A 57,671-nucleotide genomic window follows, 5' to 3' on the forward strand; every position below is an offset into this window, starting at 1 on the left:
GAGGCGGGCACATGTCGTAGTGGTCCCGAGGAGGTGCCGCGCGGCGCGGGTGGCGCCGCCCCGGCCGCCCGGCGGTTAGGGCCGGTGGCGGGAACGGGTGCCGCGGCGGCGCGAATCGAAAGCGGCCCCGGGCGCAGCGGTCAGGATTCCAGGTCGAGCGCGGCGCCGATCAGCGCCAGGTGGCTCAGCCCTTGGGGGAGGTTCCCCAGGAAAGAATCGTCGTCGGTGTCGATCATCTCGGGCAGCACGCCCCGGGGGCGGGGCCGCCCCGACGGCGCCCTGCACGACGTCCACCCGCAGGCGTTGTTCGCCCGCTGTTTGACGGCCCTGCAGGAGCGCAACGGCTTCGACCCCGCCGACGTCGACGACGTGATCGCGGGCAACGGCATCCTCAGCGGAGACCACGGCGACGACATCGCGCGCCTGTCGGTCCTGCTGGCGGGCTGGCCGCAGACCGTGCCCGGCATGACCCTCAACCGCTTCTGCGGCTCGGGTCAGCAGGCCGTCACCGTCGCGGCGTCGGCGATCGCGGCGGGCAACGAGGACCTGGTGATCGCCGGCGGCGTGGAGTCGATGTCGCGCTGGGACGTCACCGCCGGCGTCTCGACGATCGACGGCGGAAACCCCGACCTACGGGCGCGTTATCCGACCGTGCCGCAGGGCGTTTCGGCCGATCTCATCGCCACGCTGGAGGGTTTCGACCGCGCCGCCGTCGACGCCTACGCCGCGCAGAGCCAGAGCCGGGCGGCCGCCGCGATCGACCAGGGCCGGTTCGACCGCTCGCTGGTCGACGTCGCCACCCCGCGCGGCGCCTGCGGCCGTGACGAGCATCCGCGCCCCGGCACCTCCGCCGAGGCGTTGGCACGCCTCAAGCCCGCGTTCGCCGCAATGGGCGACACCCGCGCCGACGGGGAAGCGCACACCTTCGACGAGATCTGCCTGCTGCGTTACCCCAGGATCGATCGCGTCGACCACGTCCACCACGCCGGCAATTCCTCCGGCGTGGTCGACGGCGCCGCGGCCGTCCTGGTCGCCTCGCCCACGTGGACGCGCGCCCACGGGTTGAGCCCCCGCGCGCAGATCCGGGCGGCCGCGGCCGTCGGCAGCGAACCAATCATCATGCTCACCGCGCCCGGCCCCGCGGCGCAGCGCTGCCTGAACCGCGCCGGCATGACGGTGGCCGACGTCGACCTATGGGAGATCAACGAGGCCTTCGCCGCCGTCCCGCTCAAAACCATCCGCGACCTGGACATCGACCCGCAACGGGTCAACGTCAACGGCGGCGCGATCGCGCTGGGCCATCCCATCGGGGCCACCGGGGCGATGCTGATCGGCACCGTCCTCGATGAGCTCGAACGACGGGACCTGGCAACGGGTTTGGTGACCATGTGCACCGGTGGCGGAATGGGCACCGCGACCATCGTCGAGCGGGTGTGACGTGCCGGAGACCATCGAGCTGGCGCGGCCGCACGACGGCGTCACCGTGCTGCGCCTCAACCGCCCGCAGCGGCTCAACGCCATCGACGAGGCGATGCAGAGCGAATTACGCGGCGCGCTGGCCGAACTCGCCGACGACCCCGCCGCGCGCACCGTCGTGCTGACCGGTGCCGGCCGCGGTTTCTGCGCGGGCATCGACATGCGCGACTTCGGGCCGTCGATGCTGGAGGCCACCGCACCCGCACTGGATCGGATGCGCTTCCAGGAGCGGATGGCCGCGCTGGCCGAAGCCATTCGCGCGTTACCGCAACCGGTGATTGCCGCGGTCAACGGCCCCTGCGTCGGGGCCGGACTGGCGCTGTGCCTGGCCGCCGACATTCGAATCTGCTCCCGTGCGGCCACCTTCGGCAACGCCGCCATCCTGCTCGGGCTGTCCGGCGCCGAGATGGGCATGAGCTATCACCTGCCGCGCATCGTGGGCACCAGCGTAGCCGCCGACTGGATGCTCACCGGGCGCACGGTGTCGGCCCTCGAAGCGGATCGGCGCGGACTGGTCAGCGAGGTCGTCGAGCCGGACCGGCTCGACGATCGGGCGCTCGAGCTCGCCTCGCTGATCGCCGCTCACTCTCCCCTCGGCGCGCGAATGACCAAGCGCGCCTTGCAGGTCAACACCGACGCCGCGAACCTGACCGCCGCCCTGGAGCTGGAGAACCGCAACCAGGTGATCTCGCACGCCACCGACGAGGCGGCGGCCCGCCGCCAGAAGTGGTCGTCGTGACTGGCCGAACCGCTCCCGCCTGAAGAGAGGACGTCACATGTCGTGGGATTTCTCGACCGACCCCGAGTGGTCTGGCCAACTCAAATGGGTCGAAGACTTCGTGCGCGAGGAATGCGAGCCGATCGACCTGATCGTCAAGGAGTCGCATGACCTCAACGATCCGGTGCGCCAGGCGCTCATCCCGCCGCTACAGGAGGTCGTCAAGGAGCGTGGTCTCTGGGCCACTCATCTCGGGCCGCACTTGGGCGGCCCGGGCTACGGACAGGTGAAGCTGGCGCTGCTCAACGAGATACTGGGCCGCTCGGAATGCGCCCCCATCGTGTTCGGCTCCCAGGCCCCCGATTCGGGTAACAGCGAAATCCTCGCGCACTACGGCACACCAGAACTCAAGGCGCGCTACCTCGAGCCGCTGCTGGACAACCGGATCGTCTCCTGCTTCTCGATGACCGAGCCACAGGGCGGAGCGGATCCCAAAGTGTTTCGCACCACCGCGGTGCCCGACGGCGACCACTGGGTCATCAACGGTGAGAAGTGGTTCTCCTCGTTCGCCTCGATGGCGTCGTTCCTCATCGTCATGGCCATGACCGACCCGGATGCGCCGCCCTATCAACGCTATTCGATGTTCATGGTGCCGGGTGACACCCCAGGCATCAACGTGCTGCGCGACGTGGGGCTGGGCTACCAGCCGGTGGGCGGCGGACGGGAGGGTTACGTCCGCTACGACAACGTCCGGGTGCCCGCGGATCACATGCTGGGGCCGCGGGGCGGCGCGTTCGTCGTCGCGCAAACCCGCCTCGGCGGGGGGCGGATTCACCACGCCATGCGCACCGTCGGCCTGGTCCGGCGGATCTTCGACATGATCTGCGAACGCGCGGTGTCCCGGTATACGCAGGGCGAGGTGCTGGCCAACAAACAACTCGTGCAGGAAATGGTCGCCGACTCGTGGATGGAGATCGAGGCTTTTCGGCTGCTCACCCTCCAAACAGCTTGGAAGATCGATCAATTCAACGATTACAAGGCGGTGCGCGCGGACATCTCCGCGGTCAAGGCGATGATGCAGAAGGTGCTGCATGACGTGTCGTCACGCGCGCTGCAATTGCACGGCTCGCTGGGCACCACGCACGAGATGCCGTTCGTGCAGTACCTTGTCGAATCGTTCGTGCTCGGCCTCGCCGACGGGCCGACCGAAGTGCACAAGGTGACGCTGGCCCGGCTGCTGTTGAAGGACCGCGATCCCTCGCCCGATATGTTCCCCACCGAACATCTGTTGCGCCTGCGCGCGGCCGCCGAGGCGAAGTTCGCCGACCGGTTGGCGGGTATCCCACGCTAGTCACACCGATTTGGTCACGCCCACGTAGGACAGCACCACGTCGGAGAGGTCGGTCATGCGGGTCAGCACCGCGTAGGAGCGGATGAACGACTGCCCGACGCACCCGTCGATCTTGACGTGGAAGTTGCTGATCATGACCCAGGGATTGGCGCCCTTGAACTGCTTCTTGATCACCGGCACCACGATGACGAGGCCCGGTTTGAGGCCGATGCTCATGACACCGTTGATCGGGGTGGAGACGTAGGGCAGCAGCGGCGGCAGCGTGCCCGTGGTGTCGAAGGTGGGGCTGACGCCCGGGATGATGCCGGCGCCGCCCTCCATGATCACGCCGTTCGACGTGCTCATGTCGATCCCGCACCCGATCTGGTAGCCGACCTCGAGCACGCCGTGCGGCTCCTCGGAACCGCGCAGCGACCCGACGAAAATGCCGCTGGCCATGTACTCCCGCGACGCCACCGACGTGGTCAGCGGCGGCACCGGGATCTGCATCTCGTCCTTCGCGCCCAGACCCAGGGTCCAGCCGTCGGGGGTGTTCAGGATGACCGGCGGGTTCGACGGCACCGCGCCGCCCGCCGGTGGAGCCGGGGCCGCCGCGCCGGCCGGCTCGACCTCGGGCTCGGCGCCCGTGGCGGGCGCGGTCATCAGGGCGAGCGTGACGCAGGCGGCGGCCACCAGGACGCGACGAGCGACGACGGCGATCGGCCTCACGGACGACAACGTACGCAGCCTCCTCACCCGGTCTCGGAATTTGCTGGCCGCCCGTTCGAAGATGTTGTGCCTTCGTGACTCTTATGCGACGTGGGCGGCGCGGGTAGAATCGGCCTCCAGCTCAGCACGGCGACGAAGGGGGCCGCGATGGCATTTCGCAGGCGCGCCGGTGTGCTGCTCGCGGGTTCGCTGACGGCCGCGGCGTTGACGTGTGGTGCCGGCACGGCGCTGGCCTCGCCCGACCCCGGCCAGCCGCCCGACCTGCCCTCGATCGACGAATGGCAGATCCAGTTCCCGACGACGATGACGAACCCCCTCGAAGACGCGGTCGGCTCCTCGGGCGACTGGGGTGGCGTCGGGATGTATTGCGAGAACCTGCACGCGAATTGCGGCTGACCGCCGCGTCAGTCCAGCGACGCCCGCGCCCGCTTGAGCAAACCGGGCAGCGTCGCCGCCATGCCTTCCAACGCGGCGTTCGGCGCATTTCGCCGCCGATTGTGTTTGACGATCAGCGACCAGGTGGCCGCGGACTTGAAACAGGCCAGCGCCTCGAACCATCCCAGGTCGGAGACTTCGGCGCCCACCTCGGTGCGGTAGAGCGCGACGAGGTCGGCCAGAGCCGGGACGGCGGCCGCCGAGGCGGGAACGCGCCGGTAGGTTTGGGGGTCGCAGTTGATCAGGAACCAGCCGACGTCGATCCGCGGGTCGCCGACCGACCAAATCTCCCAATCGATGACGGCGTTCACCGCGGCGCCGCAGGCCAGCAGGTTGCCGAGCCGAAAGTCGCCGTGCACCACGCTGGCCCGCATGGGCGCCGGGGCGCACCGCGCGAGCGCGTCACGCACGTCCTGCCAACCGGGCACCAGCGCGGGGTCGACGGTCTGCAGCGTGTCGGACCACCGCCGCACCTCGGCGATCGGGTCGACGACCGCTTCGTCGCCCAGGCCCAACCGCTCGGGGGGCAGGCGGTGCAGCGCGGCCATGACCCGGCACGCGGCGCGATACCGCTCGTAGACGTCTGGCGTCGCCGGGAAGCCGTCGAACAGCGGTTCCACGCAGTCGCCGGCGACGCGCGACATCACGAACAGCGGCGGCACCCCGGGCGGATTCCCGGGGTCTTCGTGTAGCACCTCTGGGACCGGGACTCCGCTCCCGGCAAGGGCTTTCATAACGCCTGCCTGGCGCAGCACGTCGCGGTGGGCCACCGGCGCGACGCCGGGCGGCGCGACCTTGATCACCACCGGCCGGCCACGCAGGGCGCCGGCGAAGGTGAGGCTGGAGGCTCCCCCGAACAGCGTCGTGACGTCGCCGACACCGGCGCCGCCGAGCCGCCGCCGCAACGCGTCGAGGTCGAGCTCGGCCCTCACGGCGCGGGGACCGGCCAACCGACCTCGGCCAGGAAGGACTGGGTGTGGGCGATGCGCCCGGTCAGCGTCTTGGGGTCGCCGGTGCACAACCGCAACGCGGTCTCGGTGATCAGGGCGATGTCTTCGGTGTCGGTCTTCGCCAGATCCAGCGTGCCGGCACCGGGGGTCGCCACCGGGTTGGTCGGCGCAGCGGCGTTGACCGCGATGCCGTCGTCGTACAGTTCGGCCGCAAGGCTTTTCGTCAGCCGGTTTAACGCCGCCTTCGCCGTGCCGTAGACGCCGAAGCCCGCGACGCGGTCGAAGTCGCTGAACGGCGGTCCGGCGGGCAGCTCGCCGCCCACCGAGGTCAGGTTCAGGATCCAGCCCCGGCCGCGCTCCCGCATGGCGGGGATCGCCAGTTGACTCAGGTGCAGGGGACCTACGAGGTGCATCTCCAGCATCAGCCGGACCCGTCGTTCGGGAAAGCTGTCGAGGGGCCGCAGGAAGGTCACCGCGGCGTTGTTGACGAGGATGTCCGGGGCACCGACCGCGTCGACGACGGCCGCGAACAGCCGCTCGCGTTCCTCGGCAGCCGAGAGGTCCGCAGGCACCGCGATGGCCTTTCCGCCGCCGGCCACGATCTCGTCGCGGGTCTGGCTCAGCGATCCCTGATACTTCGGGTCCGGGTCCGCCGTGCGGGCGGTCAACGCGACGGTGGCGCCGCGCTCGGCCAGCCGCACGGCAATCGCCTTGCCCAGTCCTCGACTACTGCCGGTGACCAGGGCCACCTTGCCGTCGCAGCGTTCCGCGCCCATGGTCGACCTCCACACTCCACACGGGTGAAAATGGCTTCTCCATAGCAGAGAATGCCATTTTCACCGTCGCGGCGGAAGCGTCAGGCTGACGCCGGGCGGCGCCGGGCGAGCACGGCGTCGGCCGAGTACCGGCCGGCGCCCAGGAACACCAGCAGGAAGAACGCGAAGCAGAACAGGATCGCCAGCGCGCCGCCGTTGCCCGCGGGCGGATCGGAGACGGGCCACAGCGCCTTGGGCTGATGCATCCAGAAGTAGGCGACCGCCATCTCCCCCGAGGCCAGGAAGGCGGTCGCGCGGGTGAACAGCCCGGCGGCGATGAGTAAGCCCGCGACCAGTTCGATCAACCCGGCGTACCAGCCGGGCCAGGAGCCCGCCGCGACGGGAACCGGTGAAGGTACCGGCCAGCCGAACAGGCTTCTCGAGCCGTAGGCGGCGAACAGCAGCCCGTAGACCACGCGGAACAGACTCAGCACGGCCGGCGCATAGCCGGCGAGGCGGTCGTCGAGGCGACCGTGGGAAGCGTTTGTCACAGTGCCGAGGTTACGGTCGCGGCGCACGCCGGCGGCGCAGGCGTCGTCGGGTACACATACATATTCGGTGTGCACGCGAGGAGGCGTCGTGACGTATCTGCTCTTGTTGGGCGCGATCTTCGCCGAGGTCGGCGCGACCAGCCTGCTCAAAAGCACGGAGGGCTTCAGCCGGCCGTGGCCCACCGTCGGGTGTCTGGTCGGCTATGCCGCCTCGTTCGCGCTCCTCGCGGTGTGCATCTCGCGGGGCATGCAGACCGACGTCGCGTATGCGCTGTGGTCGGCGATCGGCACCGCCACGATCGTCGGGATCGCCGTGCTGTTTCTCGGCTCCCCGATCTCGGTGGCCAAGGTGGTCGGCGTCGCCCTGATCGTCGCGGGGGTTGTCACGTTGAACCTTTCCGGCGCGCACTGACCGCCGGGCCGCCGCGGCGAGGCGCCATCTCGACGTCCGCGCGTGTACTCGCGTTCACGTTTCGGACCGCAATTGCGCGCCTGATGTGCAAACATCGCTGCCAGACTGACGCCGAGCGCGGCGCCGGGCATCTGCGGGATGCGGTGCGCCATCACCTCTAGGGAGTAGGACTCACATGACCGACGTCGAACAGACCCCCACCGACGGCTTGTCGACCGCCGGCTCCCGGCCCGCCGATCTGACCGAGCACTCCCGCACCGGGATGGGCGCGCCCGCGCTGCAGCGCGCGATCGCCGACCACCTGCGGTACTCGATCGGGCGCCCGGCCGCGGCGCTGCGGCCCGAGCACTACTATCGGGCGCTGGCGCTTGCCGTGCGAGACCGCATGCAGGACCGCCGGGTGGCGTCGACGCAGACCTCCCTCGACCTCGGACGCAAGGTGACCTGCTACCTGTCGGCCGAGTTCTTGATGGGCCCCCAATTGGGCAACAACCTGCTGAACCTGGGCCTGGAGGGCGCGGCGAAGTCCGCGCTGGCCGCGATGGGCCAGCGGCTGGACGAGGTGCTGGCGTGCGAGGAGGAACCCGGCCTGGGCAACGGCGGCCTGGGCCGCCTGGCGGCCTGCTATCTGGACTCGCTGGCCACGCTTGAGCGTCCGGCCATCGGCTACGGGATCCGTTACGAATTCGGCATTTTCGACCAGGAGATCCATGACGGCTGGCAGGTCGAGCAGACCGACAACTGGCTGGACCGCGGAAACCCTTGGGAAATCGCCAAACCCGACGTCAACTACCTGGTCAAGTGGGGCGGTTACGTCGAGCGTTACACCGACGACGCCGGCCGTGAGCGCGCCCGCTGGGTGCCGGGCCTGATGCTCAAGGGCGTCGCCTACGACACCCCCATTCAGGGTTACGGCGTTAACACCTGCAACGTGCTGACGCTGTGGAGCGCGCGGGCCGTCAAGTCGTTCGCGTTGGAGGCCTTCAACACCGGTGATTACTACAAGGCCGTCGAAGACGAGGTGACGTCGGAGACCGTCACCAAGGTGCTCTACCCCAACGACGAGCCCGAAGCCGGCAAGCGGCTGCGCCTGCTGCAACAGCACTTCTTCGTGTCCTGCTCCTTGCAGCACGTCCTGCACATCATGGACGACTTGGCCGACGCGGGTGTCCGCGAGCTCCCTCAGCGATTCGCGTTGCAGCTCAACGACACTCATCCGTCGATCGGTGTCGCCGAACTGATGCGGCTGCTGGTCGACGAGCGCGGGCTGGAATGGGAAGAGGCCTGGGACATCACGGTCGCGACGTTCGCCTACACCAACCACACCCTGCTGCCGGAAGCGCTGGAGACGTGGCCGCTGCAGATGTTCGGCGATTCGTTGCCGCGGCACCTGGAGATCATTTACGAGATCAACCGGCGCTTCCTCAACGAGGTGCGCACGCGGTTCCTCGGCGACTCCGACCGCGTTCGCCGGATGTCGCTCATCGGTGAGGACGGCGCCAAGTTCGTTCGGATGGCACACCTGGCCACCGTCGGCAGCCACGCCATCAACGGCGTCGCGGCGTTGCACACGGAGTTGCTGAAAGACAGTGTGCTCAAAGACTTCTACGAGATGTGGCCCGAGCGGTTCAGCAACAAGACCAACGGCGTGACGCCGCGCCGGTTCCTCGCGCTGGCCAATCCCGGCCTGCGGGAGTTGTTGGACCGCACCATCGGCGACGGCTGGCTGACCGATCTGCGGCGGCTGCGCGGACTGGAGCCCTTCGTCGACGACTCCTCGTTCCGCCGGCAATGGCGCGACATCAAGCGCACCAACAAGGGCCGGCTCGCCACGTTCGTCCGCGCGGAGACCGGCGTCGAGCTCAACCCGGAATGGATCTTCGACATCCAGGTCAAGCGGATTCACGAATACAAGCGCCAACACCTCAACGTGCTGCACATCATCGCGTTGTACTACCGGCTCAAGCAGAACCCCGGGCTCGCGATCCCGCCGCGGGCCTTCATCTTCGGCGGCAAAGCGGCGCCCGGCTACTTCCTGGCCAAGCGGATCATCAAGCTGATCAACGCCGTCGGCGAAACCATCAACAGCGACCCCGAGGTGAACAAGTCACTCAAGGTCGCGTTCATCCCGAACTTCAACGTGCAGAACGCGCACCTGATCTACCCGGCGGCCAACGTGTCGGAGCAGATCTCGACCGCCGGCAAGGAGGCTTCCGGCACCGGGAACATGAAGTTCATGATCAACGGCGCGCTGACGGTCGGCACGCTCGACGGGGCCAATGTCGAGATCCGTGAGGAGGCCGGGGAAGAGAACTTCTTCCTGTTCGGCCTGACGGTGCAGGAGGTCGAGGCGCTCAAGGCCAGCGGCTACCGGCCGGCGGATTACATCGACAGCAACGACGAGTTGAGCGCGGTGCTCAACCTGATCGCCGACGGCACCTTCTCCCACGGTGACACCGAGGTGTTCAAGCCGCTGGTGGACAACCTGCGCTACGACGACCCCTTCCTGGTGTGCGCCGACTATGCCTCCTACGTCGAATGCCAGGCCCGGGTGAGCGCCGCGTGGCTGGACGGCGAGTCGTGGACCAAGATGTCGATCCTCAACACCGCGCGCAGCGGCAAGTTCTCCTCGGATCGCGCCATCGCCGAATACTGCGACGACATCTGGAACGTCTGGCCACTGACCGTCAAGATCTGACGGGTCCCGCGGCCGGAGGACTGACCGCGGTTACAGGGTCTCGCTGGCGATGAAGACGGACACGTAGCCGATCGGGATGCCGGTCCGGGTGGCGATGCACTCCCGCGCCGCCGACTCGACGGCGGCGCGGCGGGGGGCGTGGGCGACGCCGCCGACCTCGGGTACCCGGATCATCCAGCCGTCGGTGACGCGGGTGACCTCGATGTCAAAGCATTGACCGACAGTCGGGCGGTTGACGCGGTGGCCGGAACGCTGGACACGGCCGCTGCGCAACGGCTGAGCACGCCGAAGGGTGGGCTGAATGGGCATGTTCTTTCCCTGAGTCGACGACAAACCGCGCGCAACTGTAATGCCGGTCGAGGTTAAAAACCTAATCGGCCGAGGGGGGCCGGCTAAACGGAAGATGACGTTCCGGCGTTGGTGGTCGTGGTCGCGGGGCGGCAGTGGACGTTTCGGGCGTCCGCGGCAAGGATCGGGGCAGCGACTCGTGGCAGGAGAATGGTGATTCGACGTATGAGAAGGCTCGTGCTGGCCCCCGTGGTGTTGGTGTTGGCGATGCTGGCGGCGCCGTCCGCCTGGGCCGACGCGTACACCGATCAGCTGGTCGGCCGGTTCAACGACCAGAGGCACGTCGTGGCCGATGCCACGGCGAACCCCCCGCTGCAGGATGCGGACAAACTGAACCAGCAGATTCTGTCCAGCTCGTGGACGTGGACCTCGACCCCGCCGGTCTGGGTGGCGGCGGTGGCGCCCGATCAGACGGGGGTGACGACGGCGGACGCCGTGCACAACGCCTTCGTGAGCCGCAATCCCGGGTTCAGTGGGGTCATCCTGGTGATCGACGCCAAGGGCTATCACGTGCGGGCGTTCAACGTGCCCAGGGCGGTCGCGGATGCGGTCGATCCGCTGATGCGCCAGTCGGCTCGGGCGCATCGCGACGACCCCTACGGTGCGACCAGTGAATTCGTCGGCAAGCTGGCCGGAGTCAACGTGGCGTCCGGGACGCCCGTCAAGACCTCGCCGGCCGTCCACGAGAAGCACAACAACTGGGCCTGGCTCTCGGCGGCGTTGCTGGTCATCGGCATCGCGCTGGCGGCGGGAGGCCTGCTGTGGTTCGCCGTCAGCCGAAACCGTAAGCGCCGCAACAGCAACGAGGCTCGGGAGGAGCTCAAGCAGGAGCTGATCGTCGCCGCCTCGGAGGTGGGTGACCTCGACAACGCGGTCTTCGCCAACAGCGGCGTCGACGTCAGCGCCGAATCATTGAAGGCGAACGCCAGCCTGGCCGACGCCCGCGCGGCGTACGAGAAGCGCGACTATGGCGCCGCGCGGGCGCACCTGCGGGTGGTGGCCTCCACCGTGGCGAAGGCCAACCAGAAGATCAACCCGGGGGCCAAGCCCAACGTCGAGGCCGTGGCCGCGGTGCCCGAGCGCGACCGTCGGCAGGCGGAGGTGAACACGCGAAACCCGGACACCGGCGAGCGGGTGACGATCAACAACAACAACTACAGCACCAGCCCGCAGCCCGGATACCCGCACTACTACGGCGGCGGCTACTACAACGGTGTGTTCTTCTACCCCGGTTACTACCCGTATGCGTTCTGGGGCCCCGGCTGGGGCTGGGCTCTGACCGACGTGTTGCTGATGGACGCGCTGCTCGACGACCACTGGGGCGGCAGCTACGACCGGGGCTTCGAAGCCGGCCGGGACTCGGCACTGGCCGATGCCAACTATGACGGCCAAGGCACGGGCTACGACAGCCAGCAGGCCGACGCCGGGTTCTCGGGCTACCAGGACTCGGGTGGCGGTGACGTCGACTTCGACGGCAACGACTTCGGTGGCGGCTACGACTCGGGCGGCGGTTATGACTCGGGCGGCGGGATAGACTTCGGCGGCTCCGACTTCGGTGGGTTCGGGGGCGGCTCGGATTTCGGGGGCGGCTCCGACTTCGGTGGCGGTTCGGATTCCGGCGGCGGCAACTTCGGCTTCTGAACGGGACGCCGGATCGGCAGGTTAGGTTGAGCGAGTGAGCACAGACAGGATCAACCGCGGCATCCTGATTGCGATGGCGGTCATCGGCCTCATCGTTTACGTGCTGCTGTACGGCCACGCCTCGACCGCTTTCCGGGTCCTCGTGCCGTTCGGCCTCCTCGCACTGGTCGGGCTCGTCGTGCGCGACGTGCTGCGGGACCGCAGGCGCTGAGCTCACCGGGAAGCTTTTCGGCGGCGCCGGCGTTGGTTCGCGGTGGAGGTGGCGCGATGGGTTACCACGAAGGTGAGCTGGCCACCCAGCGGCGCGCCGGCGTGTTGGCCGACGCCAGGCGGCTCGAGCGGATGGTGGACCCCGCAGGATTGTCCAGCGGCGCCGCGAAATTCCTTGCCGCACAGGGTTTTCTCGCGATCACCGGGCGGGACGGCAACGGTGTGCTCTGGGTGTCGCCGCTGAGCGGGCCGGCGGGCTTCCTGCGCGGCTGCGGCCGCACGCTGCAGATCTCGGCCGCACCGCGTGCCGGTGATGCGTTGCATGACATGCCAACCGGGCAGCAAGTCGGCATGGTGGCCATCGACTTCGCCGCCCGGCGGCGATTGCGGGTCAACGGCACGCTCGTCGAGCGCGACGGTCGGGGCCTCGCCGTGCGCGTCGACCAGGCCTACGGGAATTGCCCGCAGTACATCCACCCACGGGTTGTCAACGTTCCTGCGATCGCGGCCGCGGGGTCCATCGGCACCCGGCATGCGACCGCGTTGACGCCCGCCGATCGGGCGATGATCCAGGCCGCCGACACCTTCTTCCTCGGTACCACGCATCCCACCCGCGGCAGCGACGCGTCGCACCGGGGCGGCCCCGCAGGATTCGTCCGCGTCGACTCACCCGATGGGTTGTGGTGGCCGGACTATCCGGGCAACAACATGTTCAACAGCTTCGGCAACCTGGCGGTCGACAACGAGGCGGCCCTGTTGTTCGTCGACTTCGCCTCGGGAGCCGCCCTGCAGCTGTCCGGCACCGCCGAAGTCCAATGGACCGACCCCGGTGACGACGCCGACGACGGCGGCGTCGGACGCCGGGTCGCCTTCTCGGTGCGCGCCGTCACCGCGTCGGGCGGCCCACCCGGCCGGGCGGTCGCCTAACTCAAGACCCGCCTTCGAATCCGCAGGTGTCGCGAGCAGCGGGATCCGCGGGGCCAGCCCCGGCGCCTTGTTGGGGCCGGCGGCGACGGGCCGCTCGGTAGCAACCAAGCGCGCCGACGGCGCCGAAACCACGTTGTGGCAACGCCTTTGGCTCCCCGAGCGTCACCGTGCCTCGACTGGGTGGCGGCGCCGCGGGGCCCGGAGGGCAGCGCCGGCGGCCATGGGTGCGGTAGCGTCCGGGAAGTCTTTCGAGTAAAAGGATTCCCGATGATCGATTCGATCTTCTTCGGCTACCTGGCGGTCCTCGCCATAGGGTTGTCGGTACTGTCGGCCACCGTTGCCTTCGTCGGCGTGCGACGGATACGCAATCGGCCGTCCAGTCCGCTGGCCGAACAGATCGGCAGCCACAAGGCGGTCCTGGACAAGGTCCGCAAGGGCGAGCCGATGTCCGCCGAAGAGCTCGACTTCGCGCGGCGGATCGTCGCCGACCGGACCTCCCCGCTGTCGATCGCCATCCCCGGCGCTTTATTCATGCTGGGATGCTTTTACGTGCTGGGCAGCCTCGAGCACCTGCACGGCGCCACGCCGTCGGAACGCACCTTCCTGGGCGTGATACCCATGCTGACCTCGACAAATTTGGGCCTGCGGATGCTCAGTCATGTCAGACTGAAACGCCGTTTACAAAAGCTGGCCTGAGGCAAACATAAGCCATATGATGCAACGATGCTTGACGCGCATCGCTCATCGGGGATGGCGCCCCAGTTCGCATTCCGCTCGCATCCTGGTAATCTTTGCTGGTCTATATCTCAGGCTGATTGATATAGCGGCTCCGTGCGCGTCGTGCGGAGTCACCGCAGTGGGAGCGGATTCGAGAAGGTGATCGAGTGAGCCCTCGGCTGAGCGGCAGGACCGTCCTGGAGCGGGCGTGGATGCCTTTGGTCGCGGTTGTTGCCGTGGGCGTGGGCCTGCTGTGCATGTACAAGGTGCATCAGTTCTCCGAGCCGGAGCCGGTCATCACCGTCAACGGCCCGCAGGCGCCGGAGGAGTTCAACGTCAAACGGATCACCTACGAGGTGTTCGGCTCGGCCGGGCAGGGCGGCAAGCTGGTCTACGTCGACGTCGACGGCCACCCGCATCAGGTTGACGTCACGACGCTGCCCTGGAGCCACACCGAAACCACCACGCTCACCGTGGCGTCGGGCAGCATCTCGGTGCACGTGCACGGCGGCCAGGTGGGTTGCCGGATGTTGGTGGACGGCGTCGTCCGGGATGAGCAGTCGGGGCAGCACCAAGACGCCGACGTCGAGTGCAGGGTGAAATCGGCGTGAGCGAGCACCGCTTCGAGGAGCCGCGCGTCAAGCGGCCCTTCATCCCGAGGATGGTCCGCACCTTCGCGATCCCGATCATCTTCTTCTGGGGCTTCCTCGCCGTCACCACCAATGCCTTTATGCCGCAAGTGGAACGGGTCGCCGAAGAGCTCGCCGGCCCGATGGTCCCGCACTACGCGCCCTCGCAGCGGGCGCTGCTGCACATCGGCGAGAAGTTCCACGAATCCAATTCGACCAACCTGACCATGGTGGTGTTCGAGGCGAACCGGCCGCTGGCCGACCAGGACCACCGCTACTACGACGATCTGATGCGCCGGCTCGAGCGCGACACCAAACACGTGCAGTACGTGATGGATTTGTGGGGCAAGCCGTTCACCGCCGCGGGCGCGCAGAGCGTCGACGGCAAGTGCACCTACGTGCTCCTGCGGCTCGCCGGTGACATCGGCCAAATCGAGGCGAACGAGTCCGTGGACGCCGTCCGCGACATCATCAAGAAAGACACCCCGCCCCCGGGGCTGAAGGTCTACGTCAGCGGCGCGGCACCGCTGGCCTCGGACACCTTGACCATCGCCAACGCCAGCCTGAACAACGTCACGATCGTCACGATCATCTTGATCGTCGTGATGCTGCTGCTGGTGTACCGCGCGCCCTCCACGTTGCTGGTGCCCTTGCTCGGTGTGCTCATCGAGATGCTCGTGGCCAAGGGCATCGTCTCGACCCTCGGGCACTACGGGTACATCGAGCTGTCGTCCTTCGCCGTCAACATCGTGATCGCGTTGACCCTGGGCGCCGGAACGGATTACGGCATCTTCTTGATGGGCCGATATCACGAGGCGCGCCAGGCCGGTGAGAGCCGAGAAGACAGTTTCTACATCGCCTACAAGGGCGTGGCGCCCATCATCATCGGCTCCGGCCTGACGATCGCCGGCGCGTGTTACTGCCTGACCTTCGCGCGCCTCAACTACTTCCACACCATGGGGCCCGCCGTGGCGATCACCATGCTGTTCACCATCGCGGCGGCGATGACGTTGGGCCCGGCGGTCCTCACCATCGGCAGCCTCTTCGGCATGTTCGACCCGAGGACCAATGCCAGAGGGCACCTGTATCGGCGTATCGGCGCCAGCGTGGTGCGCTGGCCGGTGCCGATCCTGGTGGCCAGTTCGGCCGTCGTCATGATCGGGGCGATCTTCGTGCCCACCTACCGGCAGAACTATGACGACCGGCAGTACCAGCCGCACGACGCGCCCGCCAACCTCGGCTTCCAAGCGGCCGATCGACATTTCCCCAAGAGCAAGCTGTTCTCCGAGATGCTGATGGTCGAAACCGATCACGACATGCGCAACTCCGCCGACTTCATCTCACTCGACCGGGTGGCCAGAGCCCTGATCCGGCTGCGCGGCGTGGCCATGGTGCAGGGCATGACGCGTCCACTGGGACGGGCGCTCGAACACGCCAGCATCCCGTACCTGTTCACCACGCAGGGCAGCGGCAACGGCCAACAACTGCCGTTCAACAAGGAGCAGAACTCCAACACCGACGCGCAAGCCGACATCCAGGCACACTCAGTCGCCGTGCTGCGCAAGGAGATCGGGTTCTTCCAAAAGGTCTCCGACGAACTGCACCAGACGGTGCTGACGGTGCAAGACCTGCAACGGGTCAGCGACGACATCCGGGACGAAGTCTCCAACGTCGACGATTTCTTCCGGCCCATCAAGAGCTACTTCTATTGGGAGAAGCACTGTTTCGACATCCCGATCTGCTGGACGTTTCGGTCGTTGTTCGACACGATCGACGACATCGACAAGCTGGCCGACGACATCGCGGACGCCAGGGTGTCGCTCGAAGAAGTCGATAAGGCCTTCCCGCAGATCATCGCGCAACTGAAAGCCACCGCCGACGACACCGAGGCGCTGCAGTCGAAACTGGTCAACAGCTACGGATCCGCCGACTTGCAGTCCATCCAGACCGAGCAGACCTACGACGACTCGATCAACGTCGGCAACGACTTCGACAAGTCCCGCAGCGACGACTTCTTCTACATTCCGCACGAGGGCTTCGACAACGACGACGTCAAGACGGGCATCAAGCTGATGATGTCGCCGGACGGCAAGGCCGCGCGGTTCATCGTCACCCACGAGGGCGACGCCATGGGGCCGGAAGGGGTCGAGCACGTCGAACAGTTCCCCGATGCGATCAAGACGATCCTGAAGGAGACCTCGCTGGCGGGCGCCCGCATCTACATCGGCGGCTCGGGTTCCAACGACAAGGACATCAAGCAGTACGCGATGTCGGACCTGATGATCGCCGCCATCGCCGCGTTCGTGCTGATCTTCTTGATCATGATGTTCATCACCCGAAGTCTGGTGGCGGCCTTAGTGATTCCCGGCACCGTGGCGTTCTCCTATGCTGGGGCGTTCGGGTTGTCCATCCTGTTCTGGCAGCACCTGGTCGGCCTGCACCTGCACTGGCTCGTTCTGCCGCTGACGTTCATCATCCTGGTAGCGGTCGGGTCCGACTACAACCTGCTACTCATCAACAGGGTCAAGGAGGAGCTGCACGGCGGCATCCACACCGGCCTCATCCGGGCGCTGGGCAGCACCGGCGGTGTGGTGACCTCGGCGGGCCTGGTATTCGCGTTCACCATGTTGGCGATGCTCACCAGCGATCTGCGGACCATCGGCCAGGTGGGGTCGACCGTGTGCATCGGCCTGCTGCTCGACACCCTGATCGTCCGCTCGTTCGTGGTGCCGTCCATCCTGCGAATCCTGGGGCCGTGGTTCTGGTGGCCGACACTGGTGCGCAACCGGCCACTGCCCCAGCGCTAGGCGTCAGGGTACTCGGGCGTCCAGCGCACCTCGGTGATGCGTTGCGCCAGTTCGTCTTCGCTGCGTTGCGGGGCCACCCCGTCCGCGACGGCCTGGACGGCCACCGCGTGGGCGATGCGGGTGGCGACATCGGGCACGTCGGCCCAATCCGGCAGCAGCGACAGGTCCGGATCGGTCAGAGCCGGTGAGGCGTCGCCCAGCGTCGCGGCGGCGACCCGCATCATCTCGTCGGTCACCCTCGTCGCCTGCGCGGCGGTCACCGCCAGCCCCATCGCCGGGAAGATGTAGACGTTGTTGCACTGGGCGATGGTCCGCGTGACGCCGCCGCGCTGCAGCGGCGCGAAGGGCGAACCGGTGGCGATCAGCGCGCGCCCGTCCGTCCAGGCGTCCAACTCCGCGGGGTGTGCCTCGGCGCGGCTGGTCGGGTTGGACAGCGGAAAGATGATGGGACGCTGGGTCTTTGCGGCCATCTCCCGCACGATGCTCTCGGTGAATGCGCCCGCGGCCGTGGACAGGCCCAGCAGCACGCCGACGTCGACGTGGTGCACGACGTCGGCGAGTTGCGCCGGCCCCGACAAGTCCCAGTCGCCGACCCGCGCGGCCGGCTGCGCGAAGGCGCGCTGGCCCGGCGACAGGTCGGTGCGGTCGTCGGTCAACAGGCCCACCACGTCGACAACCCAGATCCGTTGCCGCGCAGCCTCGTCGGAGAGCCCCTCGGTCACCATCTCGCGGCGGATCATGTCCAGCACACCGATGCCCGCCGAACCCGCGCCGAGCATCACGATCTGCTGTTGCGCCAGGGGCCGGTCGGCCACCTGAGCGGCCCCGTGCAGCGCACCGAGGGTGACAGCGGCCGTGCCCTGGATGTCGTCGTTGAAGGTGAGCAACTGGTCGCGGTAGCGCTCGAGGATCGGTTGCGCGTGCACGGTGGCGAAGTCCTCCCACTGCAGCAGGACATCGGGCAGTTGCTGGCGCACGGCGCTGACGAATTTGTCGATGAACGCGTCATACTCGTCGTCGTCGATTCGTCGGTGGCGCCAACCCAGATACAACGGGTCGTCGAGCAGTTCGGCGTTGTCGGTGCCGACGTCGAGGACGATCGGCAGCGTTCGGGCCGGATCGATCCCGCCGATCAGGGTGTAGAGCGACAGCTTGCCGATCGGGATGCCCATCCCGCCGATCCCCTGATCGCCCAACCCGAGAATCCGCTGCCCGTCGGTCACGACGATCACGTCGACGTCGCGTTGCGGCCGGTTACTGAGCACCTCGTCGAGGTGATCACGGTCCGGGTAGGAGACGAACAACCCCCGCGGACGGCGGTAGATCTCGCCAAAGCGCTGGCAGGCCTCCCCCACGGTCGGGGTGTAGACGATCGGCAACGTTTCGGGGATGTGATCGTGCAGCACCCGATAGAACAGGGTCTCGTTGCGATCCTGCAGCGCGCGCAGGTAGATGTGTCGGTCCAGATCGTCGCGCCGGGTGGAGAACTCATGCCAGCAGTGGGCGGCTTGCGAGTCGATGGTCTTGACCACCGTGGGCAGCAGGCCCAACAGCCCATACTCGCGCCGCTCACTTTCGGTGAAGGCGGTGCCCTTGGTCGTCAGCGCGTCGAACAGTCTGGCTTGTCCCCGTTTCGGGTCAGACACTGTCCCGGGCCCCTCTCGTTCGATTCCTGGGCCTCTTCCTGGGCCTCTTCCTCGGGAATGGTCATCAGGTTCGCTGACGCAGCAGCTCCACCCAGTTACGCGGAACTCGACCGCGGGGCCCCGGCGCGGTCTGATCCGTCGGGCGGCATTCCGGCGCGGCGAGTTCCGGACCCTCGTAGTAGTCGTTGCTGTCGTAGTCCCAGAACCAGTCCTCGCCCGGCTCGAACGAACGGATGATCGGGTGACCGCTCTCGCGCCAGTGCGCGGTCGCGTGCCGCGACAACGAGTCGTCACAACAGCCGATATGGCCGCACGACGCGCACCGGCGTAGGTGCACCCACCAACCGCCGGCGGCTTCACACTCCACGCACCCGGTCCCGCTGGGCGGCACCGAGGGGTCGACGGCAGCGCTCACCGGCCCCGTCCTTCCCCGCTGACTGAACGCCCGCGACGGCGTGGTGGCCCCGACGGGACGCACCGGGTCCTAACCGTATGCCGCATCGCGTCGCCGCGCACAGCCAAAGAGAACACCCATGGGTAATTGTCAGGCGTAGCTTGAGTGAACTCTGCGCGCCGCCGGGCGTCGATGATTGGCGCTCACGTGCTGGTGGCGGCCCCAGCGCCGCCTTCGAAGCGTCGTGAGCGGAATTTTTGCGCACCTCAGTGCACCCCATAGGCTACGCAGCGGCGAGGGGGCCGAAATATTCGTGGGACCAATATTCAACGTCATTCAGCAAAGCGAACAAGATCAAGTTATGGTCTTCGGAACGGGATGGCGTCACCAGTTCTCGGGCGAAAGGTGGGGGGCATGTTTTTGGGCACGGTTGACAACTGGACGGCCGAGGGCACCGTCGCCTGCTGGTTTCCCACCGCGTCTACTTTCGCGCAGGCCGCCGACGCGCAGCCGCACCCAGCGCCCGTGAGTTATCAGCAATCCCAGCACCTTCAGTATTACCGGCGTCAGGTCGCTCTCGGCCGCGACATTCCCCGGCTCTGCATCGGCGCGTGGGAAATCGGTGGCACCTGCGACATGGACGCGATGACGCACGCGGTGAACACGCACGTGCGGCGACACGACACCTACCACGACCGGTTCGCTGTTCGAGACAACGACGAAGTGGTGCGTTACGTCTTGCCCGACCCGCAGGCCATCACGCTGGCCGCCACGGATCTCGGCAGGATGGCGCCGCAGCAGATTCGCAAATTGCTGCTCGATACCCCCGATCCGCTGCAATGGGACTGCTTCACCTTCGGCGTTGTTCAGGCCGAGGACAAGTTCACGATTTTCATCGCCATTGACCACCTGCGCGCCGACGGCATGTCGGCCGGGGTGATCTTTCTGGACATTCAGACCACGTACTTTTCCGCGATTGAAAACGCAGGTGCCCCGGTAATTCCCGCTGCCAGCCACCGTGAATACAGCGCGACGCAGCGCGCCTACACGGCAAGCCTGACCGACGAGTCACCCGAAATTCGGGCATGGCACGCGTTTCTGGCGGCCAACAATGGCGCGCTGCCGAGGTTTCCCTTGGAGTTGGGCGAGGCGACCGCCGACACCCCGGGAGCCATCGAGGTGTTCGACATGATGGATGGGGATCAGGGCGAGCGCTTCGAAGCGGTGTGCCGAGCGGCCGGCGCCCGGTTCAGCGGTGGCGTGTTCGCCTGCGCCGCGCTGACCGAGCGTCGATTGACCGGCGCCGCAACGTATTTCGGGCTCACACCGTTCGACAACCGTCGCGATCCTGCGCACGTCCTCACGGTCGGTTGGTTGGCCAGCTTCGTCCCGCTGGCGATCCCGACCGCCGGCGCGTCGTTCGGCGCGGTGGCCAGCGCCGCACAGGAGTCGTTCAACGCGAACTCGGCGCTGGGCGCGGTGCCGTACTACCACCTGCTCGAGACGCCGGACGGATCGTCGGGTTCGATCGAGGTTCCCGACCGGCCCGTCCCGATGTTGTCCTACATCGACATCCGGAAGCTGCCGTTCGGTAACGACTTCGACGGCCTGCGCGCCGGTATTTGGGGCGACAACCGCCTCTCGGAGACCGTGTGCATGTGGGTCAATCGCATGCGTGACAGCACGCAGCTGGTAGTCGCCTATCCCGGAACCGCCGTCGCACGCAGGTCCATCCAGCGCTACGTGGAGACGATGCGCGCCGAGTTCACCCGCGCGTGTGACGGCGCCGGGCCGCACACCGATGCCTGATGCAGGCCCGTTCTGCCGCCGCTGAGAACGTCAATGCTCTAGCGGCGCTGACCTGGCGCACGTTGTCGGGCGCGCGCCGCGACGCCGATCTGTTGTTCGCGGTCCTGGCGCCGGTGGGCTGCTTCCTCGGGTTCACGGCGGTATTGGGCAGCCTCATCGACACCGGGCCGATGACCTACCCGCAGTACGTCCTCCCCCTGGTGATCGTTCAGTCCATGCTGTTCGGTGCGATGACCACCGCCGACCGCGCGGCGCGCGATCGACTGTCGGGGTTCGGCTTGCGCCTGCGCACGCACCCGATTCCGGCGGGAGTGCCGCTGACCGCGCGCATGCTGTACTGCCTGTTACGCGCGGTGATCGCGTTGGTCGCCGCGGTCGCCATCGGGTGGCCGTTCGGGTTCCGCCTGGCCGGCGGCACCGGCACGGCGGTGTTGTTTGCGGTCATCGTCATCTCTTTCGCGATGGCAGTGTGTCTGGGCGCGGACGCGCTCGGCTGCCGCGTCGGCTCCGTCGAGTCGTCGAGCCAACTGCTCTTCCTTCCACAACTGGTGCTGGTGTTGCTGTCCACGGGCATCGCTCCGGCGCAGGCGTTTCCGGCCTGGTTGGGGCCGTTCGTCCGGTTCCAGCCGGTTTCGCAGGTCACCGCGACACTGCGCGGGCTCGCCGCCGGTCACGTCGCGCCGAGCGATCTGACGGTGACCTTGGCCTGGTGCCTGGGTTCGTTGGCGTTTTTCGCCGTGCTTGCGGTGCGGATGCAGGCGCGTTGTGCCGCAGCGCGATCGGGGGTGGGGCGGCGTACCGCCCGGGCCACGCGCGACGACGCGCCGGCTTCCACGGCAACGCCGGCGATTTCGGTGGCCAAACCCGTTGTCAGAGAACGGCGTTCGTTCACCGCCCCGATGGCGGCATTCGTGGGTCAGAGCGCTTCGGAGACGGGCAGGCTCTTGCAACGCTGGCGCCGCGACCCGGTGGTCGCCGTGCAGGCGCTGCTGTTCCCGACGCTGCTGCTGCTGGTGTACAAATTGCTTATCGGCAAGGCCGTGCTCACGGTGACGGGGCACGACAGCGTGTACGGTCTGGTCCCGATGTGCGCGGTCGCGGGCGCGATCTTCGGGACTGTGGGCGTCGGCGTGGCGCTCCCGGCCGAACGGGAGTCGGGGCTGCTGGCGAGGTTGTGGGTGCAGCCGGTGCATCGGGCAAGCGCTCTGGCCGGCCGACTCGTCGCCGAAGCCGCCCGCACCACCACCTCCGCTGTTGTGCTCACTGTCTTCGGAATCGCCCTGGGCCTGAGGTTCAGCCACGGCTGGGTCAGCGCGCTCACCTTTGTGCTGCTGCCCGTGGCGATTTCGGCCGGCATGGCGACGGTGGTGATTGCGATCGCCGTTCGCGCGGACGGCAAGGCGATGGTGACCTGGCTGGGCGCCGGCTGCGTCGTGTTGTTGTTCCTCAACACCGGGGTCGCGCCCGCCGAGAAGTTTCCGGGCTGGCTACAACCCGTGGTGCGTTTCCAGCCGATGTCGCCGACGATCGAGGCGATGCGAGCGCTGGCGGGTGGCGGGCCGGTGCTGCGGCCGTTGTGGCAGGTGGCCCTGTGGGCCGCCGCGCTGGTCGTGGTATTCGCGCCCGCGGCCATCCGCGGTTATCGCGCCGCGGCCGAAGCGGGGTGCTAGTGGGACGGCTCGGGCTGCTGGACCAGGCTGCTTTCCTGCGGCTGCGCGCCACCGGTCAGGGCAGCGCGGCGCAATGCACGTGGCTCTACGACCGCGACGTCAACGTCGACGAATTGCGAGCCTTCACCGACCATCTGAGTGCCGGCCTACTTGGGCGGCGGATCGAACGGTCGCCGTTGCCGTTCGGCCGGCATCGGTGGGTCCTCGGCGGCCGCCCGCCCCCCGTCGCGGTGGAGCCGGCCCGGCCCCGGTGGGAGCTCGGTGCGTGGGTCGAACAGCGCGCGCAGGTGCCCGTCGACCCCGAGCATGGCCCGGCCTTCCATCTGGGCGTGTTGCCGCTCGACGACGGCGGCGCGGCGGTGACCCTGGTCGCCTCGCACTGCGTCGTCGACGGGCTCGCCTTCGTGCAGGCCATCACCGAGGGTGTCAAGAAGGAGCGCCGCAACCTCGGCTACCCGCTGCCCGGCTCGCGGACCAGGTGGCGCGCGGTGGCCGAGGATCTCGCCGAAGCCCTGCTGTCCCTGCCGACGGTGCTCCGCGCGCTCCTGGCGACCTTGGTGATCGTGTTCAACGCCAGTCCTGCCAAGGTCCCGCGGTCGACACGTAAGGCATTGGCGCACAATGCCGTTGACGATGTAGCGATCACCCTGCCGGCGGTCACGCTGCAGACCGACAATGCGGCCTGGGAAGCGCGTGCGCGCAGCCTGGACGGAAGCAGCAACGCGCTTTTCGTCGCGTTCGCGGCCCGCCTCGCCGATCGCGCGGGCCGGGTGCTCGCCGACGGACACACCGCGACCATCGTGCTGCCGGTGAGTGAGCGCACCTCGGCCGACGACGACCGTGCCAACGCGTTGACCTCGATCACCCTGGCCGTCGACGCACGCGCGGTCGCCACCGAGCTCGGCGGCGTGCGCTCCGACCTCAAGGGCGCGTTGAGCGCGCTGCGGCAGCAGCCCAACGCGATGCTCGCCGGCCTGCCGCTCGTGCCGTTCACTCCGCGATGGCTGGTCCGGCGCGCCGAGGACATCGCGATGTCAGTTGACCAATTGCCGGTGGGCTGCTCCAATCTCGGCGTCATCGACACGGCGGTGGGCCGCATCGACGGAGCGGACGCCACCGAGATCGCCATCCGGCTCGTCGAGCAGGGCGCCACCCGCCGTCGGGTCGAAGAGGCCGGCGGCCAGTTGTTCTGCGCCACCGGCAAGGTCGGCGACGCGCGGTTCCTCACCGTGGCCGCCTACCACGAGGGCGCCGAGAACACCGCGGCGGCCGCGCGTGAGCTCGCCTGCGGAGCGCTCGCCGACCTGGGCCTGCGCGCCGACAGCGGCTACGAGGGCCAGCCTTGAGGGTGGGGCTGAGCCCCGCACCGGCGGACCGCACGCGCCGACGCCGGCATGTCTGGGCAGCGGGGTGCATCGCTGCCTGGTCGTTGACGGTGTTGTGGTGCGCCGTCGCCGTTGTGCCACTGGACGTCTACTGGATGTCCTACTACGCGGCCGACTACGCGCACGGCTTTGTGCGGCGGGGCCTCGCCGGTGAAGTCGCCGGGCTGATCCCCGGCCACTATTTCGGGGTCACTCTCGGTCTCAGGTGGCTGTCGACGGTCGCCTGCTTGTCGGGCTTGGTGACACTCGCCTGGCTGGTGCTGGGCCGCCGCCCGTGGTCGGAACGCCGGATGCTGGTCGCGCTGCTGATCCCCTTGCTGCCCTTTGGCGTTCCCTTCGCCGCCTATTCGGCACGCCCGGACCTGTTTGGCGGTGCCGCGCTGGCTTTCTTCGCAGCGGCGCTGTCGTTCGCACGGTCGGGTGCCGCGGCAACGGCATGCTGCGCCGCGTACGGCGTCACGACAGCCGCGCTCACTCTGGTGCACGAGGCGGTGGGTTTGCAGTTCGCGCTCGGGGCCGTGCTGGTGACCGTCGTCGTCGGAGGTCCGCTGCGGACGGCCCCGGGCCGGGGTGTGCTACTGGCGGTCCTGCCAGGTGCCGGCACCGCGACCGGCGTGGCGGTGTTCGGCCGCCACGACGTCGCCGCCCAATTGTGTTCAGCGGTGCCGCATCACACGCTGCCCAACCCGTTCGCCACCGTCACCTCACCCGGCACGTTGCTGCGCTTCGTCATCGATGGGCGGCCCCGTCAGACCGATTATCACGACTGGGTCTGCCGTAACGTCCTGCCGAGCTTCGACCACAGCATCGTCGACGCGATTCACAGCGTCGGCCACATCGGTCCCGTCGGGCTCACCATGTCCTTCGTGTTCGGCGCCGCCGCGGTCGCGGTCACGTTGTGGGGAGTCAGCGCGGTGTCCGGCGTTCCCGTGCGAGCCTTCACCGAGGCGCTACGCGGGCGCGCCGCCTGGGTGCTTGTGGGGCTGGCGTTGATCGTTCCGGTCTTCCTCACCGGTTACGACTGGACGCGTTGGCTGACCATCGTCGCCTTCGACGTCGGGGTTGCGTTCCTGCCCTTCGCCGCCCGCCGACCGGAAATCGACCAGGACCTCTCACCGAAAGCGTTGCGAGCGTTCAGGTTCCTGGCCGTCGGGTTGGCGCTGATCCCGATCGGCGCCGTCCCCGGCTTCGGCGGGCCGCTGATGGTATGACCGCGCTCGCGTCACGGGCTGGCGGCCGCCCGGATGAGCCTCAATTTCTCGAGCACCACGCAGTCCTGATGGTGTGATGTAGAACACACCTCAGTACGGTTGTTGCGTACGTCACATCGGTGCGATTTCATAGATCCATGGTTCGTTCGAGCAAGGTCGCCGTCGCGCCTCGTGCCGGCGCCGCAGTGCACTCGCACCGACTACTCGTCGCGTTGTTGACCGTCACCGTCTTCATCGCTTCGATCGTGGGCGTCGTCGCCGCCGCGACCATGGGTCAGCACACCGCGGCGCTCGTCATCGCGCTGGTGGCGGGGGGAAGTTTTTCGGCCGCCGCCCTGTGCTAGCGGCACCCGCGTCGGTCCCTGGCACACGCGGTGCCCACTTGTTGGTGGGTCGGCAGCGCTGAACTGATCAACGCCAGCTCGGCCGTACTTGCGTCCGCGGTGGTGACCCGGCGGCCGGGACGTCAATGGCGAGGTGTCAGTCGCACGGTGAGGCGTGAGCCGTCGAGTGTCAGAGGCAACGGTTTGTTCGGGTGGAGTTGATTCCCGGTCACCGCCGGGGTGCGCTCGCTGAGTATCGCCGTTAACACGACGGCTCCGAGTCGCAGCGCAAGGTCGGCGCCGGGACAACCTTGCGGACCGTGACTGAAGAAGTTGAATGACCACGAGTGGGCAGCCGGTCCCTCGGTCCACGCGCTGGGATTGAATCGGTCCGCCGCGGGCCACCGGTCGGTGTCGCGGTGGTTGAAGCTGTTGACGATCATGACGTGTGTCGCTTGCGGAACTGTCGTGCCGCCCCATTCGGTGGCCCGGGTCAGTGTCCTCGCCAGTGCCGGCGTGCTGGGCCATAGGCGCATCGCCTCGGAGAGGCAGCCGAAAAGGTAGTCGCGGCTTTGCTTCTCGTCGACTTCCCGCTGCGCCTCGGAAAGGGCGGCGGGATGAGCGGCAAGCACCGCCAAACAACGCCAGAGGTTGATTGCCAGGGTGTCGCCCATCGCGAACATCCAGTGGATGACCTGATGGGTCGGATGAGTGATGTCGGTGGCGGGCGCGGCGTGAAACTGCCCGACCAGGCTGTGAGCTTCCGCGGCGAGAACGTAGCGGTCCAGCGACGCCAGGAAGGTCGCGAAAAGCTTGGTGTCCCCCTTGCCGGGTGGGTTGGCTTTGGCCATCAGCCTCACCAGTTGCGCCGATATCTGCGTGTCGTCGGCTGCGCTGTCGCCGAGGATCATTCGCCGCGCGATGCGTTGTATCGCCGCGTGGAACTGTGGCCAACCGAGCCTGTCGGGAAGCGCGCGGGCCTCTTCGTCGGCGACGGTGTTGCATCGGTCGGTGATCGCGCCGGCGCCGGTGGCGTGTGCGAGGACGGCGTCGGTGAACCGGCGCCGGTCAGACCAGTGGTCGCCTCGGGAAATCGTGAGGGCGTGCGGCTGAAACCTTTTCATGCCGGACAGTTTGGGTTCGGGGTCGGAGGCGAACGGCTCCGGCGCCTGCGAGAGAACGAAGCGGATCTGATCGGGACCGAAGACGAGCAATGTCGGGCGGCTTCCGACGTTCACCCACAGCGGACCGTCGCCGTAGCGACGATGCAACGCGGCGAGCAGTCGGTGCGCGCGCCGGGGCACACCGGCTCGGTTCAGCGCGGCGGTCACTGCGGGCCGGCGGCTGAAGAGGCCCTCCGCCACATTGGGCAGTCCCACCAGCGCGGTGAAGCGCAAACTTTCAACGGTGGTGGCGTGTGGGAAGTCGACTGCGCGGTTAGTCATCGTTTCCTCAAAGTGTCGCGGCCGTCGTCGTGCCCCGCTGCGTTGAGCACCGTCGCGAGGTGGCCGAGGAGGGCGTGTCGTGCGGGGCGGGCTTCGGGTACCGGCAGGAGCGGGTAGACGTGTATGGCCCCCCGTTGTTCGTGGTAGCTGATGCGCTCGCTCGTGCTGCTCTCGCGCAACCGGCGGCAGTCGGCGACGAAGATGTCGCGGTCGCCGATGTAGAGGTCGATCGGCGGAAGGCCGTGCAGCTCACCGAAAATGGGGCTGACTCGGTGGTCGGCCAACGACAGGTCTTTCGCCCAGACGCGGCCGCATTCACGCAGTCCCGGTGCGGCGAGCCAGGGGTCGCGCTTCCCGATGGTGTCAACGGCGGGATTGGTCAGGGCGATGTCGAGCCAGGGGCTGATCAGTGTGAGTCCGAGCAGTGGGGTCGCCGCGTCGCCGATGATCGTTTGGGCGGCTGCCAGCGCTAGGCCTGCGCCGGAGGAGTCGCCGGCCAGGTAAATCGGCCCGGACTGCGCGGCTCGGCCGGTCACGCTGCGGAGGAAGTCGATCGCTTCCTCAGCGCAGTGCTGGGGCGCGAGCCCGTAGAGCGGCACGTGTACGGGGCGTCGCGTGGCTTCGGCGATACCGCAGATCAGTTTCCAATGCGCGCGTTCGATTTGGTTGACGTAGGCGCCGCCATGGACATACACCACCGAGGGGCCGTCGGCAGACATCGGCTGTAGGCTCGAGAACCGCACCGTGTAGCAACGGAATCCGTCGATGGTGTCGTAGGTCAGCTGGAAGCGAGTCGACGCGGCGAGTTGCGAGGGTGGTTCGCCGCTGCGCTTGGGGCGGTTGAGGTAGGCACGCGCGCTTCGGGCTGTTGCGTAGGTACGGGGTCTGCGAACGAGGCGCCCGTAGGTCGCGATGGCCCGCATCTGCCACGACATGCGTCCGCTTATCGCGCCCGCGGCGTCACCGGGTGACCGCAATCTTGAACACGGCGCTGGTGATCGATCCAAAGGCGTTGTTGCCGCCGATAAATAGCCGTTTGGTGTCGTAGCCGGCGACGTCTTTCATATTCTGGCCGCCGAAGCGGGCGGCGGCGGCACCGTCGGGGAGGACGACCTCGATGCCGAGCAGCCCGTGGCGCACGGCGAGGCGTTCCTCGCCCGTCGCGTGGGCGATCAATTCGCCGACGGTGCGTTCGGTGCCTTCCGTGGGGATGGCGGGGCAGGCGACGCCTCGCTCGGCGAGCGTGCGCGACAGTTCACCGAGGGTGACCGCGGCGCCGACCACGAGGTTCAGGTTGCCGGTGTTGACCTCGACCGTGGTGTCGCCGCCGTCGACCGGCACCGCGGAAGCGGGCTGGTGTTCCAGCGCAGCTCGGACTGCGGCCTCGAACTCGGGCAGTGCGGGCTCTTCCGACGACGCGTCGGGCAGCATGATGCCGGGATTGAAGCGTTGCGCAGGATCGAAGACCTTCTTGATGACGCGCTGGGCGGCGATCTCCACCGGGGTGAAACGCTTGGTCATGAACTGTATTTTCTCGGTGCCCACGCCATGCTCGCCGGTGATCGTGCCGCCGAGTTTTAATGCTGCTTCGATGATTTCGTTGTTGGCGGCCTCCAGGGCGGCGGCCGCGTTGGGGTTGTCCTTGTCGTAGAAAGTGGTCGGGTGCAGGTCACCGTCGCCGGCATGCCCGGTCACCGCGATGAACAGCAGCGCGTCGGAGTGCCGCTTGGCGGCATCCTGGATTGCCTGCTGCATCTCGGGGATGTGTTGGCGGGGAACGGTGACGTCGCCGATGAAAAAGCCCTTGCCGCTATGCACGACGGCGTCTGGGGCGTGCAGGCGGCCGTACCACAGCTTGGCGCGGGCATCGTCGTCGTCGGCGCGGCGCACCTCGACGGCGTGCCGGCGCAGGACTTGGTCGACGATCTGGGCATCGCGGTCGACCTCGTCGGCGGCGCCATCGACGTCGATGAGCACGATCGCGTCGGCGTCGGTGGGATAGCCGGTGTCGGTGAACTGCTGCAGACCGGCGATGCCGACACGGTCCAGCCATTCGACCGCTGCGGGCACGGTCCCGGTCTGGATGATCGCGGCGATGGTTTCGGCCGCCTCCCGGGCTGTGGTGAAACTTCCCATCAGGCTGCGGGTGACTGGGGGGATCGGCCGCAGCGACAAGGTGGCCTCGACGAGGATGGCCAGGGTGCCTTCCGACCCGATGAGCACACCCAGCAGGTCCGGGCCGTCGTCGTCGGCGCTGAACCGGGCTACCGAACCGTCGGCGAGTACCGCTTCAACGGCGAGCACGTGGTTGTAGGTGACGCCGTATTTGAGAGCGTGTGGGCCGCCCGCGTTTTCGATGATGTTGCCGCCGATCGTCGCCAGGTGCGCCGACACGGGGTCCGGCGAGAACACCAGCTTGTGTGGGGCTAGCTGCTCCTGCAGGTCGTAATTGATGACGCCGGGCTGGACTCGGGCCGTGCGGGCCGACGGATCGATTTCGAGAATCTGATTCATCTTCGTCAGATCGATCACCGCGCGGTCGGCACCGGCCATGACTCCGGCGCTGCAGTTCGACGCGCCGCCACGCGTGACCAGCGAGATATTGTGTTGGGCGGCAATTTTGACGATCGCGACGACATCGTCGCGGGTGTGTGGGCGCAGCACCAGCCCCGGCTGCTGACCGAAACCCCAATAGTCGCGCCCATTTTCGGCCAGGGTCGCCGCATCGGTGGCCACTGCGTCGGGGCCGCCGAGCGCCGAGGTGAATGCCGAGACAATCGCTTCTTCCATCGAATACTCCTAGCTGCCGAATCCGCCCGACACGGGCGTGGTGCGCGCGTTGATCAACGTCGGTCGGTCGCGGTCGGCGATGCCGGCCCGGACCATCTCATAGACGTCGTCGCTGCTGGTCGCTTCGTGAGCGTCGACACCGTAGCTGGCTGCGGTCCCGACGATGTCGAGGCCGGGGATGTCGAGGCCGGGGACATGCGGAGTTTTCTCCCACACACCGAACTCCTTGACCACGCCATACTCGGCGTTGGAAGCCACGACAACGGTGATGGGGATCCGGTATCGCGCCGCGCTCCATAGTGCGGTGATCGCGTAATGCATTGAACCATCGCCCATCAACGCCACGACCGGTCGGTCGGGAGCTGCGATCTGCGCTCCGACGGATGCGGGCAGGCCCCAGCCGAGCCCGCCCCCGGCGGCGGACAGATGTGACAGCGGGTGGCCCGGGCGGATGCTTTCGGTGAGGGGAATTTCGTTGCTGCCCGCTTCGCTGACCCATAGCGTGTCCTCGGGTGCGGCGTGGGCAACGGCCGTCCACAGGTTCGCGGGCTTGAGGGGCACGTGCTCCGATACCCGTTCGGGGACCGCGGCGCGCGGGGCGGGAGCGGGGCGCTGCGTGGGTTTCACCGCCGCGGCCAACGCGCTTGCCGCAGTGCGGACGTCGGCGACGATCGCGTCCCCGACGGGAGCGCGCGCGGCCTCGTCGGGATCGTTGGTGATGTGGATCAGGCTTGCACCCTGCGGCAGGTAGGGCCCAGGCACCAGCGGGTAGTAGCGGAACACCGAGGTTCCGATCGCGAGGATCAGATCGTGGCCGGCGAGGATCTGCGAGATCCAGCCGGCGCCGGGAGGCAGAGCTCCGTGGTAGAGGCGGTGATTTTCGGGGAAGCCGCTCCAGCCGGTCAGCGGCGCCGTGAAGACAGGCGCTTGCGTGCGTTCGGCCAACTCGACGACCGCCTCGTAGGCGTCATAGCGGTCGATATCGCCGCCGACGACGATCGCCGGTGATTTGGCGGCATCCAACCGCGCACCGAGTTGCTCGGCCAGGTCGGTCGGAAAACCGGCGGCGTGGATCACGGTGCGCTCGCGCACCACCTTGCTGTCGTCGAGCTGTTCCGCCGTGAGCTCGATCGGCATGTCGTCCATCGGCAACGAGACGAATACCGGTCCCATCGGCGGGGTCGTCGCCAGGTGGATCGCGCGGGCCAGCACGGCCGGTGATTCGCTGGCAATCGCTGGCTCAGCCGCCCATTTGATGAACGGCTTAGGCGTGGTGGTGGCTTCGTGGTTGGTCAGCAAACAGTACTGATTTTGCATGTTGCGGCGCTGATTGCCTGCCGTGATGATCAGCGGTGTCTTGTTCACGTAGGCGTTGTAGATCTGACCTTGCGCGTTACCCATTCCTGGAGCGGTGTGCAGGTTGACCACGGCCGGACGACGAGTGATTTGGGCGTAGGCGTCGGCCATCCCGACCGGGATCATTTCTTGCAGTCCGAGAAAATACCGGAAGTCGTCGGGAAAGTCTTGCAGCAGAGCCAATTCGGAGGATCCGGGGTTACCGAACCAGGTGGTGAGATTGTGTGAGCGGAAAAGATCAAGGATGGCGTCGCGCACTGTTGTCACTAGTGGTCATCGCTTTCGTGTGAAGTTTGTGCAAGGAGTTACTCGAGCTCACCGGGCACGGGGTTCAGAGCCCAGTTCAAGGCGAAGTCAGCGACTTCTTCCCACCCCGGTGCGCCACAGGTGAAGTGGTCGCGCTCGGGGAACAGTTTGTAGGCGGTGATCGCGGCCGAGTGTTTGGCGTTCTTCATGTAGTTCTCGTGCTGGACCGCGGGCGGCAAGATGTGGTCCCGGCCGCCGGCGATGAACAGCAGGGGGCCGCGGTCGTCGTTGGCGAAGTTGTAGGTGGTGGCGGCGTGGTGCGTGACGTTGGCCAGTCCTCCCTGAAACAAGATCCGCGCGGGCACCGGAACCGCGTAGCGCTCATAGGCGACTTGCGAATCCGCTTGCGCGAGTGTGTTGGTGAACGCGTAATGAAATTGCTCCGCTGTGATAGGCACCGCACGGTGCAGGTTGGCGGGGTTTCTCAATACCGGGAATGTAGCTCGGATCTCGCTGAACGGCAGCGCTTTGATGCCTTTGACGGCGGCACCGTCGATCGACACCCCGACTCGCCCATAACCGGCGTCGAGCAGGAGTTGCACGAAGGTGCCGCCGAACGAATGTCCCATCAGGATCGGCGGTTCGGTGAGTTCTTCGATGAGCTCGGCGAGGTGATCGAAGACATCCCGCACCCCGAGATCGGCCAGCGGTGCGGCATCGTTACGCAACGCGGTGACTCCGGCCGGGCCGGGAGCAACACCCGGGTAGCCCGGCGTCAAGACGGTGAATCCCCGGGCGCGGTAACGCGCGACCCAGTCCTCCCACGCCAGCGGCGTCATCCACAGGCCGTGCACCAAGACGATGGTCCGATCCGAGGCGGTGTTCATGACAAGAAGCGTCGCCGCTCGGTGTGGCCAGCACAATGAACGGCAGCCCAAATTCGCCATCGCGAACCCTGTGCCAGGGCACAGGGCGGCGTGGCGCTTTACGATCCGATACATGTTGCAACAGCGACCGCTGACAGTGTTGTCCGACCGCGTCCGTCAGCAGTCGCCCGCGATCGTGTCGAAGGTCCTCACCCGCCTCCGGAGCGAAGTTCCGGACTACCTCCCGGACGACGTCGACAGCGGTGAAACCGTGCACGACAACATCGCCGACTACCTCGACGAAATGCTCGACTGGATCGATCGTGGCGCCGAACCTGGCCACTCCAGCTTCGACGCCGCGATTCGTCACCGCGCCAGCCAAGGTCTGTCGTTGTCCAGCTTGCTGCACGCCTACCGCCTTGGTGCCGCCACCATCTGGGACGAGCTCGCCCGACTGGCGGAGACCGACGAAATCGACAAGGAAGCGTTGATCGCGGCGACACCATCGATCTTCGCCTGGATGAACACCAATTCGCTTCGCGCGCACGCCGTTTTCCGCGAGATCGAGATCCGCGACGCTCGGCGCAACGAGCAGGTCCGAGCGGCCCTGCTCGATACGGTGTTGTTCAACGAATCCAGCATCGGCGCGCAGTTCTGGGACGCGGTCGCCGCCCTGGGCCTCCCCCGGACCGGCCAGCTGACAGTCATCTCGGCGACCAGCGCCGAGAACACGTCGATCGGGGACCCGCCTCCCGACATCGAGACGCTGATCTCTTCACACGCCGCCGTCCAGGACGCGTGGTTTCGCCTTACGACCAGTTCGCAGATCGGCGTCGTGTCGCTTCGACGGAATCGCGCCGATGCGCTGGACAGCATCGCTGACAGCATCTGCTCAAAAATTCCGGTGTTGATCGGTCTCAGCAGCTCGTTCAGCACAGTCGCCGAGTGCTCGAAGGCCCGCGCCCAAGCGCAGGTCGCGATGGCGGCCTCGTCCGACGGCCGACCAACCACGCGCTACGACCGCGACGTGTTACCCGTGCTGCTCGCCAGCTCGCCCGACGCCGCCGCGGCCGTCGTGGCGGCCACCCTGGGACCGGTGCTCGAGCTCGCACCTGAGAGAGCCGAGCCACTCATCGCCACTGTCCGTACCTGGTTGCGACTGGGCCAATCCGTCGCGGCCACGGCAGATGAAATGCATTGTCATCGCAACACCGTCAACTATCGGCTGCGGCGGTTCGCCGAACTCACCCGTCGACCATTGACCGACACCTTTTGGCTGGCTCAAGTGGCCGTGGCGCTGGAAGCTGCCCGCAATCGCAGGTGACGGCGGCCGCGCCACCCCGCTGGTTTGGCCCGAGGCTGCGCCGTCGGCGGTGAACCCGGACCGCCACCGCACAGCATGCTCGGCTTCCCGGCGGCAGCACCGCAGCTCGCGATCAGCCTCTCGACATGCGCCAGCAAATTAGGCGGCCTATTTTTACTGTGTGCAATATTCTGCTTCCGAGCGATGGTCGCGCCTGACGGATCGGGAGGAAGCTTGTCGCTGACACGGCGAAGATCCCCAGTGGTCGTGTGGGCGTCTTTGGGGTTGCTCGCGGTCGCACTGGCTCCGTTCGGCGCGAGCGATGGGGGTCACGCGGTCATCGGCTCGATCAGTTGCGTGATCGCCAGCATGTTCGCCACCGCCGCTTCGGCGCTGGCGGCGCAGCGGTCACGCGGTCGCCAACGCCTCGCCTGGGCCTTGATGGCAGTCGGGCTGCTCGGCTGGACCGCGGGCCAGACGGCCTACTGCTGGGCCACTGTCACCGGCGGCCATCCGGCTGCGGGCCTATCCGCGGCCAACTTCGGATACGTGGTTCTGCCCCTGCTGGGGCTGGCAACCGCGGCCGCCATCCCCAGCAGGGATGACTCCTGTTTTGGCGCCGGGCTGCTGATCGACGGCATCCTGATCGCGGCGTCGTTCTTGGTCATCCTGGACATCATGGCGCTGGGTCGAGTGGGCCAGCTTATCGCCACCGCCACCGCCAGCTATTGGGGCCTGGCGGTGACCACCTACATCGTGGTGCGCAAATCCGAGCCCAGCCGCCAACTTTCGCCGACGCTCATCATGGTCGGATGGGCGAGCATCGGTGCGGCCGGAACGCTGCATGTCTGGTGCGATGACGACCCGGGCAACACCCCCGACGGGCTGGTGATGTTGGGCTGGACCGTCGGTGTCTACTTCATCGCGTTGTCCGCCACCGCTTCCCGGCCGGGCCCCGACCTCGACCTGGGCATCTCCCAACCCTCCTCGAAGGCAGCGCTGTGGCTGCCCTACTTGCCGGTCCTGCTCGCCATTGTCGTTGGTGCGGCGCATTTTTGGCCGTCGTACTGGCGGGAAGCTTTCGTATTCGCGGTGTGCGTGTCACTGTTCTTGATCACACTCGTACGTCAGATCTTCCTGCTCGACCGCAAGCAACGCCTGCTCGTGTCGGTGTCCGAAGCGGCACTGCACGACCCGCTCACCGGGCTGGCGAACCGTCGGCTGCTCCACGACCGCCTGACCCACGCGCTGCGCCAACACGCCCGCTACGGCGTGCCGGTCAGCCTGCTCGCAGTGAGCATCGACGATTTCAAGCTGGTCAACAACACGCTCGGTTATGCCGTGGGTGACGAGTTGCTGCGCAGCGTCGGCCAGCGGATCGAGGCGGCCGTCGACCACACACATACCGTTGCCCGCATGGGCGGTGACGACTTCGCCATTCTGGTGCAGGACCGCCCGGAGGTGGCGTGCCAGATCGCCGACGATCTGGCACGCGCCTTCGACGACCCGATCGCCGTCGACGATCACCGTTTGGACGTGCGGCTGAGCATCGGCGTGGCGTCGGCAGGGTCCGACTCGGTCGCCTGCCGCGTGCCCGGCGAGATCCTCAAAGAGGCCGACACCGCGCGGTCCTACGCCCAGCTGGCCGGCACGACCAACATGCGCATGTTCACCGCGGGGATGAGCGACGCGTCCGGCCAGCCGCCGGCTCACGATACCGCGTTCGCCCGCCTGCAATTGCTCGGCGAATTGCGCCGCGCCATCGAAAGTGCTTCGCTGAGCATCCTTTACCAGCCCAAGTTCGACCTGAGGACCGGGCTCGTTACCGGGGCGGAGGCCCTGGTGCGTTGGCACCACCCGAATTTTGGGATGCTCGAGCCAGCCCGCTTCCTGCCCTTGGTGCGCGAGCACGGGTTGATGCACGCGCTCACCGATCTTGTTCTGGCGACGGCGATCTCGGACGCCGCCGGTTGGCACGCCCTAGACGCGGCGATCCCGGTCGCCATCAACCTCGGAGCACCGTCGCTCAACAGCGACGCGCTGCCCGACCAGATCATGTCGTTACTCACCGCCAACAAGCTATCGCCGAGTTCTCTCACCATCGAGATCACCGAAGATTTGTTGGTGGCCGATCTCACGAAGGCGCGCCAGGTGCTCGACCGCCTGCGCGCCGCCGGGATACGCGTGGCCATCGACGACTTCGGCAGTGGTTACGGCAGCCTGACGTATCTGCGGGAGCTCCCCATCGACGACGTCAAACTCGATCGGGCGTTCGTTGCGCCGATCTTGCGCGACCACCGCGCCGCCACCATCGCACGGTCCGTCATCGAGTTGGCACGCGCCTTCGGCATCACCAGCGTGGCGGAAGGCGTCGAGGATCACGCCACGGTGCAACGGCTGCGCGACTACGGCTGCGATGCCGTGCAGGGAAATTTGTTGTGTCATCCACTGCCGGCAGCGGACATTCCGCTCGTACCGCCGAACGGCACGCTGGCGGCCGGTTAGGGCTCAGATCGACGCTCTCAACGCTTCTTTCGGGCGGCCGCGGCAGTCGGTGCTCGCACCGCGGGCAGGATCAGGGTGTCGATGACCTGCCGCACGAAGTGCGCGTCAACCGGTTGACCGGTGATGACGCGCATCAACGCCATCGCGGTCAGCACGTCGCCAACCAGCGACCAATCGCGCGACGCGGAGATCTCGCCACGGTCACCGGCCTGGGTGAGGACCACGGACAGGATTCGCCGTCCCTTGAACAGCAGCAGGTCCCCGAGGGCCGAGGCGAGTTGAGGGTCGTGAGCGGCTTCCATCGCGACCCGTAGAACGAGGTCGTTCGTGATCAGCGAATCGTCGTTGCGTTTGGCGCGCTCGACGATGACGTCGAGGTCCCCGGTCAGGCTGCCCGTGTCGGGGGCGTCGTTGCTCAACAGGTCGGGCCGCCAGTACACGAGCGCGTCGGTCATCAGCGCGGCCTTCGAGGACCACCGTCGGTAGATCGCCGCCTTGCCCACACCCGCCCGCGCGGCGATGTCGTTCATGTTGGCGGCGTCGTAACCATGCTCGGCCAGGGCCGCCAGCGCGGCGTCCAATATCGCGGGGTCGCGCGAGCGGTCCAGCCGCCCGTCGGTGCGCTGCCGAAGCTTCGATTCCGGTTCCGCCATGCCCCCAGGCCCGTCGACTGCCAACACTGCTGTCGACAGCTTGGCAGAACAGCGGGCCAGATTCACGTTGCCGCGAGCTGTGGGATGGGCGCGGTGTGCGCGTCACCGGCGGTGGACGCCTTGCGGGTCAGGCGGATCGTATTGATCGGCCACCAGAACCAGTGCCCCAGCGCCGCCGCGATCGACGGCGTCATGAAGGACCGCACGATGAGCGTGTCCACCAACAGGCCCAGTCCGATGGTGGTTCCCAGTTCACCGATCACGCGCAGCTGGCTGACGATCATGGACATCATGGTGAAGGCGAACACCAGCCCGGCGGCGGTGACGACCCGGCCCGAGGCGCCCATGCCACGGATGATGCCGGTGTGGAGGCCGGCGTGAATCTCCTCCTTGAGCCGCGAGACGAGGAGCAGGTTGTAGTCCGAACCCACCGCGAGCAAGATGATCACCGACAGCGGCAGGACAATCCATTGCAGGCCAAGGCCGACGATGTCCTGCCATAACAGCACCGACAGGCCGCACGCCGTGCCGAGCGAGGCGGCCACAGTGCCGACGATGACCAGCGCCGCGACGACACTGCGGGTGATGACCAGCATGATCGCGAAGATGAGGATCATGCACGAGATGCCCGCCACCAGTAGGTCGATGATGACGCCCTTCTGCATGTCGCTGTACATCGAGGCGGTGCCGGCCAGGTAGACCTTCGAGCTCTCCAGCGGAGTGCCCTTGATGGCGTCGGCGACCGCGTCCCTGATGCCCGCCACGTGTTTGATGCCCTCCACCGAGGCCGGATCGCCTTGGTGGGTGATGATGAACCGGACGGCCGTGCCGTCGGGCGACACGAACATTTTCAAGCCGCGTTCGAAGTCGGGGTTTTTGAAGACTTCCGGTGGCAGGTAGAACGAGTCATCGTTCTTGGCTTCGTCGAAGTACTGCCCCATCAAAGTTGAGCCCTGCGCCCCCTCCTGCTGGTGCGCCTGGATACCCGCCATCGTGCTGTGGGTCGACAGCATGAAGTTGCGCATGGTCTTCATCGAGTCGATCGTTTTCGGGAGATCGGCCAGCAGCTGGGGCATCAACCGATCCAAATGGTCGAGATCGACGGTGAGCCCGGAGATCTGGTCGGCAAGCTCGTCGATACCGTCGAGCGTGTCGAATATCGAGCGCAACGACCAGCACACCGGGATGTCGAAACAGTGCTTCTCCCAATAGAAGTAGCTTCTGATGGGCCGGAAGAAATCGTCGAAATCGGAGATGTGGTCCCGCAGTTCGTTGGTCGTATCCACCATTTGATGCGTCCTGCCGACCATGCTGTGCGTCGTCGCCGTCAGATCTTTCATGACGCCGTACATGTGTTCCATGGTGGCGATGGTCTTACCCAGCTCGTCGGCCTGCTCGAGCATGTTGGCCATGGTGTCATTCATGAACTTGGCCGTTTGCAGCGTGCCCGAATTCTGCATCGCGATCTGAAACGGGATGGAGCTGTGCTCGATAGGCGCACCCAGTGGTCTGGTGATGGTCTGCACGCGTTCGATACCGCGAAGGTGAAAGACGCTCTTGGCGATGCGGTCGATGACCAACATGTCGGCCGGGTCGCGCAGGTCGTGGTCGGATTCGACCATCAGCAGCTCCGGGTTCATCCGTGCCTGCGAGAAGTGCCGTTCGGCCGCCGTCATCGCGACGTTGGCGGCCATGTTGTCGGGCGTGAACTTCTGGTCGTCGTAGTTCGGCACGTAGGTCAACAGGCTGATGAAGCCGATGACGGCGATCGCCGCGGTTACCACGATGATCGGCTTGGGCCAGCGCACCACGGCCGTCCCGACTTTGCGCCAACCGCGGACATCGATGGGACGCTTGGGATCGAAAAGGCCGAAGCGCGAGCCGATCGCCAGCACCGCCGGCGCCAGCGTTAGCGCGGCGAAGACGATGACCAACAGCGCGATGGCGCACGGCAGGCCCATGGTCTGGAAGTACGGCAGCCGGCACGCCGTCAGGCACAGACAGGCGCCCGCGATCGTCAGGCCCGAGCCCAGGATGACGTGCGAGACGCCGTGATAGGCCGTGTAGAACGCCTGCTCGCGATCCTGGCCGAGCGACCGCGCCTCGTGGTAGCGGCCCAGCAGGAAGATGACGTAGTCGGTCCCCGCGGCGATGCTGAGCATGGTGACCATGCTGACGGCGTACGGGGTCAGGCCGATGATGTTGAGGTTACCCGCCGTTCCCGTGATCCCCTGCGCCGCAAACAATTCGATGCCGATCACGAGCAGGCACAGCACCGTGGTCACGATCGACCGGTAAACCAGCAGCAGCATCACCAAGATGACGATGATGGAGACCAACGCCATCGTCGCCATGCTTTTGTGGCCGACGAGGCTGGTGTCGGCGTTGAGCACGGTATTGCCGGCCACATAGGCCCTCACTCCCGGCGGCGCCGGTGTCTGGGCGACGATTGTGCGCACCGCGGCGACGGATTCGTGGCTGGGGGTGGTGCCCTGCGCACCGTTGAGGAAGACCTGGACGTACGCCGCCTTGCCGTCGGGGCTCTGCGAGCCGGCGGCGGTCAGCGGGTCACCCCAGAAGTCCTGGACGTTCTGCACATGCTCACGGTCGTTTTTGAGCTTGCTGACGATGTGGTTGTAGAAGTCGTGCGCGCTGTCGCCGAGTTTGTCCTTGCCCTCGAGCACCACCATCGCCGACGAGTCGGTATTGAACTCCTTGAACTTTTCACCGATGTGCATCATCGACTTGAACGCCGGGGCGTCCTGCGGGGTCATCGGCACCGAGTGCTGATCGGCGACCGTATCCAGGGGCGGTGACAGGACGCCCAGGGCCACGGCGATGAACGCCCACCCCAAGACGATCGGCACCGCGAGGATGCGGATGAGTCGAGGAATCAGCGCAGGGCGGGGCGCCGCGTGCAGGTTGCTCATACGGATTTCACCAAGCAGTAAATAAACGGTTGGTAGTCATCGGTTTTGCGATCGTCGCGGACCTGGCCGTCGACGACGACGCGGCACCGCAGCGCGTCCACCCCGGCACTGGCTTGGGCGACGATGTTGGCCGACATCGAGGGCAGCGTGGTCACGATCGTGAACGACCATGGCAATGGGGCCGCCTCCACGAGGTGGGGTTGCCCGTTCTCGTCGAGGTAGTCGACGTTGACGGTTCCGCTCGGCGATCCGGACATCTCGTAGGTGATGCGCTTGGGATGGAACGGTTTGGTGTCGCCGCCGTTGCCCTCGCCGCTCGCCACCTGCCCGGTGGAGCCGAACGTATCGCGGATGCGGACGACCGCGTAGGCGCCGAGCGCGACCACGACGGCGAGAAGCAGCGGCAGCCAGACTTTTTTCAGCACTCGAAACACGGTCGTGCCCCCGTACTCGTGCTCACCGCGCCCTGCCCTTCCCCAACGAGACGGAACTCGGGTTCCGCGTCGATTGGGGACTGTACCTCACCGTGCGAAACTGCGCGCGCCGGCCCACCCGGGCGCGTCGCGCCGAGCGGCCGGGAGTGGACCGTGCCGCCCCCCGGTCAAGGTCGGCGATTGCGGGCCGCTGTACCGATGACGCTTTGGCCCGTTGCCTGCGCACGGACCGAGGCATGGTCGACCGCAGCGATCTCATGGCGTCGGGCCGGAGAACGCCGCGGTGGCTCACCACATCGATTGCGGCACTGATAGATACACACCCTTGCGTTCGCCACCACGTCGGCGCTCAACCCCAACAGCGCATCCGCCCAGCCACCAGGCACAGTGACGTGAGCACCCGGGACCGGATTTAGGGGTAAGCCGACCGGGCTCGACGCAACACCGTGTCGATGGCAACTTCATCGAGGGCGGCGACTCTCACGTCGGGCAGGCTGGACAGTGCGAGTGAGGTAAGGACGTGGCCGGGCGGCATTTCGATGGTGGTGGTGACGCCGAGTTCGCCGATCAGCCGCATGCAGTCGAACCACTGCACGGGGTGTTGCACCGCTTGGGCGAGGTCCTCGACGACACCGGCCGGGTTGTGGTGAAGCCTGCGGCCGGTGCGGTTGGCCAGGTAGGCGCGTTGTTGGCGACCGGGTGAAACGTTGCGCAGCTCAGCGGCTACCGCGTGGGCGGTACTTGCCTGCAGCGGGCAGTGTGAGGCGATCCGCACGTCGAGGGCGGTCAAATTGCGCGCTCCGGCGCGCTCGGCGGGGCCGCGGAGATTTTCCAGCGCGGCGGCCGTACCGCTGACCACGGTCTGATCGGCCGCGTTGATGTTGGCCACCCACAGCGGATCCTGCACGGTGCCATGCGAACTGACCAGCGATTGCACGGCGGACAGGCTCAGCCCGCTGATGGCAGCCATCCCCCACTGCCGGGCGGCGCATGCGCGTTGCATCATGTCGCCGCGGACGCGCACGACCCGGATGGCATCGGTGAGGTTGAGAACGCCGGCCACCACAGCGGCGGCGAAGGCTCCGACCGAGTGGCCGGCCACGAATTCTGCTTGCAGACCGTGGTCTTCGATGAGCGCGCGGGCGTACGCGACGCCGGTGATGAGCAGGCACAGTTGGGCGTTGGTGGTGGATTGCAGCGCCTCGGCCGTGTCGAGTTGCTCCGGAAGGCCATCCAGATCCGCCAGGCAATGCTGGGCCTCGGCCCAGGATCGCGCCGCGGCGGGGGTTTGGGGCAGCGATTGCAGCATGGCCGGGCGCTGCGACCCCTGCCCCGGAAAAAGCAGCGCGGTGCTCATCGGCCGCCGAAAACGGTTACGCGGCAGGTCATTGCGTCACAATCTCCTCGAGCGCGACCAGACGCGCACCGGTGAGCGTGCGCAGCAGGATCCGGTCGAGACCTCCGGCGAGTTCGGTCAGGTTGACCGCGCCCCCGTCGGTGTCCAGCTGACAGTCGACACGTGCTGGCAGCGCTGACAATTGCGCTGCCAGGGCTTCGATTTCTCGGGCCGTCGGGCGTTCGAGAAGCCGAATGACCAGGTCGAGATCGCTGGACGGTGTGGTGGTGGGATGACCGGTGGCCAACTCGAAGCCGGCACTGCCAGTCGGACCCCATGGATAACCGGAATCGTCGAGCAGGGACATTGCGGCGCGCAAGGAGCTGATCGCGGCAGTGTCAGATGCTGAACCACGCGGCGAAGGGCGCAGGTCCTCGGGGCGCAGCACCTCCAGCACTGCGGTCTCCGAGACCTCCATGGCGTGCCGTTGATGGCGGTAGGTTCCCCGGACGCCGACGGCGAGGTGACCGGGAGCCGCGACAGCGCGGCGCACGACCACCCATGGCGTCTGGGTGAGCGCGGCGCGGATCCACGGGGGCTCGTCGCCGGTCAGCTGAGCCGCCGGGTCTTCGAGCCGGATGAGGTCGTGTGCCCGAGCGGAAGTCATGTCACGGGTGGTGAGTTCCACTGCTTCGCAATGGATTCCCGTACGGCGCGGGACGCCCTGCGGTTGGTGTGCGCAGACGCCGACTCGAGCCGGTTGGACAGATCACGCGGGCCTTCCCGGGCTCGCCGCACGGCCTCACCGAGGGCGCGGCTTACGACGTCCACGTCGTGCGGGGTCGGTGATTCCGCGTCACGGACGGTGAGCAGTTCGTCGCAGAAACCCAGGGTGGCCCAGTCGCGCACGTTATAGCTCAGCGGCGGGATCGTCTTCGCGAGTTCGTCGAGCTGCTCGACGGTGCGCAGGGTGATGCGCGCGGCGGCCGGTTTGTGCATGGCGTGCACCTCCACGCCTGGGTCGTCGAGGGCAAGGATTTGCGACGCCTGCAGGCCGTGGGTCAGAAAGCCCCCGGATAGCGCGTGCCCGACAACCAGCGCGACGATCGGGTGCCCGGCCACGCGGGCGGCGGCGTAGGCGTCGACGGCCGCGGCGATGGCCTGGTGCAGCCCCACCATTTCCTCGATGCGCCCGTAGGCCTGGCTGGGCAGGTCGACGATGGCAACGATCGCACGGCGGTGCTCGGCAGTGGCGTCGGCGGCTGTGATGTCGCGGACCGATCGGGCCAGCGCGGCGCACTCGGTGAGTCCGACTTGTCCCTGGCGGGCGCGGTAGAACGGGTTCGCCGGGTCTGGGACGACGGCCAGATAGGTGCGGCCGTCTGCGTCCGCGCGCAGGACCGAGCCGACCACCGGTTCAGGTTTCGCGTCGCCGGCGAGCGCCGTGATCCAATTCCTGCCCCGCTGGCTGGGTTCCACCGAAGACCGCTCGGCGCCTTCGTGCGGTTCGCCGCGTTGCGGGTGGGGGGCATGGCTCGCCGGTGGCTTGTCGTAGCTGTCGCCCCACATGTTTCGCAGCTCAAGCGGCGCGGGCGGGTCTGCCGGGTTGATGGTCGCCAACCGCTCGTCGAGAACGTCGAGCTTCTCGCTGCGGTGCGAGCCCGCCGGGCCGGCACCGGTGGCGATGGCGGCGCCGACCGCTTCCCGCACGGCGGCGGTGTCGTCGACGACGAGGGTATCGGCCAAGCCGGTTCGGCGGCGTTGCTCCCCGCCGACGATGGCCCAGGTGAGCCCACGGTCCGACGAGTCGAACTCCTCGACGCCGGCCTCCTGCTCGATCACGGCCGCCCCGTTGAGCCCGATGCGCGCTTCGGGGGTGACGACGATGTGGGTGCACAACGCGGTGGCGATGCTCATTCCGCCGAACGACCCGACCGAGCCTGCGACCACCCCCACCACGGGCGCGAGCGGGCGCAGTTCAAGCAGGGCAGCACAGACTTCGGCGACGGCATTGAGGCCGAGGTTGGCTTCCTGCAACCGAACTCCACCGGTTTCCAGCAGCAGGACAGCGGGGACCGCAACGCCGCGGCGGCTGTCGGCGGCGGCGAGCCGCAGCGCTTGGGTGATCTTGGCGCCGGACACCTCACCGATGCCGCCGCCCTGAAATCCTTGTTCGATCGAGGCGACCACGACCTGCGTGCCGTCGAGGGTGCCGCGGGCGATCACTACGCCGTCATCCGATTGCGGGGTGACGCCCTGTGGCTCCAGCCACGGCGATTCGAGGCGATCGAACGGTCCGCACAACACCCGCATCGAGCCGTCGTCGAGAAGCGTTGCGGCACGGGCGAAAGCATCGAGTTCGAGGAAGCTCCGTCGCGCCAGCACCCGCTGCCAGTCGAGGCTCCCGTCATCGGCCACGGCTCCCAGCGCCGCTGCCGCCCCGCCGGGGAACCCACCCGCGGTCGGCGTCACGCGGAATCACCTGTTGGCGTCGCGTCAGTTTCGGCGGCCTGGGCTTCCTGAGCGGCTTGCTGAAGCCGCAGCGTCACGATCGCCGGGGTCGCACCGGCGTCGTTGAGCTCCCATCGCCCCAGCATGGGTGTCCGGGCGAAGAAGCGTTGCAGAGTCGCCTGCCACACCTGGTCGAACCCGTCGACGCTGGTCCGGACGCGCACCCGCGCGAAAGTGCCGGCGTCCGGTTCGTCGTCGCGGGGCTCCAGCAGAATCTCAAGATCACCGGAGGCCACGACGCCGATGTGCACGCGCCGGGCCGGCCGTTGAGACGCTTCGAACTGGTACTGCAAGGTCCGCATCGTGTTAGTCCTTTTCGGCTGCGCGCCAGAGCTTTTCAGTGCTGTCAACGAAAAGGGCAGCCGCCAGCACATCGCCGCTGCCGCCTGTGGACAGGCGGAGGCGGCGGGTGACCAGGTCCAGCTCACCCAACAGCTCGCGCCCGCGGGCGGTGGCCCAACCGCCGGCTCGCAGGATCGCTTCGGCGCCGTCGCGGACGATGGCCAGACCCTCGCGGCCTGCGCGGTGAAGTGTGCAGGTGTCTTCCAGGCGTGCCATACAACTCAACAGGGCGGCCAGCCGCGCGGTGTCCTCGTCGCAGCCCGCGGTGCGCGCGGCGCGCAGCGCCGGCAGGGCCACCTGCATGGTGTGGGGAAATCCGGCGCACGCCTCGCCGACCGCCCCGGCAGCGCCGTAGCGGCGGCGGGCGACCGCGCCGTGCGAAAGCTGCCGTACCGGTAGGGCCGGGTCAGGGATGCTGGCCAGTCGCGCCGCGAAGGCGGCGGCCGACGCAGGATGGGGATGTGCGGCCAAACCCGCGGCGAGCAGCCCCAGCGTCCACAGTGCGCCGCGGTGGGTGTTGACCCCGCCGGTGGCGTCAAGCATGCGGCGCTCACCGGCGCGGCCGATCGCCCCGATGCGCGCGCGGAGCCGCGGCCCCAGCGGCGCGGAGAGAGCCGCTTCGGCGCAACGAGTGATCGGGTCGGCCAGCGCATCCGCGGAGGCGACGAGGGTCTCGACGTCCATGTCGTGGTGGGCATTACCACCGCGCAGGTCGACCAGCCCGGGCTTGGGTGTGAGGATGGCCTCCTCGCGCAGGGCTCGCGCGGCCAGCCGCCCGAGCCTGTCCGGGCTCACAGCGACAGCCAACGGCGCTGCGCCGCACGGGTTTTCAGTGGTGTCCGGCATCACGAGCATGTTTCACCAATCCCGGAATCGGGCCGGCGGCTCGTACAAACCGCCCGACCAAGCGACAAGATCACCGATGCTGCGGGCGGCCAGCAGCGACCGGTTCGCCAGGTTCGCGTCGATCTTGAGGTCTTCGGGCAACGCGACCAGCCCGTCGCGGCGCAGCCCCTCCAGCCGGGCGGCGTCCGCACCGCGCCCCAGCGGGGTGACTCCGGCGATCGCGGCCAGCGCGGCACGTCGATCCTCCAACGAGCTGGCCTTGTACAGGTAGGCCACGCCCTCTTCGGTGACCACGTGGCTGACGTCGTCCCCGTAGATCATGACCGGTGGCAGCGCCATGCCGGCCTTCTTGCCGAACTCGATGGCGTCGAGCGACTCGACGAAGGTGGGGATGCCGCCGGACTGGAAGGTTTGCACGATCTGCACGACGAGTTTGCGCCCACGCATCGCCGCGCCCTCGCCGTAGTGCAGGTCCAGCCACGCCGGGGTCGAGTGGCGTCGGCCGTGCGGGTCGTGTCCCATGTTGGGCGCCCCGCCGAACCCGCTGAGCCGGCTTTCGGTCACGGTCGAGGAGTTGGCGTCGGCGTCCATTTGCAACGTGGACCCGATGAACATGTCGATCGCGTATTGGCCCGCGAGCTGGCACAACACTCGGTTGGAGCGCAACGAGCCGTCGGCGCCGGTGAAGAAGACGTCCGGGCGAGCGGCCACATACTTGTCCATGCCCGATTCGCCACCGAAGCTGTGGATCGTCTCCACCCAGCCCGATTCGATCGCCGGAATCAACGTCGGGTGCGGGTTGAGAGTCCAGTTGCGGGCAATCTTGCCGCGAAGACCCAGCTGCTCGCCGTAGGTGGGCAGGATCAGCTCGATAGCGGCGGTGCTGAACCCGACACCGTGGTTCAGCGACACCACCTGATGGCGCTCATAGACCCCGCGCAGGGCGATCATCGCCTGCCGGATCTCCACCGGGCCAATGTGTTTGGGGTCTCGGGTAAACAGCGGCTCCAACGCGAACGGCCGATCAGCCTGGACCACCAGATCCACCCAGTCGCCGGGAATGTCGACACGGGGCAACTTGTCGGCCTCGACGATCTCGTCGGCTTGCACGATCACCACGCCGTCGTGAAACGCCGCGGCCTCGGCAATGGTCGGGGTGTCTTCGGTGTTGGGCCCGGTGTACAGGTTGCCGCGGGTGTCGGCGGCGGCGGCGCACAACAGCGCCACGTCGGGTCGAAGATCGACCACCATGCGGGCGTAGAGCTCGACATAGGTGTGCACCGCCCCGATCGCAACCGTGCCATCGGCGACCAGCTGCGCGATCCGCACGCTCTGCGGACCGGCGTACGCGAAATCGAGGCGGGAGGCGATACCGAGCTCAAACAGATCGAGGTGCTCGACGCGGGACACCGACCCGATCAGCATGTGCAGATCGTGCAGCTTTCCCGGGTCGCAGCCGGCCAGCGTGCGGGACAGAAAGTCCGCCTGCTTCTGGTTGTCGCCCTCCAACGCAACCTTGTCGCCGGGCCGGATGACCGCCTCGAGCAGCGCGCCCAGCTCGGCTGCCTTGATCACTTTGCCGTCGACGAACTGCCCAGCAGCCGCCAGACGCTCCGCTTTCGCGCTGCGACGCGTGTCCCAAACACGCTGGCGCACACGGCCTTCTGGCGTCACCATTGCTTCTCCATGCCGCGTCGAGATAGGCCAGCTGTCGGCCCCGAACCAAGCGCTTTGAGGTCCATGTATCGCAGTGCAGTGTTGCGGGTTTGTTCTGATTGCGCAACAGCTGACCGGCGAAAACCGAAACCACGTGGGTCGCACTTCCTCCTACCGAAACACCTCGTGAGGCCTTCCCCGGTTTCGCCCCTGCCGGTGGCGGGCCTTACCGGCTGGTTGTCCCAGCGCCGGCGTCGCCGCGCATGGCCGCGTCGTTCCTCAGCGCGGCGAGCGCCAGCCGGTTGTGGGGTGGTTACGTTGCCGCGCAACAAGTGTCGATGGCGCCAAACAGGCCATAATCACATCTTCGCTTTTCACCGCGCACTCCCCCGATGAGCGGTCAGGGGTGTTTGCTGCGGTGCCGACCGTCGGTTAACCCGAGTTCGACCCTCTACCGGACCTCACACTCGCGCAGCCGCCCTGTCCACGAAACTCATAAACGCCTTCGGCGTCGTTAACGAACCTCGGTATCTGAGCACTTGTCGGCGCGACTTGGACCCTGGTTCCGGCATGTACCGACCTCGCCCCGCCCCCCGGGCTGGACTCAGGTCCGCCGTCTCCCAGCGACAGGACCGAACATCAGAACACGCGGACCTAGCAGAAGGAAGGAACCCGATCCGATAGCTGTACGGACCCGGGTTGAGTGTTGAGTGGAGCTAAGGGGACTCGAACCACTACTAAACTCGCACGAAACCGCCGTTTACCTGCGGAAACGCATCAGCGTAACTTGGGTAAGCGACACGAATCGACACGAAACAACCTGGGAAAACCTGCCCCGCCTTTGTCAATGACAAACGAGACAAAGGGAGCAGGTCATGCCCGACCACAAACAACCGTCCGAGGACTTTGAGTCCAACGACATGCGCTTGATCGTGGAGCAAGCCCGCCAGGCCGTGGAAGACGAGCGGCGCCGCCAGGAAGCCCGTAACGAATCGGGTGACGACGATGCCTAAGCGAGTCGTCACCGACGACCTGGCCGAGTTCGCGGAAGCCGTGCAGGCCGCTACCGGCACCGCGATGTGGTCCGCCGATGGCTCAGGCGGTGCGGCGACGGAGATCGTTCCACCGGTCACCCAGCCAGAGCCTGGCTTCGCGTGGTCTGCGGAGAACGGCTACGGCGACACCCAAAGCTGGCCCCAGGGTGCGGATGATGACGAACCTAATGACGATGAGGCGTGGCGGCGCAAGCGGGAGTGGCGGCGCGTGCGTGGGATCGCTGTCTTAGTCTTGCTGTGCAGCGCAGTCATGGCCGCGATCATCCTGATCGCGGGGCACACCGACAACTCGACAACGGCGATGACATCCGCGGTTTCTGCGACACCGCCCACGCCAACTCGGACGTTCACCCATGAGCGGGAAAGCGAGTTCCTCCAGCGCCTGCGGGCATCCGGTCTGGACTACTCCGACTCCGCCGCCATCGCCAACGGCGCGGCGACATGTGTGGACCTAGACCACGGGATGACGCTGGGACAGTGGGCAACGGACATCGCCCCGGCTGTTCCCCACTCGGACAGGGACATCTTTCTCCACGTCGCAGTGATCACGTTATGCCCTGACCACACGGATGAACTGCCTTAGTCTGACGCGACCAACTAGCCGAAAGGGAAACCGTGACCGAGTTCGAGAACACCTTGCTGATCGTGGTCTTCCCCGTCGCGATCATCATCCTGTACTGGCAGGTCGTCACCCTCACCCGCCGGGTAAAACGGCTGGAAGCCATGGCTTCCGACGACGACGAGGACTAAACTGAAAAAGCGGGCTGCCGGATACGAACGACGAGAAGCCCCCGGTAACCCATTACGGGCAACCGGGGGCTTCTTCGTTGCGTTAGGCGTGCATTACCAGCACGCGTTGTAACCCAAAGCGTCTGTGGTGCAAGACGTGCACCCTGACGTCACCACGGCGCTGCAAGCGATGATCGCGGCGGCGACGACCTTCGTAACACGCGACATGACCGGAGCCTATCGCTTCTATCCTCGCCACACGGCCAATCGCGCCGCCCGGTTCGCCGCGCGGATTTCGGCCATCTTGTCTTCGGGCATCCCCTGGACGTAGGGCAGCATCTCGTCGATGGCGTCCAGGCGCTTGTTCAGGGCGTCACGGATTTCGGCCATCTCGCGTTGCAGCTTGCTGAGTTCGGCCTCGTGCTCATCCTTGGCCTCTTTGAGTTCCTTTTTGCAGGCGGCGCACTCGGCTTTCGCGTTGTCGTAGGCTTCCTTGGCCTCCTCGCGCCACAGCTCGTGGTCGGCGATGACGGTGTCAGCCTTTCGTCCCGCAGCTTCGGCTAGTTGCGCGGCCGCTTCGGCGCGCCGGCCACCGCGGTGGAACAGGCCCTCGATCACTGCGACCAGGATCCCGGCACCAAGGAAGCCGGTGCCTCCGTTGGTCATCAGGTTCGCGAGGTTCATTTCAACCTTTCCACCACCCGCATTCGGCGGACGTCACGCACCGTGAGGATGACCACCGACAGGAACGTGGCGGTCCCGAGCGGGAAGGCGCCGTACATGCCGCGGCCCCACGATTCGCTGTGGTAGGTCGCGGTGTTGTAAGCCGCCAGCGCGAGGGCCAGGCCGAGGTCGCCACCGAGTTGCAGCCACATACCTGCGTAAGCGGACTTGGTGCGAGTCAACAGCTTTCCGATCAGGCACGTGCCCGGACCGGCGATGTGCAGCCAGTACCAGAGGGTGATGTTCATCGCGGCCATTGGGCCTGCATATTTCACCGACAGCGGTGGTTGCGAGTTCGCGATGACTAGGCCGTAGACGCCCACCATGATGAACAGGACGTAGAACAGCCACTGGAACAGGGCGACGCCTTCGCTGTCGACGGCGACGAAGAACCGTTTGATCAGCGATCGGCTGACGGGCGGGATGCGGCGGATCATGCGGGCGTTTCTTCTGCTGGCTGCTCGGCGTCAGGGGCTTTGTCTCCCTTGCGACGTCGTGCGGGCTTGGCCTCGGCGACCTCCGGTGCGTTCTCCGACTGCGTCGGGATGAACTGGGGGTGGTCGTACGGCCCCTCGCCGATCGTCTCCTCGACCTGCTCGAGTTCCGGGGCGTCGTCTGCCTGCGGCTCGTCCAGCAGGTCTCGTCCATCGGGATGGACGTGGGTGACCGGGACGGGGGTGGCGAACGCCGCGTAGAAGGCTTCGTCCATCTGGATCAGGCGCCCGTCTTCGTCGATCACGTGCAGCCGGTTGTCGCTCGCGCGGCCCACGAGTTGCATGTGTCGGGTGTCGACGATGCGGTGGAATCCGGGGATCGTGTGTAGCGAGTCGCCGCGGTCCAGTTGGGCCTGGGCGTAGCCGGGCACGCGGACCACGATCTCGGTGGTGTCAGTCATGGGATTCTCCTTTCAGCCGCCGAGTGGCGGGTGGCTTTGTGTTTGTGGTGGTGCCACATGCCGATTGATTCGGCGCAGTAGTGCAGCACCGCGCCGATGGCGATCAGGGCGGCGTACACCACGGCGGTCAGCATGGCTTCGGTGGACATGGGTCATGCTGCTGTCGGCATCGAGAGGGTTTGGCTGGACAGCACGACGATGTTGCCGCTGACGCCGGACTTGGAGGCGCTCGGCTGGACCGCGCCGAGGAAGTTGCCGCTGCCCACTGTGGCGTTGTCCCAGAACGACACCCACGAGATCGTCTCCGAGGACACGAGGGTGACCTGTGGCTGATTGGACATCGCGATCGAGCCGGCCGACGCCGACCCGAAGGTCGCGTGCTCACGGACGTTGGTGGCCGACTGGTTCGACGTGCCCGCGGTTCCGGGGCTGCCGGTGTGGAACTGGACATAGATGCCCGACGGGGATGACCATGCGGCCCCGTTGAACGTGGCGTTGAGCAGCGCGTCCACGAGATAGGTCGACGGCCACGCGGTCGAGAAGACGCTGATCGACATCGAGTCACTGGCGAATTGGACGATGTCGCCAGCGCCGCCCGACTGAGCTGTCGTTGCTTGGACGGAACCGAGGAAGTTGCCGCTACCCACTGTGGCGTTGTCCCAGAACGACACCCAACTGATCGTTTCGTTCGAGACGAGGGTGACCTGCGGTGTGTTCGACATCGCGATCGAGCCGGCCGACGCCGACCCGAAGGTGGCCGCCACGCGGGTGTTCGTGGCTGACTGGTTCGCTGTGCCCGACGCACCGGGGTCGCCGGTGTGGAACTGCACGTAGACCGCAGACGGCGGAGTCCATGGCGCGTCCCCGAAGATGGCGTTGAGCCATGTATTCACCAGATAGGTTGAGGGCCAACCGCTCACTTAACTGCTCCGATCATCATTGGTATGCGTAGAACCACGCCTCGCCGGGAGCGCCAGCACCGCCGCTGCTGCCGCTGAACGCGCTACCGGGGCCGCCAGCGCCAGCACCGCCAGGCGCGTTCCCTGCAGCGCCCCCGGTGTTTTGGGCAGCACCACCGGCGTAGGTCTGGCCGTTGTAGGTCTGGCTGGTCGGCGACGGTGCCCGACCGACAGCGCTGCCGTAGTTGGCGTACACACCGCCAGCGGCGCTGAGCCCTGCCCAGCCAGTCGCCGTCGCCGTGGTTGCACCGCCGCTCCCAGGGGCGGCGCCGCCGTAGACGCCCCGCGTTCCTCCGGCGCCGACAGTGCCAGTGATCTGCGTGGTGCTTATTGGAATGTCGGTGCCGCGAACCAACGTGGTCAGGGTGGCCCAGGTGCCTGCCGCGCCGCCTGATCCGTTGACGAAGCCAGCGCCACCGGCGTTACCACCCGATCCGCCGCCCAGCAGGATCACGTCGATCTTGTTGGCCCAGTACGGAATGTTGTAGGTGTAGGCCCCCGCGGTGCTGAATGAGGCCGGAACCGGTGACATCGTCGGCCAACTCAAAGAGGCTGTTGCGGAGGGCAGCTCGGTGGCGACGCTGGCGATCGGCCGGATGGCAAGAAGACCTGCTGATGCGGCGGGAGTGAGCACTGGGCTGGCCGACAGCAGTGCGATCCGTGTCAGTGCTGCCGCTTCGGCGGGGGTGATGCCGCCGCTGGCCGACAAGACCAGCATCTTCGCCAAGGCCGCCGCCGATGTCGGGGTCAGAGACGCGCTGGCCGCCAACAGCTTCAACAGCCCGATGGACACGCTGTCTGTCGGGGTGGCCGTCGCTGCGGCGTTGATGAATCCGCGCAGACCGATGGTCGCGGTCTCGGCTGGTGTGATGGTTTCGGCGGCTTGAAGTTTCCCGATCAATCGGAAAGCGGATGCCGCGGCCGGGGTGATTTGTTGCGCCGCAACGACTTGATAGATCGCGACCAATTCCGACGCCTGTGTCGGCGGCGACACATTGGCCGAAGCGAGGAGCGTGAGCAGCGCCCACCAGCCTTGAACGTATTCCGGTGTCGGAGCGGTCTCGTCGCCGAACCACCCGGTGCCGGTCTTCTGGGACGGGAATACCGGCGCGTTGCCCCACGACATCAGGCGGCCACAGCCTGCGGTCCGACAAAGTTGCACTCAAAGTAGGTCTGAGTGCCGGTGCCCTCGCCTGCGATGGTGGATGCAACACCCGTGCTGCTGGTGCCGTTGAAATAGCCGGGCTGGATGTAATCGCCTGCGTTCAAATACATCAGGAAGGTGTCGCCGAACCAGAACGGTTGGGTGGTGGGTAGTGTGACCCCTGAAGAAGCGGCGTAGAAGTAGGAGCTGCGCCCATATTTGTTCACTGAACCGTTCTTGTAGATCACCGGCGTGGGGCCAGCCCATTGCGCGGAATTGGCCAGCGGCGCAATCAAGACGTTGAGCTTCACCAGGTATAGGCCGGTCGTGCTCACTGTCAGCTTGTTCGATCCCGGCACGTAGGTGTAGTCAGCCGTCTGGTATGAGTTCGTGTCAAAGAAGCTGGCGGGGAACAGAGATACGGCGTTGTCAGTGAGAGTGGCCGTCGTCGCGCTGGCGCGGTACTGGCGGAAGTTAGAGCCGATGACAGCGACCGGGCCGTTGTCCACGAAGCTGAACGACGCGAGTGCGCCTGGGCTCAGATTCAGGCTGTGGTCGTCGTTGTAGTACATCCCGAAACCGCAGTAGCGGTAGCCGCTGCCAGAGTGAGACTGGCCGCTGCTGTCGGTGTAGTTCAACAGCAGGTTGTTGCCCGAGTAAATCTCATAGATCGGGGTCGTCCCGCTGAACCCGGCGATCAGTTGGAACCCGGTGCCAGCCACGAAGCCAGTGATTGATTCGGAGGCAACCATCGTGTCGCTGCCCGCGTTGACGAAGTGCAGTTCAACGCTGTTGGGCTGCAACAGCGCGTACACGTACGTTGTTGGGTTGGTCGGGCTGTCGGCGCGAGCGATCAGGGTGTTGTAGGCGTGCTCGACGTAGAAGCCGTAGCTTTGGGCTGGGGCGCTGGCGAAGACGCACGAAACCTGCTGGAAGTCGGTCATCGTCGCCGTGGGGTGCATGGCAAGCGCGAGGTAGCTGCCGGACCCGCTGGGCTGCATCGTCGCCGCCCCACTGGTGATTCCGAGCGTGCCGTCGCCGGTGGGCGAGTACGACTGGTCAAGACCTGCGATCGACGTCGCGTTGGCGAACGTCGAGAAATTCAGGTTGACGTTCACGCCGCCGTTGGCGGCTTGGGTGTTCTGGTTCTGCAACGCCTGCAAGGACGCTGTCGTGGCGGCCAGCGCGGCGGCTTGAGCTGCCAACGCCGCGTTCGCCTGCGACTGTGTCGCCGTGGTCGCCGGCTTGCCGGTGAGTTGGCTGACGATGCCGCCGAGGATTCCGCCGATCGTGGTTTCGACGGCGGTGACGGGGTTGCCGGTGCTGCTGCCGCCGGTGACGACGTTGACCATGTTGTCGATGACGCCTTGGACATCGGCTGCGGCAGTGGCCGCTTGGGTAGCGATCGCGCTCAGCCCGGAAATGTTGCCGGACGGGATCGCGAGCAGCGCGTCCGCGAGATCAGCGAGGCTAAAGCCTGAACCGCTGAAACCCAGCGCGTTCATGATCGTGTCGATCGTGGCCAGACCTTCGGTCATGGTGGCGGTGATGATCGGCAGCGCACTGGCCGGGATCGGCCCCGTCTTGGTCAGCGATGCGTCATCGAACCAGACCGTTCCCACCGTGGCTGTCGCCGCAACCTGAAGCTGCACAACGACATAGGCGACGGTGGCTGGCACGGTGTAGTTGCCCGACAGTTGCGTCCAGCCGCTCGACGTGCCCGCCGCGGCGATCGATTGCAGCACGGTGGTGGCCACGAAGCTGTTGTTCGCGTCGTAGCCGCTGATCGCCAAGCTAATGGGGCTGCCGGTCGACGTGACGCCAGAGAACTTCACCCACGCACTGGCTGCCAGCACTTGGTTCTGGGTTACCGCGACGGTGTTGGACACCAGCGTCTTGGCTGTGCCGTCCGCGACAGCCTTGGCTGAGCCGACCGTGGTGTGTCCGACCGTGCCGTCCCATGTGAAGTCTGGGTTGGATGCCAGCGACGCCGCACTGTCGAAACCGGGGTTGGTCAGCAGGTTCGGGTTGACGTTGCCGATGTGTGAGGATGGCAGCAGGCCGAGCAACCGCGAGTTGATCTGGTTGTACAGGTTCTCTGCGTCGACGGGAAGCGACGTGATCGCCGAAACGATTGCCGAGACACCGCTTCCGCCACCAGAATCGCCGCCCGCACCGGTCAGTTCCTCGATCAGCGGACCGATCAGCGGGATGTTGTCCAGCAAGGACGCGAGGTCGCTCAGGTCGACACTGGCCGTCACCCCGCCACTGAGAAATGACGTGAGGGTACGGATGATGTCTTGCGGCAGTGCCTCAATCGCCGACACCAAACCGGAGAGGCCGCTGCCGTCGCCGCCCAGCGCTTCGATCAGCGGTCCGATCAGCGGGATGTTTTCGAGCGCTGACTCCAAACCGGCGAGCCCGCCGCCGATCCCACCTAACGCGGTGGTGATCGTCGAGATGATGCTGGCCGGGTCTTCCCCGAACTCTTGCAGCGCGGTGAATGGATCAACGCCGAGGACGTTGACGTTAAGCAATGCCTCGACGATGGAATCCGCGACGCCGGTGAGTAGCTGCTTGCCCCACGCCTCGAGCTGCTGCGCGGACGGCGGCGTCGGAGTGCCACTGTCCAGCGGAGGAACGTTGTGGATCGACGGGTCCGGCGTGACGTTCGCGTTGCCGGCAGTAGACGTCATGCCGGGACCGGGTTCACCTTCACCTGGAAGCTGGCCGAGGTGGTCGTGTTCCAGGGGTTGTCGCTGTCGGTCTGGTTCTCGGCGTTGAGGAAGATGGTCGCCGCTTCACCCGCAGGGATGATGTTGTCGCTGCCCGCCACAAGGCCCGACGGCAGCGCGATCACCGGAGGCGGTGCTGCGCCAGCCGCGCCGTAGCCGTAGCCGCAGATGTCGCCGGTGGTCGAGTTGATCCGGGCCACCAAGTCGACGCGGGTGTCGGTCGCCCCGATCACCTGTGCCTGCGCGAAAACCTCAGGCCACCAGTCGAACGGCTGCGCGCCGATCGCGATCGACGACATGTTCTTGAGCGCGTTGGTGTTGCTGGCGGTCGCGGCGATCGACTCGGCGAGATACCAACCGCCTACCGGGATCGGCAGCCACTTCGCCTTGGAGTCAGCGGCGCTGTAGCCGATCAGGTAGCCCGCTGCGGCGGTCCCCTCAAGGTCGGTAGCCGTCAGAATCTCTGTGCCGCCAGCCGCACCGGTCGCGCCCGCGTTGACGTACATCGTCACCGCGTAGTTGGGCGGTGTGTCACCGGACGCTGGGGTGAACACCACCGCGGGGTTCGGCGACGGCAGCGTGGTCCCAGCAGCGACCTGCACCGTCTGGAAGGTCATCGTCGGTGAGACACCAGGGTCGCCCTTGGCGATGCCCTCGAAGTTCGCGATGCCGCCGTCCGGGCCGAAGATGACGATACCGACGCCCGACGCGAGATTGGTTCCCGCGGGGAACCGTACAGTGCCGTTGAAGTCGACTGAGCCGTCGGCGTTTTGGGTCCACGTTGACGTCATGACGACGGGTTACCTCCGCTGAGAATAATGTTGAGGACGGTTTCGAAGCCGACGATCTTTCGTTGGAACTTCGTCATCGGGGCTTCTTCGGACTTGCCGTCGCCGACCTGGAGCTTGACTTTGTTGTATTGCGTTCTGTTATCGACGATTTCGATTTCTTCGACGTAGTCGATAAACAGGGTCTTGCGTCGCGAGTACAGGACGAGTTGGGACGGGAAGATGTCGCGGCCAAGCTCGTAGGGGTAGCCGTCGATGAAACTGATTTGCGCGGCTGGGTATCCGCGCACATTCCACAGTCCGGCCGCTTCGGCGAACAGGGTGTCCAGCGTCAACGAGCCTGCGCCCGAAGGGAAGAACTTCTCCGGGAACATGAACGGCGACGCCGTTTTGGTCTGGAAGTTCTCGATCAGGCTGAACGCGAACAGCACGTTGTCGAAGACGCCGTCCAGCACGTTGTCGGGCAGTCCGGTGACTCCGATGACGATCATCAGGGAGTCGATCAGCCACTCGAGGGTGGCGTTGATTAAGTCGTTAACCCACTTTTAGGGTCCAAAGGTCCACGCCCCCTCAGTTTCCCGAGAGGGCGTGAACCTTGGGGCTCTGCCCACCTGTCACCACTTGCCAAGCAAGTGGATGGTGATGGTCAACGCTGTACTCGATGATGCCGCTCTTATCGACATCGAGATCCAGGATGACCCACGGGGTTACGAAGTCCACTCCGACAGTGGGCGCGAGGTACTCACCAAGGTCGGTTGCGACGTAGGGCTGGTTGTCGTTCGGGTCCAGCAGCGGCGCCAGGGCGTTGCCCTCCATCGCGCCCTCGAGCTGGGTGGCGTCGACCAGGACGCCCTCGAACGGCCCCCACGGGCCGGTGAAACCGGAGCGGTCCACCACCCGCACCACGACTGTCGGCTTTGTCAGCGGGAAGATGACGCCTTCAGGCTGCGGCTCGCCGGGCAGCCACATCACCGCGGTGATGTCGAATCCGTTGTCCAGCAACTGCTGCTGAATCAGCTTCCAGCAGGTGTCCATCCTGCCGTTGATTTCGATCCACGCCGACGTGTCGGTGGCCGGGTTGACCGGGATCACGCAGATCGGGGTGTAGACCGCCTGCAGGACATCGCTCAGGGTGAGGCCCTGACCCACGCTCGCGAGGTCGGCCTGCAGCTCTTGGAACCAGCCCTGCAGGTTCAGGTCCAGCGAGCCGATGTCGTTGATGATTTCCATCCAGCCTGACTGGACGCGCCACGCCTGCTCTTGCAGCAGGGTGGAGATCACAGTGAGGCCCGGACCCATCCCGAACCACTCGGACGGGTCTTGCACCCAGATAGGCAGGAACGGGTTCGGCCACGCCAAAATGCGGTCGAGCCAGTGCTTGTCGCCGATCAGCTCGCACTCGACGGTCCGCTTGCCCTCTTTGAACTGGTCGTGCGCGACATCGACGCGGCCCGACCATCGGTAGCCGCCCTTGTCGTAAATGACTGGGACGACGGTGGATTCGCATGTGATGGCGGTGTCCGCCAGCGGGTCAGATGCTTTGAGGCTCAGGTGGCCGGCGGGCAGGATCTGCCGCCCGTCCTTGAGTTGCAACTCGATGTGGTCGTTGATCTCGCCGACCAGGTTGTAGTACGGGTCGAACATGCGCCGCAC

Annotated in this window: 53 protein-coding genes (1 of these 53 running past the window's edge); 22 read left to right on the top strand and 31 right to left on the bottom strand. The window is 66.8% G+C overall.

All coding sequences use genetic code 11. The features are described 5' to 3' along the window. Positions 1–231: 231 nt before the first annotated feature. The 3 genes from A5700_RS21770 to A5700_RS21780 are packed head-to-tail and all read left to right on the top strand — an operon-like array spanning position 232 to position 3,545. Complete coding sequence (locus A5700_RS21770; protein WP_197502791.1) at positions 232–1,437, top strand: acetyl-CoA C-acetyltransferase; 1,206 nt, start codon at positions 232–234, stop codon at positions 1,435–1,437. Position 1,438: 1 nt separating this feature from the next. Further along, on the top strand, positions 1,439–2,215 hold the full coding sequence (locus A5700_RS21775) for an enoyl-CoA hydratase/isomerase family protein (RefSeq protein ID WP_068068241.1): 777 nt from the start codon (positions 1,439–1,441) through the stop codon (positions 2,213–2,215). Positions 2,216–2,252: 37 nt separating this feature from the next. Then, on the top strand, positions 2,253–3,545 hold the full coding sequence (locus A5700_RS21780; RefSeq protein WP_068068247.1) for an acyl-CoA dehydrogenase family protein: 1,293 nt from the start codon (positions 2,253–2,255) through the stop codon (positions 3,543–3,545). Here A5700_RS21780 and A5700_RS21785 read toward each other — a convergent pair whose 3' ends face one another. Next, positions 3,546–4,187: an MspA family porin gene (locus A5700_RS21785; protein WP_068068401.1), complete on the bottom strand. Its 642-nt coding sequence runs from the start codon at positions 4,185–4,187 to the stop codon at positions 3,546–3,548. It lies immediately after the preceding gene. Positions 4,188–4,400: 213 nt separating this feature from the next. Here A5700_RS21785 and A5700_RS21790 point away from each other — a divergent pair, with 213 nt between their 5' ends. Further along, positions 4,401–4,649, top strand: coding sequence for a hypothetical protein (locus A5700_RS21790; protein ID WP_068068249.1), 249 nt, complete (start codon positions 4,401–4,403; stop codon positions 4,647–4,649). Positions 4,650–4,657: 8 nt separating this feature from the next. Here the strand turns inward: A5700_RS21790 and A5700_RS21795 are convergent, their stop codons facing one another. The 3 genes from A5700_RS21795 to A5700_RS21805 form a co-directional block, all read right to left on the bottom strand. After that, a complete protein-coding gene (locus A5700_RS21795; RefSeq protein ID WP_068068404.1) occupies positions 4,658–5,620 on the bottom strand; it encodes a phosphotransferase family protein in 963 nt (320 codons plus the stop codon). Continuing rightward, positions 5,617–6,414 (bottom strand): SDR family NAD(P)-dependent oxidoreductase, encoded by a 798-nt coding sequence (locus tag A5700_RS21800; RefSeq protein WP_068068252.1) that lies wholly within the window; start codon positions 6,412–6,414, stop codon positions 5,617–5,619. The genes A5700_RS21795 and A5700_RS21800 overlap by 4 nt, the downstream gene beginning before the upstream one ends. A gap of 80 nt (positions 6,415–6,494) precedes the next feature. Next, positions 6,495–6,944, bottom strand: coding sequence for a DoxX family protein (locus tag A5700_RS21805; protein ID WP_068068407.1), 450 nt, complete (start codon positions 6,942–6,944; stop codon positions 6,495–6,497). Between the two features lie 88 nt (positions 6,945–7,032). Between A5700_RS21805 and A5700_RS21810 the strand changes: the two genes are divergently transcribed. Together A5700_RS21810 and A5700_RS21815 are read left to right on the top strand one after the other, a co-directional pair. After that, the gene (locus tag A5700_RS21810; protein WP_068068254.1) at positions 7,033–7,356 is read left to right on the top strand and encodes a multidrug efflux SMR transporter; all 324 of its coding nucleotides are present in this window, start codon (positions 7,033–7,035) and stop codon (positions 7,354–7,356) included. A 262-nt stretch (positions 7,357–7,618) separates the two neighbouring features. Then, the gene (locus tag A5700_RS21815; protein ID WP_068068409.1) at positions 7,619–10,054 is read left to right on the top strand and encodes a glycogen/starch/alpha-glucan phosphorylase; all 2,436 of its coding nucleotides are present in this window, start codon (positions 7,619–7,621) and stop codon (positions 10,052–10,054) included. Positions 10,055–10,084: 30 nt separating this feature from the next. Here the strand turns inward: A5700_RS21815 and A5700_RS27475 are convergent, their stop codons facing one another. Then, positions 10,085–10,228 (bottom strand): long chain fatty acid-CoA synthetase Faa4p, encoded by a 144-nt coding sequence (locus A5700_RS27475; RefSeq protein ID WP_156671369.1) that lies wholly within the window; start codon positions 10,226–10,228, stop codon positions 10,085–10,087. Positions 10,229–10,567: 339 nt separating this feature from the next. Between A5700_RS27475 and A5700_RS21825 the strand changes: the two genes are divergently transcribed. The 6 genes from A5700_RS21825 (at position 10,568) to A5700_RS21845 (ending at position 17,333) form a co-directional block, all read left to right on the top strand. Beyond that, positions 10,568–12,043, top strand: a complete 1,476-nt coding sequence (locus A5700_RS21825) for a hypothetical protein (RefSeq protein ID WP_156671353.1) — start codon at positions 10,568–10,570, stop codon at positions 12,041–12,043. A 34-nt stretch (positions 12,044–12,077) separates the two neighbouring features. Continuing rightward, positions 12,078–12,254 (top strand): hypothetical protein, encoded by a 177-nt coding sequence (locus A5700_RS26675; RefSeq protein ID WP_197502786.1) that lies wholly within the window; start codon positions 12,078–12,080, stop codon positions 12,252–12,254. 56 nt (positions 12,255–12,310) lie between these two features. Then, positions 12,311–13,180 (top strand): pyridoxamine 5'-phosphate oxidase family protein, encoded by an 870-nt coding sequence (locus tag A5700_RS21830; RefSeq protein ID WP_068205013.1) that lies wholly within the window; start codon positions 12,311–12,313, stop codon positions 13,178–13,180. 270 nt (positions 13,181–13,450) lie between these two features. Continuing rightward, positions 13,451–13,876, top strand: coding sequence for a hypothetical protein (locus tag A5700_RS21835; RefSeq protein ID WP_156671370.1), 426 nt, complete (start codon positions 13,451–13,453; stop codon positions 13,874–13,876). Positions 13,877–14,109: 233 nt separating this feature from the next. Beyond that, positions 14,110–14,508, top strand: coding sequence for an MmpS family transport accessory protein (locus tag A5700_RS21840; RefSeq protein WP_068068267.1), 399 nt, complete (start codon positions 14,110–14,112; stop codon positions 14,506–14,508). Between the two features lie 50 nt (positions 14,509–14,558). Further along, positions 14,559–17,333, top strand: coding sequence for an RND family transporter (locus A5700_RS21845; RefSeq protein WP_156671371.1), 2,775 nt, complete (start codon positions 14,559–14,561; stop codon positions 17,331–17,333). On the opposite strand, the gene A5700_RS21850 is transcribed toward A5700_RS21845, so the two are convergent. Further along, positions 17,330–18,979: an NAD-dependent malic enzyme gene (locus A5700_RS21850; protein ID WP_068068272.1), complete on the bottom strand. Its 1,650-nt coding sequence runs from the start codon at positions 18,977–18,979 to the stop codon at positions 17,330–17,332. The two genes, A5700_RS21845 and A5700_RS21850, sit on opposite strands and share 4 nt — an antisense overlap. Before the next feature lie 64 nt (positions 18,980–19,043). Then, entirely contained in the window at positions 19,044–19,394 is a 351-nt protein-coding gene (locus A5700_RS21855; RefSeq protein WP_068068276.1) for a UBP-type zinc finger domain-containing protein, read from the bottom strand. A gap of 393 nt (positions 19,395–19,787) precedes the next feature. On the opposite strand from A5700_RS21855, the gene A5700_RS21860 reads away from it, so the two are divergent. The 5 genes from A5700_RS21860 (at position 19,788) to A5700_RS21880 (ending at position 25,792) form a co-directional block, all read left to right on the top strand. Beyond that, the gene (locus A5700_RS21860; protein ID WP_068068279.1) at positions 19,788–21,182 is read left to right on the top strand and encodes a condensation domain-containing protein; all 1,395 of its coding nucleotides are present in this window, start codon (positions 19,788–19,790) and stop codon (positions 21,180–21,182) included. Beyond that, a complete protein-coding gene (locus tag A5700_RS21865) occupies positions 21,182–22,852 on the top strand; it encodes an ABC transporter permease (RefSeq protein WP_068068281.1) in 1,671 nt (556 codons plus the stop codon). The genes A5700_RS21860 and A5700_RS21865 overlap by 1 nt, the downstream gene beginning before the upstream one ends. Next, positions 22,852–24,198: a hypothetical protein gene (locus A5700_RS21870; RefSeq protein ID WP_068068284.1), complete on the top strand. Its 1,347-nt coding sequence runs from the start codon at positions 22,852–22,854 to the stop codon at positions 24,196–24,198. Before A5700_RS21865 ends, A5700_RS21870 begins: the two co-directional genes overlap by 1 nt. 113 nt (positions 24,199–24,311) lie before the next feature. After that, a complete protein-coding gene (locus A5700_RS21875) occupies positions 24,312–25,448 on the top strand; it encodes a hypothetical protein (protein WP_231973747.1) in 1,137 nt (378 codons plus the stop codon). Positions 25,449–25,585: 137 nt separating this feature from the next. Further along, a complete protein-coding gene (locus tag A5700_RS21880) occupies positions 25,586–25,792 on the top strand; it encodes a hypothetical protein (protein WP_068068290.1) in 207 nt (68 codons plus the stop codon). 122 nt (positions 25,793–25,914) lie between these two features. On the opposite strand, the gene A5700_RS21885 is transcribed toward A5700_RS21880, so the two are convergent. From A5700_RS21885 to A5700_RS21905, 5 genes are read right to left on the bottom strand one after another with little or no spacing between them, the layout of a single operon-like run. Further along, the gene (locus tag A5700_RS21885) at positions 25,915–27,216 is read right to left on the bottom strand and encodes a cytochrome P450 (protein ID WP_068068292.1); all 1,302 of its coding nucleotides are present in this window, start codon (positions 27,214–27,216) and stop codon (positions 25,915–25,917) included. Beyond that, positions 27,213–28,151, bottom strand: coding sequence for an alpha/beta hydrolase fold domain-containing protein (locus A5700_RS21890; protein WP_068068295.1), 939 nt, complete (start codon positions 28,149–28,151; stop codon positions 27,213–27,215). The genes A5700_RS21885 and A5700_RS21890 overlap by 4 nt, the downstream gene beginning before the upstream one ends. Before the next feature lie 25 nt (positions 28,152–28,176). Then, positions 28,177–30,006 carry an FAD-binding oxidoreductase gene (locus A5700_RS21895; protein WP_068068298.1) on the bottom strand — a complete coding sequence of 610 codons (1,830 nt, stop codon included), beginning with the start codon at positions 30,004–30,006 and terminating at the stop codon, positions 28,177–28,179. A 9-nt stretch (positions 30,007–30,015) separates the two neighbouring features. Then, entirely contained in the window at positions 30,016–31,629 is a 1,614-nt protein-coding gene (gene mdlC / locus A5700_RS21900; RefSeq protein WP_068068301.1) for a benzoylformate decarboxylase, read from the bottom strand. A 38-nt stretch (positions 31,630–31,667) separates the two neighbouring features. After that, positions 31,668–32,495 (bottom strand): alpha/beta hydrolase, encoded by an 828-nt coding sequence (locus A5700_RS21905; RefSeq protein ID WP_068068304.1) that lies wholly within the window; start codon positions 32,493–32,495, stop codon positions 31,668–31,670. Here A5700_RS21905 and A5700_RS21910 point away from each other — a divergent pair. Beyond that, entirely contained in the window at positions 32,494–33,798 is a 1,305-nt protein-coding gene (locus A5700_RS21910) for a CdaR family transcriptional regulator (RefSeq protein WP_156671354.1), read from the top strand. The two genes, A5700_RS21905 and A5700_RS21910, sit on opposite strands and share 2 nt — an antisense overlap. 75 nt (positions 33,799–33,873) lie before the next feature. Next, positions 33,874–36,282, top strand: a complete 2,409-nt coding sequence (locus A5700_RS21915) for a bifunctional diguanylate cyclase/phosphodiesterase (RefSeq protein ID WP_082960408.1) — start codon at positions 33,874–33,876, stop codon at positions 36,280–36,282. 17 nt (positions 36,283–36,299) lie between these two features. Here the strand turns inward: A5700_RS21915 and A5700_RS21920 are convergent, their stop codons facing one another. The 9 genes from A5700_RS21920 to mdcA form a co-directional block, all read right to left on the bottom strand. Beyond that, positions 36,300–36,935: a TetR/AcrR family transcriptional regulator gene (locus A5700_RS21920; protein ID WP_068068311.1), complete on the bottom strand. Its 636-nt coding sequence runs from the start codon at positions 36,933–36,935 to the stop codon at positions 36,300–36,302. Positions 36,936–36,997: 62 nt separating this feature from the next. Continuing rightward, positions 36,998–39,865, bottom strand: coding sequence for an RND family transporter (locus A5700_RS21925; protein WP_082960409.1), 2,868 nt, complete (start codon positions 39,863–39,865; stop codon positions 36,998–37,000). Further along, entirely contained in the window at positions 39,862–40,299 is a 438-nt protein-coding gene (locus A5700_RS21930; protein WP_197502789.1) for an MmpS family transport accessory protein, read from the bottom strand. The genes A5700_RS21925 and A5700_RS21930 overlap by 4 nt, the downstream gene beginning before the upstream one ends. A gap of 412 nt (positions 40,300–40,711) precedes the next feature. Then, positions 40,712–41,656, bottom strand: a complete 945-nt coding sequence (locus A5700_RS21935; protein ID WP_068068312.1) for an ACP S-malonyltransferase — start codon at positions 41,654–41,656, stop codon at positions 40,712–40,714. A 28-nt stretch (positions 41,657–41,684) separates the two neighbouring features. Next, the gene (locus A5700_RS21940; RefSeq protein WP_156671355.1) at positions 41,685–42,323 is read right to left on the bottom strand and encodes a malonate decarboxylase holo-ACP synthase; all 639 of its coding nucleotides are present in this window, start codon (positions 42,321–42,323) and stop codon (positions 41,685–41,687) included. Continuing rightward, the gene (gene mdcD, locus A5700_RS21945) at positions 42,299–44,107 is read right to left on the bottom strand and encodes a biotin-independent malonate decarboxylase subunit beta (protein WP_231973748.1); all 1,809 of its coding nucleotides are present in this window, start codon (positions 44,105–44,107) and stop codon (positions 42,299–42,301) included. Before mdcD ends, A5700_RS21940 begins: the two co-directional genes overlap by 25 nt. Next, positions 44,104–44,448: a malonate decarboxylase acyl carrier protein gene (mdcC, locus tag A5700_RS21950; RefSeq protein ID WP_068068318.1), complete on the bottom strand. Its 345-nt coding sequence runs from the start codon at positions 44,446–44,448 to the stop codon at positions 44,104–44,106. The genes mdcD and mdcC overlap by 4 nt, the downstream gene beginning before the upstream one ends. Positions 44,449–44,452: 4 nt before the next feature. After that, entirely contained in the window at positions 44,453–45,334 is an 882-nt protein-coding gene (locus tag A5700_RS21955; RefSeq protein ID WP_068068419.1) for a triphosphoribosyl-dephospho-CoA synthase, read from the bottom strand. Between the two features lie 12 nt (positions 45,335–45,346). After that, a complete protein-coding gene (gene mdcA, locus A5700_RS21960) occupies positions 45,347–46,990 on the bottom strand; it encodes a malonate decarboxylase subunit alpha (RefSeq protein WP_231973749.1) in 1,644 nt (547 codons plus the stop codon). Between the two features lie 875 nt (positions 46,991–47,865). On the opposite strand from mdcA, the gene A5700_RS26275 reads away from it, so the two are divergent. Genes A5700_RS26275 through A5700_RS27240 form a run of 3 tightly spaced genes read left to right on the top strand, consistent with a single transcriptional unit; the run spans position 47,866 to position 48,795 of the window. Continuing rightward, positions 47,866–48,003, top strand: a complete 138-nt coding sequence (locus A5700_RS26275; RefSeq protein ID WP_156671356.1) for a hypothetical protein — start codon at positions 47,866–47,868, stop codon at positions 48,001–48,003. Beyond that, complete coding sequence (locus A5700_RS21965) at positions 47,996–48,628, top strand: DUF732 domain-containing protein (protein ID WP_068068328.1); 633 nt, start codon at positions 47,996–47,998, stop codon at positions 48,626–48,628. The genes A5700_RS26275 and A5700_RS21965 overlap by 8 nt, the downstream gene beginning before the upstream one ends. Before the next feature lie 32 nt (positions 48,629–48,660). After that, complete coding sequence (locus A5700_RS27240) at positions 48,661–48,795, top strand: hypothetical protein (RefSeq protein WP_255377973.1); 135 nt, start codon at positions 48,661–48,663, stop codon at positions 48,793–48,795. 225 nt (positions 48,796–49,020) lie between these two features. Here A5700_RS27240 and A5700_RS21970 read toward each other — a convergent pair whose 3' ends face one another. From A5700_RS21970 to A5700_RS22010, 10 genes are all read right to left on the bottom strand, one after another. Then, the gene (locus A5700_RS21970; protein ID WP_068068331.1) at positions 49,021–49,458 is read right to left on the bottom strand and encodes a hypothetical protein; all 438 of its coding nucleotides are present in this window, start codon (positions 49,456–49,458) and stop codon (positions 49,021–49,023) included. After that, positions 49,455–49,934 carry a hypothetical protein gene (locus A5700_RS21975; RefSeq protein ID WP_068068334.1) on the bottom strand — a complete coding sequence of 160 codons (480 nt, stop codon included), beginning with the start codon at positions 49,932–49,934 and terminating at the stop codon, positions 49,455–49,457. The genes A5700_RS21970 and A5700_RS21975 overlap by 4 nt, the downstream gene beginning before the upstream one ends. Then, positions 49,931–50,392 (bottom strand): hypothetical protein, encoded by a 462-nt coding sequence (locus A5700_RS21980; RefSeq protein ID WP_068068338.1) that lies wholly within the window; start codon positions 50,390–50,392, stop codon positions 49,931–49,933. The genes A5700_RS21975 and A5700_RS21980 overlap by 4 nt, the downstream gene beginning before the upstream one ends. Beyond that, the gene (locus A5700_RS26280; RefSeq protein WP_156671358.1) at positions 50,389–50,541 is read right to left on the bottom strand and encodes a hypothetical protein; all 153 of its coding nucleotides are present in this window, start codon (positions 50,539–50,541) and stop codon (positions 50,389–50,391) included. The genes A5700_RS21980 and A5700_RS26280 overlap by 4 nt, the downstream gene beginning before the upstream one ends. 3 nt (positions 50,542–50,544) lie before the next feature. Beyond that, a complete protein-coding gene (locus A5700_RS27080; RefSeq protein WP_231973750.1) occupies positions 50,545–51,312 on the bottom strand; it encodes a hypothetical protein in 768 nt (255 codons plus the stop codon). Positions 51,313–51,328: 16 nt separating this feature from the next. Continuing rightward, positions 51,329–52,477 carry a hypothetical protein gene (locus A5700_RS26285; protein ID WP_156671359.1) on the bottom strand — a complete coding sequence of 383 codons (1,149 nt, stop codon included), beginning with the start codon at positions 52,475–52,477 and terminating at the stop codon, positions 51,329–51,331. Continuing rightward, entirely contained in the window at positions 52,477–55,191 is a 2,715-nt protein-coding gene (locus A5700_RS22000) for a hypothetical protein (protein WP_068068343.1), read from the bottom strand. Before A5700_RS22000 ends, A5700_RS26285 begins: the two co-directional genes overlap by 1 nt. Further along, positions 55,188–56,021 (bottom strand): hypothetical protein, encoded by an 834-nt coding sequence (locus A5700_RS22005; protein ID WP_068068346.1) that lies wholly within the window; start codon positions 56,019–56,021, stop codon positions 55,188–55,190. The genes A5700_RS22000 and A5700_RS22005 overlap by 4 nt, the downstream gene beginning before the upstream one ends. Beyond that, positions 56,018–56,509 (bottom strand): hypothetical protein, encoded by a 492-nt coding sequence (locus tag A5700_RS25615; protein ID WP_082960410.1) that lies wholly within the window; start codon positions 56,507–56,509, stop codon positions 56,018–56,020. Before A5700_RS25615 ends, A5700_RS22005 begins: the two co-directional genes overlap by 4 nt. A 79-nt stretch (positions 56,510–56,588) precedes the next feature. Next, positions 56,589–57,671, bottom strand: the 3' portion of a protein-coding gene (locus tag A5700_RS22010; protein WP_082960411.1) for a hypothetical protein. The gene runs 129 nt beyond the window's last position; only the last 1,083 of its 1,212 coding nucleotides appear in the window; its start codon lies beyond the right edge, outside the window — the gene reads right to left on this strand; it ends in the stop codon at positions 56,589–56,591.

The organism is Mycobacterium sp. E1214, assembly GCF_001666755.1.
Taxonomy (GTDB): Bacteria; Actinomycetota; Actinomycetes; order Mycobacteriales; family Mycobacteriaceae; genus Mycobacterium.

What these genes read in the sequence shown, in the direction of transcription:
- A5700_RS21780 (WP_068068247.1), top strand. Translation starts at nt 2,253, where the DNA reads ATGTCGTGGGATTTCTCGACCGACCCCGAGTGGTCTGGCCAACTCAAA.
- A5700_RS21785 (WP_068068401.1), bottom strand. Translation starts at nt 4,187, where the DNA reads ATGACCGCGCCCGCCACGGGCGCCGAGCCCGAGGTCGAGCCGGCCGGC.
- A5700_RS21790 (WP_068068249.1), top strand. Translation starts at nt 4,401, where the DNA reads ATGGCATTTCGCAGGCGCGCCGGTGTGCTGCTCGCGGGTTCGCTGACG.
- A5700_RS21800 (WP_068068252.1), bottom strand. Translation starts at nt 6,414, where the DNA reads ATGGGCGCGGAACGCTGCGACGGCAAGGTGGCCCTGGTCACCGGCAGT.
- A5700_RS21815 (WP_068068409.1), top strand. Translation starts at nt 7,619, where the DNA reads ATGGGCGCGCCCGCGCTGCAGCGCGCGATCGCCGACCACCTGCGGTAC.
- A5700_RS27475 (WP_156671369.1), bottom strand. Translation starts at nt 10,228, where the DNA reads ATGATCCGGGTACCCGAGGTCGGCGGCGTCGCCCACGCCCCCCGCCGC.
- A5700_RS21825 (WP_156671353.1), top strand. Translation starts at nt 10,568, where the DNA reads ATGAGAAGGCTCGTGCTGGCCCCCGTGGTGTTGGTGTTGGCGATGCTG.
- A5700_RS21830 (WP_068205013.1), top strand. Translation starts at nt 12,311, where the DNA reads ATGGGTTACCACGAAGGTGAGCTGGCCACCCAGCGGCGCGCCGGCGTG.
- A5700_RS21840 (WP_068068267.1), top strand. Translation starts at nt 14,110, where the DNA reads ATGCCTTTGGTCGCGGTTGTTGCCGTGGGCGTGGGCCTGCTGTGCATG.
- A5700_RS21845 (WP_156671371.1), top strand. Translation starts at nt 14,559, where the DNA reads ATGGTCCGCACCTTCGCGATCCCGATCATCTTCTTCTGGGGCTTCCTC.
- A5700_RS21860 (WP_068068279.1), top strand. Translation starts at nt 19,788, where the DNA reads ATGTTTTTGGGCACGGTTGACAACTGGACGGCCGAGGGCACCGTCGCC.
- A5700_RS21865 (WP_068068281.1), top strand. Translation starts at nt 21,182, where the DNA reads ATGCAGGCCCGTTCTGCCGCCGCTGAGAACGTCAATGCTCTAGCGGCG.
- A5700_RS21880 (WP_068068290.1), top strand. Translation starts at nt 25,586, where the DNA reads ATGGTTCGTTCGAGCAAGGTCGCCGTCGCGCCTCGTGCCGGCGCCGCA.
- A5700_RS21885 (WP_068068292.1), bottom strand. Translation starts at nt 27,216, where the DNA reads ATGACTAACCGCGCAGTCGACTTCCCACACGCCACCACCGTTGAAAGT.
- A5700_RS21890 (WP_068068295.1), bottom strand. Translation starts at nt 28,151, where the DNA reads ATGTCGTGGCAGATGCGGGCCATCGCGACCTACGGGCGCCTCGTTCGC.
- A5700_RS21895 (WP_068068298.1), bottom strand. Translation starts at nt 30,006, where the DNA reads ATGGAAGAAGCGATTGTCTCGGCATTCACCTCGGCGCTCGGCGGCCCC.
- A5700_RS21910 (WP_156671354.1), top strand. Translation starts at nt 32,494, where the DNA reads ATGACAAGAAGCGTCGCCGCTCGGTGTGGCCAGCACAATGAACGGCAG.
- A5700_RS21905 (WP_068068304.1), bottom strand. Translation starts at nt 32,495, where the DNA reads ATGAACACCGCCTCGGATCGGACCATCGTCTTGGTGCACGGCCTGTGG.
- A5700_RS21915 (WP_082960408.1), top strand. Translation starts at nt 33,874, where the DNA reads ATGCTCGGCTTCCCGGCGGCAGCACCGCAGCTCGCGATCAGCCTCTCG.
- A5700_RS21920 (WP_068068311.1), bottom strand. Translation starts at nt 36,935, where the DNA reads ATGGCGGAACCGGAATCGAAGCTTCGGCAGCGCACCGACGGGCGGCTG.
- A5700_RS21925 (WP_082960409.1), bottom strand. Translation starts at nt 39,865, where the DNA reads ATGAGCAACCTGCACGCGGCGCCCCGCCCTGCGCTGATTCCTCGACTC.
- A5700_RS21935 (WP_068068312.1), bottom strand. Translation starts at nt 41,656, where the DNA reads ATGAGCACCGCGCTGCTTTTTCCGGGGCAGGGGTCGCAGCGCCCGGCC.
- mdcC (WP_068068318.1), bottom strand. Translation starts at nt 44,448, where the DNA reads ATGCGGACCTTGCAGTACCAGTTCGAAGCGTCTCAACGGCCGGCCCGG.
- A5700_RS21955 (WP_068068419.1), bottom strand. Translation starts at nt 45,334, where the DNA reads ATGCCGGACACCACTGAAAACCCGTGCGGCGCAGCGCCGTTGGCTGTC.
- A5700_RS26275 (WP_156671356.1), top strand. Translation starts at nt 47,866, where the DNA reads ATGCCCGACCACAAACAACCGTCCGAGGACTTTGAGTCCAACGACATG.
- A5700_RS21965 (WP_068068328.1), top strand. Translation starts at nt 47,996, where the DNA reads ATGCCTAAGCGAGTCGTCACCGACGACCTGGCCGAGTTCGCGGAAGCC.
- A5700_RS21970 (WP_068068331.1), bottom strand. Translation starts at nt 49,458, where the DNA reads ATGAACCTCGCGAACCTGATGACCAACGGAGGCACCGGCTTCCTTGGT.
- A5700_RS21975 (WP_068068334.1), bottom strand. Translation starts at nt 49,934, where the DNA reads ATGATCCGCCGCATCCCGCCCGTCAGCCGATCGCTGATCAAACGGTTC.
- A5700_RS21980 (WP_068068338.1), bottom strand. Translation starts at nt 50,392, where the DNA reads ATGACTGACACCACCGAGATCGTGGTCCGCGTGCCCGGCTACGCCCAG.
- A5700_RS26280 (WP_156671358.1), bottom strand. Translation starts at nt 50,541, where the DNA reads ATGTCCACCGAAGCCATGCTGACCGCCGTGGTGTACGCCGCCCTGATC.
- A5700_RS26285 (WP_156671359.1), bottom strand. Translation starts at nt 52,477, where the DNA reads ATGTCGTGGGGCAACGCGCCGGTATTCCCGTCCCAGAAGACCGGCACC.
- A5700_RS22000 (WP_068068343.1), bottom strand. Translation starts at nt 55,191, where the DNA reads ATGACGTCTACTGCCGGCAACGCGAACGTCACGCCGGACCCGTCGATC.
- A5700_RS22005 (WP_068068346.1), bottom strand. Translation starts at nt 56,021, where the DNA reads ATGACGTCAACGTGGACCCAAAACGCCGACGGCTCAGTCGACTTCAAC.
- A5700_RS25615 (WP_082960410.1), bottom strand. Translation starts at nt 56,509, where the DNA reads ATGATCGTCATCGGAGTCACCGGACTGCCCGACAACGTGCTGGACGGC.